General features: G+C 71.7%; 54 protein-coding genes and 1 tRNA gene (1 of these 55 running past the window's edge). 40 read left to right on the top strand and 15 right to left on the bottom strand.

Translation table 11 applies throughout. From position 1 onward, the window contains the following. Both BIU96_RS07660 and BIU96_RS07655 read left to right on the top strand, forming a co-directional pair. A protein-coding gene (locus tag BIU96_RS07660) for a glycosyltransferase family 2 protein (protein WP_139199893.1) crosses the window boundary here: on the top strand, positions 1-528 show its final stretch. The gene continues 2,361 nt to the left of window position 1, outside the view; only the last 528 of its 2,889 coding nucleotides appear in the window; the start codon falls outside the window, past its left edge; the stop codon is at positions 526-528. Further along, positions 525-1,928 carry a DUF5719 family protein gene (locus BIU96_RS07655; RefSeq protein ID WP_071292021.1) on the top strand — a complete coding sequence of 468 codons (1,404 nt, stop codon included), beginning with the start codon at positions 525-527 and terminating at the stop codon, positions 1,926-1,928. The genes BIU96_RS07660 and BIU96_RS07655 overlap by 4 nt, the downstream gene beginning before the upstream one ends. A gap of 55 nt (positions 1,929-1,983) precedes the next feature. Here the strand turns inward: BIU96_RS07655 and BIU96_RS07650 are convergent, their stop codons facing one another. Next, positions 1,984-2,424 carry a metallopeptidase family protein gene (locus tag BIU96_RS07650; protein WP_071292020.1) on the bottom strand — a complete coding sequence of 147 codons (441 nt, stop codon included), beginning with the start codon at positions 2,422-2,424 and terminating at the stop codon, positions 1,984-1,986. A 58-nt stretch (positions 2,425-2,482) separates the two neighbouring features. On the opposite strand from BIU96_RS07650, the gene BIU96_RS07645 reads away from it, so the two are divergent. Further along, the gene (locus BIU96_RS07645; protein ID WP_071292019.1) at positions 2,483-2,698 is read left to right on the top strand and encodes a DUF3499 family protein; all 216 of its coding nucleotides are present in this window, start codon (positions 2,483-2,485) and stop codon (positions 2,696-2,698) included. A gap of 107 nt (positions 2,699-2,805) precedes the next feature. Further along, positions 2,806-4,284 (top strand): adenosylhomocysteinase, encoded by a 1,479-nt coding sequence (gene ahcY, locus BIU96_RS07640; protein ID WP_071292043.1) that lies wholly within the window; start codon positions 2,806-2,808, stop codon positions 4,282-4,284. A 274-nt stretch (positions 4,285-4,558) separates the two neighbouring features. Here ahcY and BIU96_RS07635 read toward each other — a convergent pair whose 3' ends face one another. Next, on the bottom strand, positions 4,559-5,428 hold the full coding sequence (locus BIU96_RS07635) for an RDD family protein (RefSeq protein ID WP_071292018.1): 870 nt from the start codon (positions 5,426-5,428) through the stop codon (positions 4,559-4,561). Between the two features lie 116 nt (positions 5,429-5,544). Here BIU96_RS07635 and BIU96_RS07630 point away from each other — a divergent pair, with 116 nt between their 5' ends. Beyond that, complete coding sequence (locus tag BIU96_RS07630; protein ID WP_071292017.1) at positions 5,545-6,540, top strand: stage II sporulation protein M; 996 nt, start codon at positions 5,545-5,547, stop codon at positions 6,538-6,540. Positions 6,541-6,550: 10 nt separating this feature from the next. Here BIU96_RS07630 and BIU96_RS07625 read toward each other — a convergent pair whose 3' ends face one another. The 5 genes from BIU96_RS07625 to BIU96_RS07605 are packed head-to-tail and all read right to left on the bottom strand — an operon-like array spanning position 6,551 to position 12,228. Continuing rightward, the gene (locus BIU96_RS07625; RefSeq protein WP_071292016.1) at positions 6,551-7,915 is read right to left on the bottom strand and encodes a DUF58 domain-containing protein; all 1,365 of its coding nucleotides are present in this window, start codon (positions 7,913-7,915) and stop codon (positions 6,551-6,553) included. After that, positions 7,915-8,910, bottom strand: a complete 996-nt coding sequence (locus BIU96_RS07620; protein ID WP_071292015.1) for a MoxR family ATPase — start codon at positions 8,908-8,910, stop codon at positions 7,915-7,917. Before BIU96_RS07620 ends, BIU96_RS07625 begins: the two co-directional genes overlap by 1 nt. Next, positions 8,907-10,136, bottom strand: a complete 1,230-nt coding sequence (locus BIU96_RS07615; RefSeq protein ID WP_071292014.1) for a DUF4350 domain-containing protein — start codon at positions 10,134-10,136, stop codon at positions 8,907-8,909. The genes BIU96_RS07620 and BIU96_RS07615 overlap by 4 nt, the downstream gene beginning before the upstream one ends. Then, positions 10,133-10,768: a DUF4129 domain-containing protein gene (locus BIU96_RS07610; RefSeq protein WP_071292013.1), complete on the bottom strand. Its 636-nt coding sequence runs from the start codon at positions 10,766-10,768 to the stop codon at positions 10,133-10,135. Before BIU96_RS07610 ends, BIU96_RS07615 begins: the two co-directional genes overlap by 4 nt. After that, entirely contained in the window at positions 10,765-12,228 is a 1,464-nt protein-coding gene (locus BIU96_RS07605) for a glycerophosphoryl diester phosphodiesterase membrane domain-containing protein (RefSeq protein WP_139199891.1), read from the bottom strand. The genes BIU96_RS07610 and BIU96_RS07605 overlap by 4 nt, the downstream gene beginning before the upstream one ends. A gap of 145 nt (positions 12,229-12,373) precedes the next feature. Here BIU96_RS07605 and mtrA point away from each other — a divergent pair, with 145 nt between their 5' ends. The 6 genes from mtrA (at position 12,374) to secA (ending at position 21,031) form a co-directional block, all read left to right on the top strand. Next, complete coding sequence (mtrA, locus tag BIU96_RS07600; protein WP_071292011.1) at positions 12,374-13,048, top strand: MtrAB system response regulator MtrA; 675 nt, start codon at positions 12,374-12,376, stop codon at positions 13,046-13,048. A gap of 44 nt (positions 13,049-13,092) precedes the next feature. Then, the gene (mtrB, locus tag BIU96_RS07595) at positions 13,093-14,721 is read left to right on the top strand and encodes an MtrAB system histidine kinase MtrB (RefSeq protein WP_071292042.1); all 1,629 of its coding nucleotides are present in this window, start codon (positions 13,093-13,095) and stop codon (positions 14,719-14,721) included. After that, positions 14,721-16,403: a GerMN domain-containing protein gene (locus BIU96_RS07590; RefSeq protein WP_071292010.1), complete on the top strand. Its 1,683-nt coding sequence runs from the start codon at positions 14,721-14,723 to the stop codon at positions 16,401-16,403. The genes mtrB and BIU96_RS07590 overlap by 1 nt, the downstream gene beginning before the upstream one ends. Before the next feature lie 106 nt (positions 16,404-16,509). Continuing rightward, on the top strand, positions 16,510-17,241 hold the full coding sequence (locus BIU96_RS07585) for a phosphoribosyltransferase family protein (RefSeq protein ID WP_175477484.1): 732 nt from the start codon (positions 16,510-16,512) through the stop codon (positions 17,239-17,241). A 149-nt stretch (positions 17,242-17,390) separates the two neighbouring features. Further along, complete coding sequence (gene raiA, locus BIU96_RS07580) at positions 17,391-18,101, top strand: ribosome-associated translation inhibitor RaiA (RefSeq protein WP_071292008.1); 711 nt, start codon at positions 17,391-17,393, stop codon at positions 18,099-18,101. A 149-nt stretch (positions 18,102-18,250) separates the two neighbouring features. Continuing rightward, positions 18,251-21,031 carry a preprotein translocase subunit SecA gene (gene secA / locus BIU96_RS07575; protein ID WP_071292007.1) on the top strand — a complete coding sequence of 927 codons (2,781 nt, stop codon included), beginning with the start codon at positions 18,251-18,253 and terminating at the stop codon, positions 21,029-21,031. Between the two features lie 90 nt (positions 21,032-21,121). On the opposite strand, the gene BIU96_RS07570 is transcribed toward secA, so the two are convergent. Then, positions 21,122-21,535: an Rv3235 family protein gene (locus BIU96_RS07570; RefSeq protein WP_071292006.1), complete on the bottom strand. Its 414-nt coding sequence runs from the start codon at positions 21,533-21,535 to the stop codon at positions 21,122-21,124. Positions 21,536-21,649: 114 nt separating this feature from the next. Between BIU96_RS07570 and BIU96_RS07565 the strand changes: the two genes are divergently transcribed. Further along, a complete protein-coding gene (locus tag BIU96_RS07565; protein WP_071292005.1) occupies positions 21,650-23,149 on the top strand; it encodes a sensor histidine kinase in 1,500 nt (499 codons plus the stop codon). Between the two features lie 293 nt (positions 23,150-23,442). On the opposite strand, the gene BIU96_RS07560 is transcribed toward BIU96_RS07565, so the two are convergent. Next, on the bottom strand, positions 23,443-23,691 hold the full coding sequence (locus BIU96_RS07560; RefSeq protein WP_022904217.1) for a WhiB family transcriptional regulator: 249 nt from the start codon (positions 23,689-23,691) through the stop codon (positions 23,443-23,445). A gap of 259 nt (positions 23,692-23,950) precedes the next feature. On the opposite strand from BIU96_RS07560, the gene BIU96_RS07555 reads away from it, so the two are divergent. Continuing rightward, a complete protein-coding gene (locus BIU96_RS07555; RefSeq protein WP_071292004.1) occupies positions 23,951-24,373 on the top strand; it encodes a hypothetical protein in 423 nt (140 codons plus the stop codon). Positions 24,374-24,507: 134 nt separating this feature from the next. Here the strand turns inward: BIU96_RS07555 and bcp are convergent, their stop codons facing one another. Next, positions 24,508-24,978: a thioredoxin-dependent thiol peroxidase gene (gene bcp, locus BIU96_RS07550; RefSeq protein WP_071292003.1), complete on the bottom strand. Its 471-nt coding sequence runs from the start codon at positions 24,976-24,978 to the stop codon at positions 24,508-24,510. Positions 24,979-25,070: 92 nt separating this feature from the next. Between bcp and BIU96_RS07545 the strand changes: the two genes are divergently transcribed. Beyond that, positions 25,071-25,146: transfer RNA gene (locus BIU96_RS07545), tRNA-Lys, on the top strand. Positions 25,147-25,251: 105 nt separating this feature from the next. On the opposite strand, the gene BIU96_RS07540 is transcribed toward BIU96_RS07545, so the two are convergent. After that, on the bottom strand, positions 25,252-25,902 hold the full coding sequence (locus BIU96_RS07540; protein WP_071292002.1) for a YigZ family protein: 651 nt from the start codon (positions 25,900-25,902) through the stop codon (positions 25,252-25,254). Between the two features lie 82 nt (positions 25,903-25,984). On the opposite strand from BIU96_RS07540, the gene BIU96_RS07535 reads away from it, so the two are divergent. The 8 genes from BIU96_RS07535 (at position 25,985) to BIU96_RS07500 (ending at position 32,009) form a co-directional block, all read left to right on the top strand. Then, positions 25,985-26,425 (top strand): hypothetical protein, encoded by a 441-nt coding sequence (locus BIU96_RS07535; protein WP_071292001.1) that lies wholly within the window; start codon positions 25,985-25,987, stop codon positions 26,423-26,425. After that, a complete protein-coding gene (locus BIU96_RS07530) occupies positions 26,422-26,910 on the top strand; it encodes an ImmA/IrrE family metallo-endopeptidase (protein WP_071292000.1) in 489 nt (162 codons plus the stop codon). The genes BIU96_RS07535 and BIU96_RS07530 overlap by 4 nt, the downstream gene beginning before the upstream one ends. Next, positions 26,907-27,833: a hypothetical protein gene (locus BIU96_RS07525; RefSeq protein WP_071291999.1), complete on the top strand. Its 927-nt coding sequence runs from the start codon at positions 26,907-26,909 to the stop codon at positions 27,831-27,833. The genes BIU96_RS07530 and BIU96_RS07525 overlap by 4 nt, the downstream gene beginning before the upstream one ends. 157 nt (positions 27,834-27,990) lie before the next feature. Then, positions 27,991-28,203 carry an SCO4848 family membrane protein gene (locus tag BIU96_RS07520; RefSeq protein WP_070418512.1) on the top strand — a complete coding sequence of 71 codons (213 nt, stop codon included), beginning with the start codon at positions 27,991-27,993 and terminating at the stop codon, positions 28,201-28,203. 142 nt (positions 28,204-28,345) lie between these two features. Continuing rightward, entirely contained in the window at positions 28,346-29,023 is a 678-nt protein-coding gene (locus BIU96_RS07515; protein ID WP_071291998.1) for a response regulator transcription factor, read from the top strand. Between the two features lie 61 nt (positions 29,024-29,084). Continuing rightward, positions 29,085-30,374, top strand: coding sequence for a cell wall metabolism sensor histidine kinase WalK (locus BIU96_RS07510; RefSeq protein ID WP_254786024.1), 1,290 nt, complete (start codon positions 29,085-29,087; stop codon positions 30,372-30,374). Between the two features lie 49 nt (positions 30,375-30,423). Further along, positions 30,424-31,074 (top strand): PepSY domain-containing protein, encoded by a 651-nt coding sequence (locus BIU96_RS07505; RefSeq protein WP_071291997.1) that lies wholly within the window; start codon positions 30,424-30,426, stop codon positions 31,072-31,074. 98 nt (positions 31,075-31,172) lie between these two features. Beyond that, positions 31,173-32,009: a VOC family protein gene (locus BIU96_RS07500; RefSeq protein WP_071291996.1), complete on the top strand. Its 837-nt coding sequence runs from the start codon at positions 31,173-31,175 to the stop codon at positions 32,007-32,009. A 19-nt stretch (positions 32,010-32,028) separates the two neighbouring features. Here BIU96_RS07500 and BIU96_RS07495 read toward each other — a convergent pair whose 3' ends face one another. Both BIU96_RS07495 and BIU96_RS07490 read right to left on the bottom strand, forming a co-directional pair. Beyond that, on the bottom strand, positions 32,029-32,334 hold the full coding sequence (locus tag BIU96_RS07495; protein ID WP_071291995.1) for a hypothetical protein: 306 nt from the start codon (positions 32,332-32,334) through the stop codon (positions 32,029-32,031). Between the two features lie 118 nt (positions 32,335-32,452). Further along, a complete protein-coding gene (locus tag BIU96_RS07490; protein WP_071292040.1) occupies positions 32,453-34,000 on the bottom strand; it encodes an amino acid permease in 1,548 nt (515 codons plus the stop codon). Between the two features lie 523 nt (positions 34,001-34,523). Here BIU96_RS07490 and BIU96_RS07480 point away from each other — a divergent pair. The 4 genes from BIU96_RS07480 to BIU96_RS07465 all read left to right on the top strand — a co-directional run bounded on the left by BIU96_RS07480 (position 34,524) and on the right by BIU96_RS07465 (position 39,086). Continuing rightward, the gene (locus tag BIU96_RS07480; protein WP_071292039.1) at positions 34,524-35,813 is read left to right on the top strand and encodes a glycine betaine/L-proline ABC transporter ATP-binding protein; all 1,290 of its coding nucleotides are present in this window, start codon (positions 34,524-34,526) and stop codon (positions 35,811-35,813) included. Then, positions 35,810-36,751, top strand: coding sequence for a proline/glycine betaine ABC transporter permease (locus BIU96_RS07475; protein ID WP_071291993.1), 942 nt, complete (start codon positions 35,810-35,812; stop codon positions 36,749-36,751). The genes BIU96_RS07480 and BIU96_RS07475 overlap by 4 nt, the downstream gene beginning before the upstream one ends. Positions 36,752-36,873: 122 nt before the next feature. Further along, positions 36,874-37,791, top strand: coding sequence for a glycine betaine ABC transporter substrate-binding protein (locus BIU96_RS07470; RefSeq protein WP_071291992.1), 918 nt, complete (start codon positions 36,874-36,876; stop codon positions 37,789-37,791). A 125-nt stretch (positions 37,792-37,916) separates the two neighbouring features. Next, positions 37,917-39,086: a mechanosensitive ion channel family protein gene (locus tag BIU96_RS07465; RefSeq protein WP_071291991.1), complete on the top strand. Its 1,170-nt coding sequence runs from the start codon at positions 37,917-37,919 to the stop codon at positions 39,084-39,086. A gap of 102 nt (positions 39,087-39,188) precedes the next feature. Here the strand turns inward: BIU96_RS07465 and BIU96_RS07460 are convergent, their stop codons facing one another. Next, complete coding sequence (locus BIU96_RS07460; protein WP_071291990.1) at positions 39,189-39,380, bottom strand: hypothetical protein; 192 nt, start codon at positions 39,378-39,380, stop codon at positions 39,189-39,191. A 93-nt stretch (positions 39,381-39,473) separates the two neighbouring features. Between BIU96_RS07460 and BIU96_RS07455 the strand changes: the two genes are divergently transcribed. Then, positions 39,474-40,625, top strand: coding sequence for an SLC13 family permease (locus BIU96_RS07455; protein ID WP_071291989.1), 1,152 nt, complete (start codon positions 39,474-39,476; stop codon positions 40,623-40,625). Between the two features lie 19 nt (positions 40,626-40,644). Here BIU96_RS07455 and BIU96_RS07450 read toward each other — a convergent pair whose 3' ends face one another. Next, positions 40,645-41,616 (bottom strand): magnesium transporter CorA family protein, encoded by a 972-nt coding sequence (locus tag BIU96_RS07450; RefSeq protein ID WP_071291988.1) that lies wholly within the window; start codon positions 41,614-41,616, stop codon positions 40,645-40,647. A gap of 185 nt (positions 41,617-41,801) precedes the next feature. Between BIU96_RS07450 and otsA the strand changes: the two genes are divergently transcribed. The 13 genes from otsA (at position 41,802) to BIU96_RS07385 (ending at position 56,967) form a co-directional block, all read left to right on the top strand. Further along, positions 41,802-43,394: an alpha,alpha-trehalose-phosphate synthase (UDP-forming) gene (gene otsA / locus BIU96_RS07445; RefSeq protein ID WP_071291987.1), complete on the top strand. Its 1,593-nt coding sequence runs from the start codon at positions 41,802-41,804 to the stop codon at positions 43,392-43,394. Beyond that, positions 43,387-44,169 carry a trehalose-phosphatase gene (otsB, locus tag BIU96_RS07440; protein ID WP_071291986.1) on the top strand — a complete coding sequence of 261 codons (783 nt, stop codon included), beginning with the start codon at positions 43,387-43,389 and terminating at the stop codon, positions 44,167-44,169. The genes otsA and otsB overlap by 8 nt, the downstream gene beginning before the upstream one ends. Before the next feature lie 479 nt (positions 44,170-44,648). Further along, positions 44,649-46,343 carry a dihydroxy-acid dehydratase gene (gene ilvD / locus BIU96_RS07435; RefSeq protein ID WP_071291985.1) on the top strand — a complete coding sequence of 565 codons (1,695 nt, stop codon included), beginning with the start codon at positions 44,649-44,651 and terminating at the stop codon, positions 46,341-46,343. A gap of 46 nt (positions 46,344-46,389) precedes the next feature. Then, positions 46,390-48,213: an acetolactate synthase large subunit gene (locus BIU96_RS07430; RefSeq protein WP_071291984.1), complete on the top strand. Its 1,824-nt coding sequence runs from the start codon at positions 46,390-46,392 to the stop codon at positions 48,211-48,213. Next, entirely contained in the window at positions 48,210-48,710 is a 501-nt protein-coding gene (ilvN, locus tag BIU96_RS07425; protein ID WP_071291983.1) for an acetolactate synthase small subunit, read from the top strand. Before BIU96_RS07430 ends, ilvN begins: the two co-directional genes overlap by 4 nt. 114 nt (positions 48,711-48,824) lie before the next feature. Then, entirely contained in the window at positions 48,825-49,850 is a 1,026-nt protein-coding gene (gene ilvC / locus BIU96_RS07420) for a ketol-acid reductoisomerase (protein WP_071291982.1), read from the top strand. 243 nt (positions 49,851-50,093) lie between these two features. Next, the gene (locus tag BIU96_RS07415; protein ID WP_071291981.1) at positions 50,094-51,284 is read left to right on the top strand and encodes a mannitol-1-phosphate 5-dehydrogenase; all 1,191 of its coding nucleotides are present in this window, start codon (positions 50,094-50,096) and stop codon (positions 51,282-51,284) included. A gap of 85 nt (positions 51,285-51,369) precedes the next feature. After that, positions 51,370-51,807, top strand: a complete 438-nt coding sequence (locus BIU96_RS07410) for a hypothetical protein (protein WP_071291980.1) — start codon at positions 51,370-51,372, stop codon at positions 51,805-51,807. After that, positions 51,807-52,199: a hypothetical protein gene (locus BIU96_RS07405; RefSeq protein WP_071291979.1), complete on the top strand. Its 393-nt coding sequence runs from the start codon at positions 51,807-51,809 to the stop codon at positions 52,197-52,199. Before BIU96_RS07410 ends, BIU96_RS07405 begins: the two co-directional genes overlap by 1 nt. A gap of 144 nt (positions 52,200-52,343) precedes the next feature. Further along, positions 52,344-53,933, top strand: coding sequence for a phosphoglycerate dehydrogenase (gene serA / locus BIU96_RS07400; RefSeq protein ID WP_071291978.1), 1,590 nt, complete (start codon positions 52,344-52,346; stop codon positions 53,931-53,933). Between the two features lie 11 nt (positions 53,934-53,944). Next, the gene (locus BIU96_RS07395) at positions 53,945-55,012 is read left to right on the top strand and encodes a 3-isopropylmalate dehydrogenase (protein ID WP_071291977.1); all 1,068 of its coding nucleotides are present in this window, start codon (positions 53,945-53,947) and stop codon (positions 55,010-55,012) included. Positions 55,013-55,027: 15 nt separating this feature from the next. Next, positions 55,028-56,167: a branched-chain amino acid aminotransferase gene (locus BIU96_RS07390; protein ID WP_071291976.1), complete on the top strand. Its 1,140-nt coding sequence runs from the start codon at positions 55,028-55,030 to the stop codon at positions 56,165-56,167. A gap of 29 nt (positions 56,168-56,196) precedes the next feature. Next, positions 56,197-56,967 carry a fumarylacetoacetate hydrolase family protein gene (locus tag BIU96_RS07385; RefSeq protein ID WP_071291975.1) on the top strand — a complete coding sequence of 257 codons (771 nt, stop codon included), beginning with the start codon at positions 56,197-56,199 and terminating at the stop codon, positions 56,965-56,967. Positions 56,968-57,281 lie beyond the last annotated feature (314 nt).

Below are 57,281 nucleotides of genomic sequence, written 5' to 3'. Positions count from 1 at the left end.
GAGCGCGGGCAGGGTTCGACGCTCGACGACCAGTCGACGCTCGACTCGACCGCGCTGACGCTGAGCCGCTCCGGGGCGCAGCTGGCGACCCTGGCCGGCAACCTCGCGAGCCGCAGCGGGTACGACCCCGAGCCGGCGCTCCGTGAGCTCGGCGTGAGCTTCGTGCTGCTCGACGACGTCTCCGACCCGTCCGACACCTCGGACGACTCCCGCGGGTCGAGCGGCTCCGCCGCGCAGGACGTGCACGACCGCGCGGCCGGGGCGATCGGGCAGAACGCGCTCTTCACCAGCATCGGCGAGACCACGAGCGGGCAGCTGTTCCACTACGAGGGCGACGTCGACCGGACCTCCACCGGGTCGGCCGGGGCGCACGCCACGCACGTGCTCTACCTCGTCGTGCTCGGCGTGGTCTTCGGTGCCGCGGCCCTGCTCGCCGTCCCCACCGCGCCCCGCCGTCGCCGTGCCACCTCGAACGTCATCGAGGCCGAGGAACCCGCCACCACCTTCGACGAGGAGCGCGACGAATGAGCACCACCCCCGCCTCCGTGCGCCGCTGGGTCGTCCGCGGGACCGCCACCGCGATCGCCGTGGTCGTCGCCGCCGGAGCCGTCACCGCGGCGCACGCCCTCGGCACGGAGTCCGAGCCGGGCCGTCCCGCCGGCAAGACGGTCGTGCCGGTGCCCGCGGACGCCGAGCGCGTGTGCGCCGGCAGTGCACTCCGCCTGTCCGACGACGCCGGCAACGACGCCACGAAGGCGAGCACCGTCGGCTCCGCCACGGTCGCGACGGCCACCACCGGGTCGACCGTCGAGCGGTCCTCGCTCGGGGCGTCGACGACCGGCGGCAGCGAACCGCGCCTGCTCACCGCCCCGGCCGGCGACACCACGCCGCAGGTCGCGGGCAGCAGCTACCAGAGCGTGTCCAGCGGCGACCTCGTCGGCGTGGGCGCCGCGTCGTGCGACGACCCGAGCCAGTCCACGTGGCTGGTCGGCGGCTCGACCGAGACCGGGCGCACCAGTCTCGTCACGCTCTCCAACCCGACCGATGTGAACGCCACCGTCGACCTGTCGATCTTCGACGACTCGGGCACGGTCAGCGCGCCGGGCACCACCGGGATCGTCGTCGCGCCGAACACGCAGAAGGTCGTGCCGCTGTCGGGCTTCGTGTCCGACCAGGGCTCCACCGTCGTGCACGTCGAGTCCTCCGGCGGCCAGATCGTCGCGCACATGCAGGAGTCGATCGTCCGGACGCTCACCCCCGGTGGCTTCGACGTCGTCTCCGGCGGAGCCGCACCGGCGCGGACGCAGATCATCCCCGGCGTCGTGCTGCAGGGCGCCCAGGAGGCGCAGCGCGGCGACGACACCGCCGACGCCGCGCCGATCGTCCGGCTGTTCGTCCCCGGGTCCGAGGCGGCTCGCGTCACCCTCGGCATCACCACCTCGGACGGCGGCGGCTCGACCGTGAACGCCACCGCCGAGCCGGGCGTCGTGACCGACGTCGCCCTCGACGACTTCCCCAACGGCCGGTACTCGTTCACGGTCACGTCGACCGAGCCGATCGTGGCCGGGGCCCGCACCACGACGCCCACCGAGGACGGTCGCACCGACCTCGGCTGGTTCGCGTCCGCCGAGCCGCTCGGGCGGTCGACGATCACCGCGCTCGCGCCGGGGGACAACCAGCGGCTGACGATGGTGAACCCGACGCGCTCGGACGCCACGGTGACGATCCGCACCGGTGACGAGGAGCAGCGGGTCGACGTGGTCGCCGGCGGTACCAGCACGGTCATCGTGCCCCTGTCGAAGCAGCTCACGCTCACCGGCACGAAGGGCTTGGTCGCCGGGGTGACGTACATGGGCAGCTCGGGCATCGCCGGGTTCCCGGTGCGCGCGGCGACCGAGGTGTCGACCCCGGTGCGCGTGTACCCCTGACCCCGGGGGAGTGTGGCCCGGCGGTCGCCCGCGGGGGCGCTTCGCGCGGCTCAGCTCACCAGTGTCGGTAGCGGTCCGGCGCCAGGTCCCACGGGTCCTTGTCGATCAGCTCGCCGACCGCACGGAACACCGCCGTCTCGATGATGACCCGCTTGTCGGTGTCGTCCTTCTCGGGGCTCCGCGTGACCCGTTCGACGGGGATCCGGAAGACGGTGACGCGTCGGGCCTCGCGGTCGACGCGCCACCGCGGCATGTGGTCGGGCGTCGCGGAGTCGGTGGGCATGTCGGCCACCTGGAACACGACCCCGTCGAGCTCGTCCGGCCAGAGCCCGATCAGGTAGTGCGCCGTGTCGCCGACGATCCGGTCGAAGGTCTCGGCACGCGTGATGACGGGTGCGAGGTCCGGACCGGTCACGCTCGAGCGTCCGCCCCGACCGTGCCGGGAGCGGCCTCGGCCACGGTCCACCGGGGTGACGAGGGGAGTCCTGCGACGCATCCCCACATCGTACGCGCGCGGTGCCCGGCGGCCGCACTCCGATAGGGTCGGGGTCGGTATGGACGTGAGGATCTGCAGCAAGGTCGCCTGCGGCGCGAGCGCTGCGTCGACCCTGACGTACGACTACGGCGACTCGATGGTCGTCGTCGGCCCCCTCTCGACGCGGGTCGAACCGCACGGCTACGACCTCTGCGCACGGCACGCCGCCACCCTGCGGGTGCCCCGCGGCTGGCAGGTGGTGCGGCGGGAGCCGCTCCGCCGCGACGCCGACTGACGGCCCCGACTCGTCCAGTCCTCCACAGGGCACCGGACTGGAGGCACGACCCACGTGACCGACGTCGGCTGACGACCCGCGCCTCCCGGCGTGGAAGACTGATGGGCATGCCCACCGAAGCCCGTACCGCAGTACCGTTCCGCGTCGCCGACCTCTCGCTCGCCGAGGCGGGCCGACACCAGATCCGTCTCGCCGAGAACGAGATGCCCGGGCTGATGTCCCTGCGCGAGGAGTTCGGTGCGTCGCAGCCGCTGGTCGGCGCGCGCATCGCCGGGTCGCTGCACATGACGGTGCAGACGGCCGTGCTGATCGAGACCCTGGTCGCGCTCGGCGCGCAGGTCCGCTGGGCCAGCTGCAACATCTTCTCCACGCAGGACGAAGCCGCGGCGGCGGTCGCCGTCGGCCCGACCGGCACCTCCGAGTCACCGGCCGGCGTGCCGGTGTTCGCCTGGAAGGGCGAGACGCTCGAGGAGTACTGGTGGTGCACCAGCCGCATCTTCGACTGGACCGCCGAAGCAGCCGAGGCCGGTGCCGACTGGGCTGGCCCGAACCTCATCCTCGACGACGGCGGTGACGCGACGATGCTCGTGCACACCGGTGCCGACGCCGAGGCAGCGGGCCGTGTGCCCGACGCTGGCGCCGACGCGAGCGCCGAGTGGAAGATCGTCCTCGACACCGTCGCGGCGTCGCTGCAGGAGTCGAGCGACCGCTGGACCCGCATCGCCGCGGAGATCGAGGGCGTCACGGAAGAGACCACCACGGGCGTCCACCGCCTGTACGAGCTCGCCCGCTCCGGCGAGCTGAAGTTCCCGGCGATCAACGTCAACGACTCCGTCACGAAGTCGAAGTTCGACAACAAGTACGGCATCCGGCACTCGCTGCCCGACGGCCTCAACCGTGCGACCGACGTCCTCATCGGCGGCAAGGTCGCGTTCGTCGTCGGCTACGGCGACGTCGGCAAGGGCGCGGCCGAGGCGCTGCGCGGCCAGGGCGGCCGGGTCATCGTGTCCGAGGTCGACCCGATCTGCGCGCTCCAGGCCGCGATGGACGGCTACCAGGTGGCACGACTGGCCGACGTCGCCGACCAGGTCGACATGGTGATCACGTGCACGGGCAACCTCGGTGTCGTCGGCGTCGACGAGATGCTCGCGCTGAAGCACCTGGCGATCGTGGCGAACGTCGGACACTTCGACAACGAGATCGACATGGCCGGGCTCGAGGCGCTTCCCGGGGTCGAGAAGGTCGAGATCAAGCCGCAGGTGCACGAGTGGCGCCTGCCGACCGGCCGGTCGATCCTGGTGCTGTCCGAGGGCCGGCTGATGAACCTCGGCAACGCGACCGGGCACCCGTCGTTCGTGATGAGCAACTCGTTCACGAACCAGGTCCTCGCGCAGATCGAGCTGCACACCCGTCGCGAGGAGTACCCGACGGGCGTGTACGTGCTGCCCAAGCACCTCGACGAGAAGGTCGCGCGCCTGCACCTCGACGCGCTCGGCGTGCAGCTGACCGCGCTGCGTGCGGAGCAGGCGGCGTACATCGGCGTGCCGGTCGAGGGCCCGTACAAGCCGGAGCACTACCGCTACTGAGCCGGGCCGGCGGGCTCGTCTCCGTTCCACAACCGAAGTCACCCCGAACCGCGTCAACGCGTGGTTCGGGGTGACTTGCGTTGTGCGGGGCGGCGGGGCGGCGCGGCGGGCGCCCACCGGCCGCGCACCGGCCGCGCGCCAGCCGCGCACGGCGATGCACCCCTGCACGGACGTCGCGCCCACGCACACCGGGGCGCGACGCTCGCGCGGGGGTGCGATCGGTCGGAGCGGACGCCGCGACCCGAAGCGCCGCGCCGCGCCGCGAAGCAGCGCCTCAGCGCGGGAAGCCCGGGGGCCGCGCCGTCGCCGACTCCGCTGCGCGGTCGAGCACCTCGGCCCGGGAGCGCAGCGCCCGGACGTCCCGCGACCGCCGCAGCACGACGACGCCGGCGAGGAAGACCTCCGGGTGCACGGGCGGCACCGGGTGCGCGTACTCCGCGACCGCCGCGGCGAGGGTCCGCGCCGTCGCCTCCCGCACCTCGGGGCGCAGGTCCGCTGCACCGCGGAAGAACGCACCGAGCCGGTTCTCGAGCTGCTGGGGGAGCGCCGACACGTCGGCCAACCCGGCCCACTGCACGAGTTCGACGGGCAGGAGCACCTCGGGGTCGCGGTGCTTCGCGGCCCGCTCGTGCTGCACGAAGGTTCCCGCGAGCAGGTCCCCGAGCCGCCGCGGGCGGGCGCCGAACAACGCGACGAGCAGGGCCACCGAGCCGAGCGTCATCCAGAGTTCGAACACCCCGACGAGGGCTCGGGTGAACGCGTGCCGGAACCCGATCGCCCCGCCGTCGAGCCGCACCACCCGTGTGCCGGTCGCGTAACGGCCGACGCTCTTGCCGCGCGTGACGGTCTCGACCGCGGCGGGCACCAGCACGAGGACACCCACGAGCACCCCGATGTCGAGCGCGGCGGCCCAGGCGTCGTCCAGGTCGCTCGGCCAGACGCGGGACAGCCCGGCCAGGAGCATGAGGTACAGCGCGAGCGCGCACACCGCGTCGAGGAGCGCCGACGCGAGGCGCAGGGCGATGCCGGCGGGCTGGACGTCGAGCGCCACCGCCTCGCCGACGACGAGCTCGTCGCCCGGATCGTCGAGAGCGCGGACGAACCGGGGATCGGCGAGGTCACGCGGCGCGCGGGTCTTCGGCATGGGATCATCATGGCGGAGACCATCGCCGGTCGCCCAGGACGGCTCCGGCACGGCGGCCGACGCACGAGCACGACGAGCAAGACAGCACGACCGAGGACGACGAGCGGGGGAGACGCGTGGACCTGGACGCCTACAGCGAGGTGCACCGCGAGCGGTGGCAGGAACTCGACCGGCTCGCCCGCGCGCGGCACCAGTCAGGCGCAGACGTCGACCGCCTCGTGTCCGGCTACCAGGAGGCCGCAACCGACCTCGCCCGCATCCGCCGCGCCGCACCCCGCACGGCCGTCGGCGACCGGCTGTCGCTGACCCTGTTCCGTGCCCGTCTCCGCTTCACCGGCACCCCGGTCGACCCGGTCACGGCGATCACGGCCTTCTTCGTCCTGCAGCTGCCGGCCTCCCTGTACCGGATCCGGTGGGTGACGATCTGGGTCGCGGTCGCGACGGCGGCGATCGCCGCGATCGTCGCCGTCTGGATCAGCACGACCCCCGGCGCGACGGCCACCTTCGGGACACCGGAGGCGCTCCGGCAGTACGCGACGCAGGACTTCCAGGCCTACTACTCCGACCACGGGCTCGGGGCGTTCACGGCGCAGGTGTGGACGAACAACGCCTACATCGCGGCGACGATGGTGGCCTTCGGCATCACCGGTCTCTTCGTCCCGTTCTCGATCGGGCAGAACGCGATCAGCCTGGGTGTCTCGGCCGCGATCATGCACTCCGAGGGACGGCTCGGCGACTTCTTCCTGTACATCGCGCCGCACGGGCAGCTGGAGCTCTACTCGGTGTTCCTCGCGGCCGCCGCCGGACTGATGATCTTCTGGTCGTGGGTCGCCCCCGGCGCCCGCACCCGCGCGCAGGCCCTCGCCGAGGACGGCCGAGCCCTCATCACGATCGCCGTCGGCCTGGCCCTGACGCTGCTGCTCTCCGGCATCGTCGAGGGCACGGTGACGCGGCAGGACTGGCCGTGGCCGGTGAAGATCGGCATCGGCACGCTCGCGCTCGCGGCGGTGCTCTGGTACCAGTGGGTGCTCGGCGGCCGGGCACACCGGGCAGGGGAGCGCGGCGACCTCGAGGAGTTTGAGCGCGGCAGCACGGCGCTCGTGGCCGGTTGACGCCGGTTCGCTACAGCCGGCCGGTCGCCTTCGCCCGGATGTAGGCATCGGCGACGAGCGGTGGCACCTGCTCCGGCGTCGCCCGGACGACCTCTGCCCCCGCCCGTCGCGCGACGTCGGCGATCCCGTCGGCGTCGAGCAGGGTGCGTTCCGCGGCGGCCCGCCGGTACACGTCGCGCTCCGCACGGGCCGGGAGGGACGGCGTGCGTCCGCCACGCAGCCCGCGCTGCCGTGCGGTCGGCTCCGGGGCCGCGCTCGCCTCCCCGCGAGCCATCCGCTCGACGGACGGGTCGGTGACGGACGTCACGAGCACGGCGTGCCGACGGGAGAGCCTCGGGAGCACCGCGAGGAGGTCGCCGGACGCGCCGACCGAGTCGAGGCTCGAGACGAGCACGACGAACGCGCGGGACGTGGTGATCGAGTCGACGATGCCCGGCACGGCGGACCAGTCGGTGGCGGCGAGTCCGGGTTCCGCGAGCGCCAGGGTCTCGCCGAAGCGCTGGACGACGTCCGTGCGGGTCGCCCCGTGCACGCGACCGCGGACGGCGTCGTCGAGCACGGCCAGGTCGACCCGGTCGCCCGCGGCGGCCGCGAGCGCGCCGAGCAGCAGTGCCGACTCGATGAAGGTGTCGAGACGGGGTTCGTCGTCGACCCGGCCGGCACCGGCACGGCCGGCGTCCACGACGACGATCACGCGCCGGTCCCGTTCGGGTCGCCAGGTCCGGACCACGAGGTCCTGGCGTCGGGCGGTCGCCCGCCAGTCGATCGACCGGACGTCGTCGCCCCGCACGTAGTCCCGCAGCGAGTCGAACTCGGTGCCGTGGCCACGGAGCTGCAGGGTCGTCTCCCCGTCGAGCTCCCGGAGCCGTGCGAGTCGTGAGGGCAGGTGCCGCCGGGATCGGAACGGCGGCGTCACGACGAGTTCGGCCGGCACGTGCAGGACGCGCTGCCGTGCGGCGAGGCCGAGCGGACCGAAGGCACGGACGGCGACGCCGGCGCTGACCCGACGCCCACGGCGGAACGGCGCGAACCGCATCCGGGCGGTCCGCCGTTCGCCGGCGGGGACGTGCAGTCGCGTTCGGCGGGGTTCGTGCCCGGCCGAGGGCTCCCACATGTCCCGCACGACGCCCCGCAGCGTGCGGGAGCCGTCGTTGGCCAGGACGAGCGTGCCGTCGGCGGTGGTGTCGCGGCGTGCGAGGCGCGGCATCCGCCGTTCCACCCGGACCCGGCCGAGGTCGGCGGCGAGCACCACGTCGAGCACCGCGGCGAGGACGACCACACCCGCCCACGCCGCGCCGGCCCACCCGCTGCCGAGCATCACGGTGGGCACGATCGCGACGGCGAGCAGCGCGACGAACCGGCCGGAGATCGCCACTAGATCGGCACCCGGACCTGCTCGAGCACCTGCTGCAGGACGCCGTCCGCGCCGACGCCCTCGAGCTCGGCGTCGGCGGCGACCCGGAGCCGGTGCCGCCAGACCGGCAGGAGCATGGCCTGCACGTGGTCCGGGGTGATCGCCTCGTAGCCGGTGAGCCACGCCCAGGCCTTCGCGGCGGCGAGCAGCGCGGTCGCACCACGCGGGCTCACACCGACCCGGACGGACGGCGCCTGGCGAGTCGCACGGGCGAGGTCGACGATGTACGCCAGCACGTCGTCGCGCGCACCGACTGCGCGGACGGCGCGCTGCGCTGCGAGGACCTCGTCGACGCCGACCACGGGGACGATGCCGGCGGACCGCACGTCGCGCGGCACGAAGCCGTCCGCGTGCCGGCGGAGCACCTGCCACTCGACGTCACGGGGCGGCACGTCGAGCGTGAGCTTCATCAGGAAGCGGTCGAGCTGGGCCTCGGGGAGGGTGTAGGTGCCCTCGAACTCGATCGGGTTCATCGTCGCCGCGACGAAGAACGGGTCGGGGAGCGGGCGGGCGTCGCCGTCGACGCTGACCTGTCGCTCCTCCATCGCCTCGAGCAGTGCGGACTGCGTCTTCGGGGGCGTCCGGTTCACCTCGTCGGCGAGGAGCACGTTCGTGAACACAGGGCCCTCGCGGAACGGGAAGGTCCCCGTCGAGGCGTCGTACACGAGCGACCCGGTGACGTCGCCGGGCATGAGGTCCGGGGTGAACTGGATGCGCTTGGTGTCGAGCGACATCGCGGCGGCGAGGCTCCGGACCAGCAGGGTCTTCGCGACGCCGGGCACGCCCTCGAGCAGGACGTGCCCCTGGGCCAGGATGCCGACGATCATGCCGGACACCGCGCCCTCCTGTCCGACGACGGCCTTGCCGACCTCGGCGCGGAGCCGGCCGAAGGCGTCCCGGAGCGGATCGGCCGTCGCCTGCGGCTGCGGGGTCTGGGTGGGGGACGGATCGGTCACGGTCGTGCTCCTCGTCGGTCGTGGTCGGTCGGTGTGCCGCCGGTGGTCGCGGTGGTGACGGCGCGTTCGAGCTCGTCGAGCGCGGCCGCCCCGGCGACGAGCGCGCGGTCGTCCGGTGTGGTGCCGCCCACGAGCACGGCGCCGACCCGACTGTCCGGGATTCCGGTGGCGCGGGCCGCGGCGCGGACGACGTCGTCGACGTGCGCCGAGCGGGGCAGCCCGAGTCGGCGGCCGATCCGGTGGACGGCAGCGATGCGCAGGGTGTCGAGGGCGTGGGTCCGGTCGCGGGTGCGGGCGGCGAGGCGGGCTCGTCCCTCGGTCGTCTCCGCCGCGCGGACGACGACCGGCATCCGCTCGACGACGAGCGGCCCGAGTCGTCGTCCACGCCTGACGCCCGCGGCGACCGCGACGAGGGCGAGCAGCGCGAGGGCGCTCGGGACCCACGGCGGTGCGAGGGAGCCGAGCGTCGGCGCCGCGTCGGGGGTGCCGGGTGTCGGGGTGTACCAGGTGAGCGAGTCGTCCCCGCCGAGCAGGCCGAGGGCGAGCGCCGCGTTGCCGGCGGTGGTGATCGTGTCGTTCCGGAAGGCCGCGGTCGTGCCGACCAGGGTCACGTCGCCGCCGCGGGTCGCGGTCCGCACGAGGCCGTAGGCACGCTCGTCGCCGCTGCCGCTCGAGGCGCACAGCGTCGTGCCGGCGGGGACCGGGTCACCCTCGGGCACCCGGTACGCGACCCCTGCCGTCGAGACCCGTCGAGCGTCCGAGGCGGCCGGGATGTCACAGGTCCGCGTCGACGCCGTCTCGGTCCCGCCGACCTGTGCGGCCGGCTCGACGTCGAGCCCGAAGGCGTCGAGCGGTGCGGCGCCGGTCGAGACGAGCACCACGTGGGAGGCCTCCCGCGCGAGACGGCGTGCGACGGCGGGGTCGAGCGCACCCCGCGCGTCGTCGACGAACACCGTGCCGCCGGTGATGCCGTCGGCACGGTCGACGACCCGGACGTCGGTGCCCTGCTGTTCGAGCACCCGGACGAGCGCCTTCGACCCGCTCGCGGTGGTGGACGTCGGGTCGAGCTCGGCGCTCGCGGGGCCGTCGGCGCTCTGGACGACCGCGGTGAGGGCGGCGAGGAGCAGGCCGACGAGCACGATCGCGACCCAGAACACGACGCGGGAGCGGCGTCCCTCCCGCCGGGGTGCGGCGCGCTCGGCCGGCGCGGTCGTCGTCGCGGTCACGCGGGCACCGCCGGGGTGGTGCGGACCGGGCGCGCGGTGCGCACGGCGTGTTCGGTGTCGAGGACGTCGCGCGCTGCGGCCTCGGTGGCGGCCGCCCCGAGGTACCGGACGGCGTCGAAGGTCGCGGCGGCGCGGTCGAGTCGGGTCGCCTCGGCCGGGAACACGACCGCGGCGCGACCGGCGATGGCCCGGGCCGTGGCGCCGGGGACGTCCGGCACGAGGTCGCGTTCGCCCAGTCCGCGGGCGAGGGCGCGGTAGCCGTCGAGCACCGCGCGTGACCAGTCCCCGGAACGGAGGGCGGTGCGGGCGTCGTCGGCGATCGCGCGGGCGGGGCGGAGGTCGTCGTCGTCGAACACGCCGCCGGTGTCGGTACCGGCGAGACGGGCACGTCGGCGGGGGAGTCCGCGGGCGACGACCACCAGGACCACGACCGCGACGAGCACCACGACGGCGATCCAGAGCAGGGTGTGCGCGACGACGGGCGAACCGAGGCCGTCCGCGCGGAACGAGCCGAGCCAGTCGAGGAACGACCGGGAGGCACGGTCCCACCAGGTCACGTGGGCGCCGTCGTACTCGGACCGCTCGAGTTCGCGTTCGAGCAGGCGGCGGGCCTCGTCCGGGTCGACCGTCACGCGCGGTCGTCCGGCGGGAATCGGTCGGGTGCGCCACCCCACCGCGGCGGCTGCGGCCCCTGCGGCGGATGCGCCGGCTGCGCCTGCTGCGGCGGCCACGGCGAGGGCGGTGCGGGCTGGCCCTGCGGCTGCCCGGGCCACGGCTGCTGGCCGTACGCAGGCTGCTGGCCGTACGCCGGCCGCTGCCCAGGCCATTGCTGCTGCCCGGGCCACTGCTGCTGCCCGGGCCACTGCTGCTGCCCGGACCACGGCGGCCGGACGACCTGCGGCGCGGGCGCGAACGGGTCGGAGGGCTGCCCCGTCTCGAGGTGGGACGCGATGCGCTGGTCGAGCGCCTCGGTCCGGATCCGCCGGTCGATCGCCAGGAACGTCGTGACGGACGCGCTCAGCACGTCGGTGATGCACTGCACCGCGATCCCGAGCAGGCTGCCGACCACGATCGCGACGACCCCGGCCACGCCGGCACCGGTCGAGACGTCGGTCTGCCCGAGCGGGTCGAACGTGCCCCCGACGAGCACGGCGCCGATGGTCAGGGGGAAGGACGCGATCGACACCGCGAAGCCGAACATCGCCTGCACGAGCAGCAGGATGCCGAACGTGCGCCAGAACGCCCCGCGGGTGAGCCGCCACGACTGGGCGGCGGCGGCGACGACGCTCCGGCCCTCGAGGGCGATCGTCGGGACGGTGAACGCGAAGCGGGTGCCGAGCCAGACCACGACCACGCCGAACCCGGCGAACAGCCCGAAGATCGCGAGCACGAACCCCCACGCGTTCGACCGGCCGGCGGCGAGCGCGGCGATGAAGCCGATCAGCAGCAGGACGAACACGATCCCGATCACGAGCCCGGCCGCCAGCTGCAGGAGGATCCAGGCGACGACCGGCCACCGTCGTCCGGCGAGGAGCGCCCAGATGCCGCGGAAGGTCCCGCGGCGCCCGAGGACTCGCTGCCCGACGTCCGCGGCGACCGGCGCGACGAGGAAGCCGCGCGCGAGGAACGCCAGGAAGGGCAGACCGGCGGACAGGAGGAGCCACAGGGTGACGGATCCCGCGAGGATCGACTCGGTGCCGCTGCCGCCGTCCACCGCGGACAGCATCCGCGACTGCACGGCACGCTGGCCGAACGCGCTGACGAGCGTCGAGAGCAGCCCGAGGACGCCGCTCAGCAGGACGCTCCAGAGGAGGAGCACACGGGCGTTGCGCCGGAACACCGTGAACGCGCCGCCGAGCACGTCGCCGAGGCCGAGCGGGCGCAGCGGGATGACCGGACGCGACCCGACCGGCGGCGCGGGTGTGGGCTGTGGACCCGGCCACGGGCCGGACGGCTGCGGACCGCCGGGCTGCTGCGCGCCTCCAGGCCAGGACCCAGGCCCACCGGACCCAGCCGCACCAGGCCCACCGGACCCGGCACCACCGGGCGCACCTGGCCCACCGGAGCCACCCGGTACCTGCCAATCCGACATCGCCGCCCCCTCGTCGCCCTCGACCGCGCAGCGGAGCGCGGTCGACACCCATCCTGTCGGAAAACGCCACCCGACGGGGCCTCGGCTATCGTGAGGGGGCAGGTGCGACCCGGCACCACCGCACGTCCCACGGAGTCCACATCACATGACACCGCGCATCCTCGTCGTCGACGACGACCAGGCCCTCGCCGAGATGATCGGCATCGTCCTCCGTTCCGAGGGCTACGAGCCGGAGTTCAGCGCCGACGGCAACGACGCCGTCGACGCGTTCCACAGCACGAAGCCCGACCTGGTGCTCCTCGACGTCATGCTCCCCGGCATCGACGGCATCGAGGTGTGCAAGCGGATCCGCGCCGAGAGCGGGACGCCGATCATCATGCTGACCGCACGCGGCGACACCGCCGACGTCGTCGCCGGCCTCGAGAACGGCGCCGACGACTACGTCGTGAAGCCGTTCAACCCGAAGGAGCTCGTCGCCCGGATCCGCACCCGGCTGCGGCCGTCCGCGGCCGACGCGACCGTCCTGCACGTCGGGGACCTCACGGTCGACGTCGCCGGGCACGAGGTCCGCCGGGGCGAGGCCGTGATCGCGCTGACGCCGCTCGAGTTCGACCTGCTCCGGGCCCTGTCCGAGAAGCCGAACCAGGTGTTCACGCGGGAGATGCTCCTCGAACAGGTGTGGGGCTACCACTACAAGGCCGACACCCGCCTGGTGAACGTCCACGTGCAGCGCCTCCGCGCGAAGATCGAGCACGACCCCGACAACCCGAAGATCGTCACCACGGTGCGCGGCGTCGGGTACCGGGCCGGAGGGGCCTGACCACCGTGGTCACCGTGCCGTCCGGTCGCAGCGCGCCGGGCCGCGTGGGCCGACGGGTCCGACGGTGGCTCCGTCGCGGGTGGCGTCCGGTCGCGTACCTGTGGCGCAGTTCCCTGATGGTCCGGTCGGTCGCGATCACCGTGATGACGACCGGCCTGGCGATCGCGATCATCGGCACCGCCGTGATGATCAGCATCTCGAACAACGTCTACTCGCAGCGTCGCGACCAGATCGAGGCCGAGTCGGCGCGTGCCACCGTCGTCGCGCAGGGCATCTTCGACGCCGCGACGGCGGGCGGGGACAACAACCAGACCGAGCTCGAGACGCTGCAGAACGAGGCGCAGCAGGCGATCCTGTCGAACACGACGAGCCCCGGCGGCACCAGCCTCGCGATCGAACGGAGTCCCGACCAGACGGCACCGCAGTCGCTGCAGACCGTCGCCAGCCCGGACTTCCCCGACCGGGCGATCAGCGACGCCCTCCGGAAAGAGGTCGGCAAGGACACCGGCAAGGTCAGCCTGCAGCCCGTGCGGCTCGAGGTCGACGGCCGGAGCCGACCCGGGCTCGCGGTCGGCTCGACGCTGCAGATCCCGAGCGCCGGGCAGTACGAGCTCTACCTGGTCTACGACCTGTCGGACGCACAGCAGACCCTCGACTTCGTGTCCCAGACGCTGTCCATCGGCGGGGTGGCGCTGATGGTGCTCATCGCGCTCGTGACCTCCCTGGTGGTCCGGCTCGTGATCGTTCCGATCCGCGGCGCCGCCGAGACCAGCCGCAAGATCGCGTCGGGCCGGCTCGACGAACGCATCCCGGTGCGGGGCAACGACGACATCGCCACCCTGGCGCGCAGCTTCAACGGCATGGCCGAGGCCGTGAGCCGGCAGATCACCCAGCTCGCCGAGCTCTCCCGCGTCCAGCAGCGGTTCGTCTCCGACGTGTCGCACGAGCTCCGGACGCCGTTGACGACCATCCGGCTCGCCGGCGACATGCTCTACGACTCCCGGCACGCCTTCGAACCGTCGGTCGGCCGCTCCGCCGAGCTCCTGCACACGCAGGTGGAGCGCTTCGAGCTGCTCCTCGCCGACCTGCTCGAGATCTCCCGGTTCGACGCGCAGGCCGTGCAGCTCGACCCGGAGCCCGTCATCCCCGCCGCCCTCGCGACCGACATCGTCGACGAGTTCCGTCCGCTGGCCGAACGCGCGGGCATCGACCTGCAGCTGGTGACCCCCGGCGGACACACCACGATGCAGCTCGACGCCAAGCGCGTCCGGCGCATCCTCCGCAACCTCGTCGGCAACGCGATCGAGCACGGCGACGCGAAGCCCGTGCAGGTGATCGTCGACAGCGACGCCCGCACCGTCGCGATCGCCGTCCGCGACCACGGCATCGGCATGCCACCGGAGGACGCCGCCCGAGTGTTCGACCGGTTCTGGCGCGCCGACCCGAGCCGGAAGCGCACCATCGGCGGGACCGGCCTCGGGCTCGCGATCTCCCTCGGCGACGCGAACCTGCACGGCGGACGGATCGATGTCTGGTCCCGCCCCGGCGAGGGGTCCACGTTCGTCCTCACCCTGCCCCGCAGCGAGCGCGTCGCGGTCACGACCTCGGCCATCCCGCTGCCCGACCTCGACGAGTCCTACGACGGCCCCCGGGCCGTGCGAGAGGAAGACTGATGCGCACCCGGTTCCGACACCTCATCGCCGTCGCGCTCGCCGCGGCGACCGTGGTCGCGGTCTCCGCCTGCGCCGCGATCCCCACCGACGGTCCGGTCCGGTCCGGCCAGACGATCAAGGACGAGTCGGTGTCCGGCCTCGACTACCGGCCGTTCAAGCCCGTGGCCGGGTCCGACCAGACGGCGATCCTCCGCGGGTTCATCGCCGCCGGCACGGGTGCGCAGGACGACTACGCGGTGGCACGGCAGTTCCTGGCGTCGGGGTACGCCGAGACGTGGAACCCCCGCCGCGGCGTCACCATCCGCGAGGACAACCCCACGGTCGAGCGCGTCGGTGACCGCGAGCTGAGCTACACCCTCACCGCGAGCGCCACCGTCGACGCCGCGGGCCAGTACACCCAGGCCGTCCGGCCGACCTCGACCACGCTGACCTTCCAGTTCACGCGGGAGGACGGGGAGTGGCGCATCGCCTACGCGCCGGACGGGATCATCCTGTCCCCGGTCAACTTCGACTCGGTGTTCCAGCAGCACGCGCTCTACTTCTTCGACCCGACGCACGAGTTCCTGGTGCCCGACGAGCGCTGGTTCCTCGCCCGCTCCTCGACGAGCACGAGGATCGCCAGTGCGCTGCTCGCCGGTCCGGCCGACTGGCTGAAGGACGCCGTCGTCACGTCGTTCCCCGCGGGGACGCAGCTCTCCCTGAACGCCGTGACGATCGACAGCGGGAAGGCCCTCGTCGACCTCTCGAGCGACGCCCTCAGCGCCAGCAGCCAGGAGCGCGCCCAGATGCGCGACCAGCTCCGCCGGTCGCTCGCGTCGGTGGCCACCGTGTCCTCCGTGTCGATCACCGTGGAGGGTGCCCCGTTCTCGGTCCCCGACACGACCGGCTCCGACGCCCAGGTGAACCCCGACGTCGACGCCCGACCGCTGGTCGAGCGCGACGGCTCGGTCGGCTACGCGTCGCCGTCCTCCGACAAGATCGCCGAGCTCGGCAACGGCATCGGGGACGAGGTGGGCCGTCTCGACCCGTCCTCGTTCGCGATCTCCGCGTCCGGCACGGCCGCGGTGGTGGGCAACGAGGACGGCGTCTTCGTGGTCCGGCCCCAGTCACGACTGCGAGTGGATGCGACCGACGACCTCGTCCCGCCGTCCGTCGACGATCTCGGTTTCGCCTGGGTCGCGGCCTCGTCGGACACCCGGAAGGTCACCGCCTACGGCCTCCGTGGCGATCCCCACGTGGTCAGCACGACCCTGCCGAAGGGCACGATGGTGTCGTTCCAGGTCTCCCGCGACTCGACGCGCGCGCTCGCGCTCATCGAGAGCGGTGACGGACCGAGCCTCTACGTGATGGCGATCGTGCGGGGCTCCGACCGGACCCCGACGGCCCTCGGCCCGCCGGTCCGTGTGCAGGCGGCCAGTGGTGACGCCGTGGGCGCCGCGTGGATCAACGACTCCGACATCGCGTCGCTCGGCCAGACCGCGAACGGTCCCGAGATCGTGCGGACGACCGTCGGCGGCCAGTCGAGCACCCTGCCGAAGCCGGACGGACGGGCGACCGCGATCGCCGGGGGCAGCGCCGGCTCGATGCTGCTGCGGATGTCCGACGGCTCGGTGCGGCAGTCCACCGGCGGAGGCTGGGAGGCGACGGGCGTCACCGCGGACGTGCTCGGCATCCAGCGCTGACGGGGCGGGTCCGGTCCTCCTCCACAGGGCGTCCAGCCTGGAGGCCCGTCCACGGTCTCCGGGACGGCCTCCCGCCCGGCGTCCGGTCACCGCCACCCTGGTGGACGTGACGACGACCGACCGGCCCTGGCAGGACGCGGTCCTCGCGGTGCTCGGGCTCGTCCTGCCGATCGTCTGCGCGGGGTGCGGCGCGCCCGACCGTGCCCTGTGCTCCGCCTGCCGCAGCGCGCTCGACCGCGAGCCCCGTCGCGTGCGCCTCGTGGCCGGGGTGCGGCTCGACGCGGGGTTCGAGTACGGGGGACTGGTCCGGACGCTCCTGCTCGAACTGAAGCTCCGCGGGCGCGTGGACCTCGCACGACCGCTCGGCACCCGGTTCGGTGCGCTCGTGCGGGCGGCGCTCGCCGAGGCCCCGGCGGGGACGCTCCTGCTCCGGGTCCCGCCGTCGCGGCACGGAGCCCGGCGCCGCGGGTTCGACCCCGTGGTGCTGCTCCTGGCACGCGGGGGAGTGCGTCGACCGAGGGCGCTCCGGCGCGTGCGTCGGCCGCCGCCCCGGCGAGTGTGTCCGCCCACCGACGCACCGGCGACTCCGGCGACGTCGCGTCCGGGGCGCGGGCGTTCGGCGCACCGACCGGGGCACGGGCAGAAGGAGCGCAGCGCGGTCGAACGGGTCGCGGCGACCGTCAGCACGCTGCGTGCCGACGGCGTCGCCGGGAAGGACGTCGTGGTCGTCGACGACGTCGTGACCACCGGCGTCACCATGGCCGAGGCGGTGCGGGCGGTGCGTGCCGCCGGTGGCCGCGTGGTGCGCTGCGTCGCGGTGGCGAGCGTCGACGAGTGAACGCCCGGTGGCCGCTGGGTGTCCGGTGGGTGTCTCCACGACTCACCGCGATCGCGTGACGCCGTGGTGGCTCCGGGTCTAGCCTCGCGGCAAGGCGTTCAGGATCGCCGGATGGAGGCGACGCGCTGAGTCTGGATGGGAGCCGCCACATGGACGTGACGATCACGGGCCGGAACATCGGGGTCACCGACCGATTCCGCACCTACGTCGAACAGAAGTCCGAGAAGATCGACGTGCTCGCCGACCGCGCCCTCGCCTTCGAGGTGCGCATCAGCCGCCACCACGAAAAGGCGGGCGGTTCCCAGGGCGAGGACCGCGTCGAGCTCACACTGATCGGCCCCGGCCCCCTCGTGCGGGCAGAGTCCGCGGCGTCGGACAAGTACGCCGCGTTCGACCTCGCGTTCGCCCGGATCATGGAGCGCCTGCGCCGGGCACGCGACCGCCGCAAGGTGCACCGCGGACGGCACGCCCCGACCTCGGTGGCCGAGGCCTCGGGCACCGCGTTCGAGCGCATGGGCATCGTGCCCGCCGACGGCAAGCTCATCGAGGACGTCGCCACCGGCGCCGTGCCCGTCGTCACCGACCGGGGTGAGGACGAGGACGAGGTGTACAGCCCCGTCGTGATCCGGCACAAGGTCTTCGAGGCCGCGCCGATGACGGTCGACGACGCGCTCTACTTCATGGAGCTCGTCGGACACGACTTCTACCTGTTCGTCGACGCGGAGACGCGCCGGCCGAGCGTGGTCTACCGCCGGAAGGGCTGGGACTACGGCGTCATCGGCATCGACGACCAGACCGCGGGCGGCTCGTCGGCGGCACTGTCCGGGGCGGAGTCCGAACCGGCGTCGGCGATCGCCTGACGCCGCGACCGGCAGTCCCGGGTGTGCGCGGTCCGTTCGCGGGCCGCGCACACCCGCGCCGCTCCCAGCACCCGGTTCGATCCGGTTGCTAGCATGACTGGCTGTTCGCATCGCGCAGGTCGCGCGTGACGATCTCGTAAGGAGCTCACGTGGCAAACGTGCTGGAGAAGGTCCTCCGCATCGGTGAAGGACGCACCCTCCGCCGGCTGAAGGCGTACGCCTCGGCGATCAACGACCTCGAGGACGACTTCGCGAGTCTCACCGACGAGGAACTCCAGGACGAGACGAAGGAGCTCCGCGAGCGGTACGCCAACGGCGAGACCCTCGACGACCTCCTGCCCGAGGCGTTCGCGGCCGTGCGGGAAGCAGCGAAGCGCACCCTCGGGATGCGGCACTTCGACGTGCAGCTCATGGGCGGCGCGGCGCTCCACCTCGGCAACATTGCCGAGATGAAGACCGGTGAGGGCAAGACCCTCGTCGCGACGACCGCGGCGTACCTCAACGCCATCCCGTCGCGCGGCGTGCACGTCATCACCGTGAACGACTTCCTCGCGTCGTACCAGTCCGAGATCATGGGCCGTGTGTTCCGTGCCCTCGGCATGACGACCGGCTGCATCATCGCGAACCAGTCGCCGGCCGAGCGTCGCGAGCAGTACGCCGCCGACATCACGTACGGCACGAACAACGAGTTCGGCTTCGACTACCTGCGCGACAACATGGCGTGGCAGTCCTCCGACATGGTGCAGCGTGGCCACTACTTCGCCGTCGTGGACGAGGTCGACTCGATCCTCATCGACGAGGCCCGCACGCCGCTCATCATCTCCGGCCCGTCCTCGGGCGAGGCGAACCGCTGGTTCACCGAGTTCGCGTCGATCGCCACCCGCCTGACCCCGGGCGAGGACTACGAGGTCGACGAGAAGAAGCGCACCGTCGGCGTGCTCGAGCCCGGCATCGAGAAGGTCGAGGACTACCTCGGCATCGACAACCTGTACGAGTCGGCGAACACGCCCCTGATCTCGTTCCTCAACAACTCCATCAAGGCCGTCGCCCTGTTCAAGAAGGACAAGGACTACGTCGTGATGAACGGCGAGGTGCTCATCGTCGACGAGCACACCGGCCGCATCCTGATGGGCCGTCGCTACAACGAGGGCATCCACCAGGCGATCGAGGCGAAGGAGGGCGTCGAGGTCAAGGCCGAGAACCAGACCCTCGCCACGGTCACCCTGCAGAACTACTTCCGCCTCTACCAGAAGCTGTCCGGCATGACCGGTACCGCCGAGACCGAGGCCGCCGAGTTCATGTCGACCTACAAGCTCGGCGTGGTCATCATCCCGACGAACCGGCCGATGCAGCGCATCGACCAGACCGACCTCGTCTACAAGAACGAGAAGGCCAAGTTCGAGCAGGTCGCCGAGGACATCGCGGAGCGCCACGAGAAGGGCCAGCCCGTCCTCGTCGGCACCACGAGCGTCGAGAAGTCCGAGTACCTGTCGAAGCTCCTCGCCAAGAAGGGCGTGAAGCACGAGGTCCTCAACGCGAAGAACCACGCGCGTGAAGCTGCGATCGTCGCCCAGGCCGGTCGTCTCGGCGCCGTGACGGTCGCGACCAACATGGCCGGCCGTGGTACCGACATCATGCTCGGCGGCAACTCCGAGTTCCTCGCCGTGCAGGAGATGCACGCGAAGGGACTCTCCCCGACGGAGACGCCGGAGGAGTACGAGGCCGCGTGGGACGACGTGTTCGCGCGCGTCAAGGCCGAGATCAAGGAAGAGGGCGACAAGGTCCGCGAGGCCGGCGGTCTCTACGTCCTCGGCACCGAGCGCCACGAGTCCCGCCGCATCGACAACCAACTGCGTGGTCGTTCCGGTCGTCAGGGCGACCCGGGCGAGAGCCGGTTCTACCTGTCGCTGACCGACGACCTCATGCGCCTGTTCAACTCCGGTGCCGCCGAGAGCCTGATGGGCCGCTCGAACGTGCCGGACGACCTGGCGATCGAGAACAAGCTCGTCGGCCGGGCGATCCGCTCCGCGCAGGCGCAGGTCGAGGGCCGCAACGCCGAGATCCGCAAGAACGTCCTGAAGTACGACGACGTCCTGAACCGCCAGCGCGAGGCGATCTACAGCGACCGCCGTCACATCCTCGAGGGCGACGACATCCACGACCGTGCGCAGTCGTTCCTGAAGAGCGTCGTCGATGACGTCATCGACACCCACACCGGTGAGGGCTCTCCGGACGACTGGGACCTCGACGCCATGTGGACCGAGCTCGGCACGCTCTACCCGATCTCGATCTCCATCGACGAGGTCATCACCGAGGCCGGGTCGAAGGGCAAGGCCTCGCGCGAGTTCCTCGGCCGTGAGATCCTCTCCGACGCCAAGCTCGCCTACACCACGCGTGAGGAACTCCTCGGCGAAGAGGCGATGCGTGAGCTCGAGCGTCGCGTCGTCCTGTCGGTCATCGACCGCCGCTGGCGTGACCACCTCTACGAGATGGACTACCTCAAGGACGGCATCGGCCTCCGCGCGATGGCGCAGCGCGACCCGCTGGTCGAGTACCAGCGTGAGGGCTACGCCCTGTTCCAGAGCATGATGGGGCAGATCCGCGAAGAGTCGGTCGGCTACCTGTTCAACCTCGAGGTCCAGGTGCAGTCCGACGGCGAGAACGCCGTCATCGAGGCGAAGGGTCTCGGCGAGGACGAGGTCTCCGGGCTCGAGTACTCGGCACCGTCCATCGACGGCGAGGTCGAGGTCCGCGACGAGCGCGGCCGCCTCGAGCAGGCCGCGACCGCTCGCGCACAGAAGGCGCAGGCCGAGGCCGAAGCGGCCGCCGGGCCGGAGCAGGGCTCCGCGTTCGGCAACGCCGCCACGGCATCCGGCCAGGCCGCGGCGAGCAACCGTGCCGAGCGTCGTCAGGCCGCCAAGAAGGGCTGACGCGACCACACTGCCGGACAGGAGGCGCGGTGCCGGCTGGCACCGCGCCTCCCGTCGTCGGTGGCGCACGTCCACGGCGCCCGCGCTCCGTCACAGGACCCCCACCGCCGTCGCCCGCCACCGTCCCTGTCGCTCCTCGAGCCGCATCGCGACCGCCCGGGCGTGGCTGCGGGTGTGCACGACGATCGTCGCCTCGGCGACGCCGTCCGCCGGGCAGCAGACGATCACGCTCCCGACGCGCAGGAGGGCCCGGGCTCGCGAACGGCCGCCGAGCTGCCGCGACCGCGCGGCCACGGCCGAGCGATGCTGCAGGTGTCGGTGCACGTCGTCCGTGATCCACCGAGCGATGCTGTCGACCTCACGCGCGCCGGTCAGGATCTCGGCCACGCAGAGCCCGAGGGCCCGCGCCGTGTCGTGCGCGTCGGTCGGTGGTGGGACGGCTGTGAGCCGCGTGGTCTCCGCCGTCGCCCCTCGGTCGTCGATGCGGCGTGCTTCCTCGGCCACTCTGCCCCTTTCGTCGGGGCGAGCGTATGGCGAGTGCAACATGAGAAATATGACAGCGGTAGAGCTGTGGACAGCGCGACGTTGTCCACAGCGGGGCGCACCTAGACTGACGGAGTGTCGACCCTCAGTGACCTCGTCCTCGCACAAGGCCGTTCCTCCGATGCCGATGTCGAATGGCTCCACCTGCTCGTCGGTGACTGGCAGCTGCTCGCCGACCTGTCCTTCGCCGACATGGTCCTGTGGGTCCCCACGGCCGAGGACGGCTCGTTCGTGGCCGTCGCGCACGCCCGCCCGAGCTCCGCCGCGACGCTCTTCTACCGCGACATCGTCGGGCAGGAGATCCGCGAGGAGTGGCGCGAGCAGGTCACCGAGTGCTTCGCCGGAGCCAAGGTCGTCGACTCGGCCGAGCCAGACTGGTACGAGGACACCCCGACGCGCGTGCGGGCGATCCCCGTGCTGCGCCGGCTCAGCGCGAAGAGCGCCGAGACCACCGAGCGCCCCATCGCCGTCGTCACACGGCACTCCAACCAGGACGAGATGCGCACGCCGAGCCGGCAGGAGCTGAACTTCACGGCGAGTGCGAACGACCTGTTCGGCATGATCTCCACCGGCGACTTCCCGGACATCGGTGCCCCGGCCGGACCCCGTCGTGGTGCGCCGCGCGCGAGCGACGGACTGCTCCGGCTCGACACGAACGGCATCGTCACCTTCGCGAGCCCGAACGGCCTCAGCGCGTTCAACCGGATGGGCTTCGAGGGCGAACTCGAGCGGAAGTCCCTCGCCGAGGTCACCACCGAACTCATCGGCTCCCAACTCGACGTCGACGAGTCCCTGCCGCTGGTCGTCACCGGGCGCGCACCGTGGCGGGCCGACGTCGAGTCGAAGGGCGTCACCGTCTCGCTCCGGTCGATCCCGCTCCGCGACCACGGTGACCGCATCGGCGCGATCGTGCTGTGCCGCGACGTCACCGAGCTGCGGCACCAGGAGCGCGAGCTCATCACGAAGGACGCGACGATCCGCGAGATCCACCACCGCGTCAAGAACAACTTGCAGACCGTCGCGTCGCTGCTCCGGATCCAGGCTCGGCGGACCCACTCCGACGAGGCGCGCACCTCACTGCAGAACGCGATGCGGCGCGTCGCGGCGATCGCCGTCGTGCACGACACGCTGTCGAGCGGCCTCAGTCAGACGGTCGACTTCGACGAGGTCTTCGACTCCGTCCTCAAGCTCGTCACCGAGGTCGCCGCCTCGCACAACACGACCGCACACCCGAAGAAGACCGGCGAGTTCGGCGTCCTGCCGTCCGAGGCCGCGACGCCGCTCGCGCTCGGGCTCACCGAGCTCGTCACGAACGCCGTCGAACACGGGCTCGACGGCCGCGACGGCGAGGTCGAGATCGTGGCGGAGCGCTTCGACGACCACCTCGACATCCAGGTCCGCGACAACGGCCGGGGTCTGCCGGAGGGCAAGGTCGGCTCAGGTCTGGGAACGCAGATCGTCCGCACGCTCATCCAGGGCGAGCTCGGCGGCACCATCGACTGGCACACCCTGACCGGCAGCGGCACCGAGGTGACGATCACCATCCCCTTCCGCTGGCTCACCGCCGCCGCGTAGCGCCCGGCGTCCGCCGCAGGCCGCCGGCACCGGCGCGCCTCGTCCCCGTTGCGCCCCGCCACGGACATGGCGCCCCGAGCCGCCAGCGACGCCGACCTCGTTGCACCCCGACACGAACATCGCGCCCGGGTGTGCGAGGGCGCGATGTTCGTACGCGGGTGCAAAGCACGGGCACGGGCACGGGCACGCGCACGGGCACGCGTCGGCGTCCGCGGACGCGACCCGCACCCCGGACACGACGACGCCCGCCGCCCCGAGGGGACGGCGGGCGTCAGTGCGTCAGGACGCGTGCGTCAGGAGGCGCGACGGGCGCGAGCGGCGCGGCGCTTCAGCGCACGACGCTCGTCCTCGCTGAGGCCACCCCAGACACCGGAGTCCTGGTTGTTCTCGAGTGCGTACTGCAGGCACATCTCGGTGACCGTGCAGCGAGCGCAGACCGACTTGGCCTTCTCGATCTGGTCGACGGCCGGTCCGGTGTTCCCGACGGGGAAGAAGAGCTCGGGGTCCGCGGTGAGGCAGGCTGCCTGGTCACGCCAGTCCATGTGTGGTGCTCCTTGAAATCGATGCTCGAACGGCAGGCCGGGGCCGCGGTTCGGGGATCGGAACGCTGAGCATGCGCGAGGCACGAGGGGACACCCGTGGGGGAGGAGTCCGCTGGAAGCGAGTCTGACGCCCGCGAACGCTCGGGGGAGGAGCGTCGAACCACGGGAGACGCACACCACATCGTGCCGTCCAAACGACCTCGAATATCGTTCCATACTGGTAGGGCCAAATCAAGGGTTCCGACGCTGGAGGAATGCTGTGCCCGACACCACCCCGAACGAGTCCGAGCCCGCGGAGCGGAGGTCTCCTGCCCTCGTGGCGCTCCTCGTGGTCGTCGGCGTGGAGTTCGCCGCCCTCGTCGTGGTGACCGTCGTCCTGATCGTCGAGCTGGTCGTCGCGCCGGCGACGAGCATCGCCTCCGGCATCGCGCTGACCATCCTGTCCGCCATCGCGGCGCTCTGGCTCGGCTCCCTCGTCATCGGCCTGCGGAACCGTCGCCCGTGGGTCCGCTCCGGGATCATCGTCTGGCAGGTCCTGCAGGGTGCGCTCGCGATCGGCGCGTTCCAGGGCGTCTTCCGCGTGCCCGCCGTCGGCTGGCTGCTGCTCATCCCGGCGCTCCTCGGGATCACCCTGGTGCTGTCGCGTCCGGTGACGGAGGCGCTCGCCCGTCCGGCCGAGTAGACGGATCCGACGAACGGACTGGAGGCGCGGTGCCAGCTGGCACACCTCCCTCGCAGGCTCGGTCGGCGCGCCCCGCGTGACGCTGGCGCGTCACCGCTGAGCGGGGCGCGCCAGTTCGTGCCGTGGTCCGGTCCTCAGACCAGACCGAGCTTCTTCCGCAGGCTCGCCACGTGCCCGGTGGCCTTCACGTTGTAGAGCGGCAGCTGCACGGTGCCGTCCTCGTCGACCACGATCGTCGACCGGATCGTGCCGGTGACGATCTTCCCGTAGTTGTTCTTCTCGCCCCAGGCCGCGTACGCCTTGTGCACGGCGAGGTCCGGGTCGCTCAGCAGGGGGAAGGTCAGGGCCTGCTCGTGCTGGAACTCCTTGAGAGCCGGAAGGTCGTCCTTCGAGATGCCGAGCACCTCGTAGCCGGCCGCCTGCAGGGACGACATGTTGTCGCGGAAGTCGCACGCCTCGGTGGTGCAGCCCGGGGTGGACGCCGCCGGGTAGAAGTACACGATGACCTTCTTGCCGCGCAGTGCGGCGAGCGAGTGCTCGGTGCCGTCCTGGTCGGGCAGGGTGAAGTCGGGGGCGGTGTCGCCGGCGGCGAGACGGTCGGTCATGGTGCTCCTGTTCGGTTCGGTGCCCCGAGTGGTCAAGAGCACGCGAAACCCATGCTATTGTTGTTTCCCGTTGCAGCAGCGAAGCGCAACATGCACCTCTAGCTCAATTGGCAGAGCAACTGACTCTTAATCAGTGGGTTCTCGGTTCAAGTCCGAGGGGGTGCACCAGCAAGGCCCCGGCTCACCGAGTCGGGGCCTTCGTCGTTCCCGGTGCGGATGGGTGCCTCGGCGAGACACGCCCGACGTGCCGCTCGGGTGCGATCTCGTCGGCGCTCAGCCCGCTGGGACGTCGACCACGCGCTCCTCGCCGACGACCGGCTCGAGCACGCCGGCCGAGGCCGCGGCGAGGTCTGCGCGGAGCGGATCGAGGGCGTCGCGCGGGACCCACAGCTCGAAGGTCGCGGTCGCGGCGTAGACCGGGTCGCCCAGCGTGGCGCCGTGGTGCCGGACCCAGTCGCGCAGGACGTTGTCGATCCGTCCGGCGTCGGCGTGCGGCGCGTCCACCGTGACCCGGGTGAGCGCCTGCCGCCGGACGAGGGCGGCCCGGTCGAGCGCTTCCGACACCGAGGTCGAGTAGGCGCGGACGAGGCCGCCGGCGCCGAGCTTCACCCCGCCGAAGTACCGCGTGACGACGGCGACCACGTCGGTCAGGTCCCGCCGCCGGAGCACCTCGAGCATCGGCACCCCGGCGGTGCCGGAGGGTTCGCCGTCGTCGGACGAGCGCGCCTGGTCCCCGAGGACCCCGGTCACCATCGCGGTGCAGTTGTGCCGGGCGTCCCACCGGCGCCGCCGGACCTCGGCGATCACGCGGTCCGCGTCCGCCACGTCGGCGACCGGCGCGACGGTGGTGATGAAGCGCGACCTCGTGATGACGATCTCGTGCTCGACCGGCTCCGCGATCGTGGACGGGTAGGCAGCGGGCACCCTCCGAGGGTAGCCGCGGCGCCGGAGCGGGCCGCGCTAGCATGTCATGCACGACGTGCGGCTGGGGAGGAGTCCGATCGACATGGCGACAGCAGATCCGAAGGGCGGTGTCCTCGACGCCGCCGAACTCGCGCGCCGGTTGAACCTCCTGCTCGACTTCGAGGAGGCCCAGCGCGGGTCGCCCGTGCCGTTCGCCGCGATCGAGGAGTACGTCGCCGAGCAGGGCGGTTCGCTGTCCCGCGCCAAGTGGACCTACATGCTGTCCGGCGACGGTCGGCGGAACCGTGACACCGGGCTCCTGCGGCTGCTCGCCGGGTACTTCGAGGTCGACGAACGGTTCCTGCTCGAGGACAGCGACGTCCCCGAGCGCATCGGTGCGCAGCTGGCGCTCGTCCGGTCCCTCCGGTCGGCGCGGGTCAGCGGGTTCGCGGCCCGCACGTTCCCCGGCGAGCTCTCGCCCGAGGCGCTCCGCCGGATCGCCGAGGTCCTCGAGGAGGAGTCCGAGCGGGGGAGCGTCGTATGACGCGGGACCAGACCGCCGGACCCGACCGGGCCGACTTCGTCGCGGAGTTCTGGGCGCGCGGCGCCGCCGAGGGCTGGTCGGACGTCGACCAGGCCGTGTCCGCCGCGGCCACCGTGGTCGGCAAGCCCATCGTGGTGCGCGAAGAGGCGTTCCTCGCGGCGGAGCCGGTCTGCGGGTTCGTCGCGACGCTCGAGCGCCAGCACCTCATCATGATCTCGCCGACGGCGTCGCGGACCTTCCGGTCGTTCGTGATCGGGCACGAGCTCGGGCACATCCTGCACCGGCACCAGGACCACGCGCCCCAGGCGGCCTACATCCGCGACGTCATCCCGGACCTGCCGGAGTACAAGGTCGAGCGGGCGCTCGCCCGCGGACTGTTCTCGAACGAGTACGAGCACGAGGCCGAGGTCTTCGCTGACCGGCTGGCCGGGCTCATCCGCGACCACCGCGACCGTCCGAGTGCCTTCCGCGGGGTCTTCGGGTGATCGTCTCCGTCGTCGAGGCGCTCCTCCTCATCGCGGGCACCGTGACGCTGCTCGTGCTGCAGCGTCGGCAGGACCGGACCCTCGCGGTCACCTTCCTGCTCTTCGCGGCGACGATCGTCACGAACGTCGATCCGCTGTACCGCTGGCTCGATCCGCTGCTCGGCGGGTTCAACGTCGTCACGGTGATCAGCGACTGCCTCATGGTCGCCGGCACGAGCACGCTGCTCTGGGGCGTGGCGAAGGCGGTCGGGGCGGCGCGGCCCTGGCTGCGGAACGCGATCGTCGTCACCTGCGCCGTCGTGGTGGTCGTGGTCGTCGTGGCGTTCACGGTGCTCGACAAGCCGCCGACCACGACGACGTTCATGCTCGACGCGGGGCAGCACCCGGCAGCCGCGGTGTACTCGATCGCGCAGACGGTCTACCTCGGGGTGGCGCTGGGTGCGACGGGGCTCATCTGCGTCCTGCGCCTCCGGGAGGCCCGCACCACGACGGACCTCGTCGGGCTGTGGGTGCTCGTGCTCGGCGGCGTGCTCGGCGTCGTCCGGATGGTGGTCGTCGTGGTGATGGACCTGGCGCACGTGCTCGGCGACCTCGACACCACGCACGCGCTGGCACTGCCGTACGACGTCACGACGCCGGGGGCGGTGATCTGCGTCTCGTCGGGGATGCTCCTGCTCGTCATCGGTCACCAGGTGTCGCGCCGTCGGCGGTCGCGCCGGGTCGAGGTCGCACTGCACCGGCTCGCGCCCCTGCACGAGCGCGTCGGGATCGACAACGCCTACCCGGAGTCGGTCGACCCGGCCACCCGGCTCAGCCGGCTCATCGTGGAGATCAACGACGGCGCACGGCGGGCGCGCCGACCCCTCAGCGAGGCCGAGCGCACCGCGCTGTCCGACGCCGAGGCGGCCCTCGAGACGGCGTAGCCGACAGCGGGACACCGATCCCACTGGATGGCTCGACTCCGCCGAGGGTGCCGTGTAGGGTTTGTAGCAGGTGCTACAGATCGTGTGGCCGCCGGGGTGGGTCTCGGCCGCGTTGGGGGCGGCCGAGCACCACCGCCCCCGGCTCTAGGATCGTCGGGTGACCGTCTTCGCAGCCCTCGTCCTGTTCATCGGTGCCGTCTTCAACGTCGTCACCTGGCCGCGCTTCTTCCAGCGCGTCGCGAAGGACAGCCGAGCGCGGGACGCCGCCGGCAAGCCGACCACCTTCTACACGGTGCACCTCGTGCTGCTCCTCATCGCCCTGGCGATCGCCGTCGCCGCCGTGGTCGCCGGGATCCTCCTGCTCGTCTGAGCGGCGGCAGACGCGACCGGCTGACGCGACCGGCTGACGGCCTGGAGGCGCGTGGCGGGCCCGCACCGCGCCTCCAGTCCGGTACCCGGTCCCGTCCACTCCGCTTCAGGCGCGCTTCAGCGGGACCCGGGAGGATCGACCCATGCGTGTGCTGGTGGTCGACGACGAAGTGCGGCTCGCCGACGGCGTGCGCCGCGGCCTCGAGGCCGAGGGCTGGGCGGTCGACGTCGCGCACGACGGCGTCGACGGCCTGTGGCACGCCCGTGAGTTCACGTACGACGCGATCGTGCTCGACCTGATGATGCCGGGCCTCAGCGGCTGGGCGGTGTGCGCGCAGCTGCGTGCCGACGGCGACTGGACCCCCGTCCTCATGCTCACGGCGAAGGACGGCGAGTGGGACCAGGTCGAGGCGCTGGACGCCGGTGCCGACGACTACGTGACGAAGCCGTTCTCGCACCCCGTGCTCGTCGCACGGCTCCGTGCCCTGGTCCGTCGCGGCGCTCGCGAGCGTCCGGCGGTGCTGACGCTCGGCGACCTCGTCGTCGACCCGGCCGCGCGCACGGTGTCCCGCGCCGGAACGCCCGTCGAGCTGACCAGCCGGGAGTTCGCGGTGCTCGAGTTCCTCGCGCGGCGGGCCGGACAGGTCTGCTCGAAACGGGACGTCATCGACAACGTCTGGGACGTCGACTTCGAGGGGGACCCGAACATCGTCGAGGTCTACGTCGGGCACCTCCGCCGGAAGCTCGACCGGCCGTTCGGACGGACGGCGCTCGAGACCGTGCGCGGTGCCGGCTACCGGTTGGCGGCGAACGGTGGCTGACCGTGTGTCGTCCGGCCGTCGACGATTCCGGTCGGTCCGCGCGCGCACCACGCTCGGGGCCGTGGCGGTCGTGCTCGCGGCGCTCCTCGTCGGTGCCGCGGCGTTCGTCGTGGTGCTCCGGCTCGTGCTGCTCGACGGCGTGCGGACCTCGGCGGAGGCCGGGCTCGAGCAGGCGTCCTCGCGCGTGGAGGCCGACGGCGCCGCAGCCGTGAGCGGCTACGAGGACGTCCTCGTGCAGGTCGTCGCCGAGGACGGTTCGGTGCTCGCGCACGGCGACGACGCCGACCCGCCCGCCCTGCCGACCGCCGACGAGTCCCGCTGGAACCACGACGGTGAGCGGTGGCTGCTCGTGGCCGACGACGTCGACCTGCCCGGCGGCGGCGAGGCCACGCTCGTCTACGGGGCCTCGCTCGAGCAGTCCGACACCGCCCTGCGCGCCGCGATCGGGCTGCTGGCGGTCGGCGTCCCCGTCCTGGTCCTCCTGATGGGGCTCGTGACGTGGGTAGTCACCGGTCGCTCGCTCCGTCCGGTCGACCGGATGCGGGGCGAGGTCGACACGATCCGCACGGCCCGTCCCGACGCCCGGGTCGACGTGCCGGACACGGGCGACGAGATCGCCCGGCTCGCGACGACGATGAACGCCATGCTCGAGCGACTCGACCGCTCTGCCGAGGCGCAGCGCCGGTTCGTGTCCGACGCCTCGCACGAGCTCCGCTCGCCGATCGCGACGATCCGGCAGCACGCCGAGGTCGCCGTCGCGCACCCGGACCGTGTCGACGTCGGCGAGCTCTCCGGCGTGGTGCGGTCGGAGGCGCTCCGGCTGCAGGACCTGGTGTCCGCGCTGCTCGAGCTCTCGCGGCTCGACGAGGGCGGGATCGGTGCCGCGAAGTCGGTGGACCTCGACGACCTCGCACTGGACGCCGTAGCCCGGGCGCGGGCGCGTACCGACGGCGCGGACCCGGGCGGGCGCGGCGTGGTGGTCGACGGCTCCGGGATCGGCCCGGCGCGGGTGCTCGGCAACGACCGCGTGCTCGCCGGCGTCGTCCGCAACCTCGTCGACAACGCGGTCCGCCACGCCACCGCCCGCGTCTCGGTCGCCCTCGCCGAGGTCGACGGGGACGCCCTGCTGACCGTGGACGACGACGGCGCCGGGGTGCCGCCGGGGGACCGCGACCGGGTGTTCGAGCGGTTCGTCCGGCTCGACGAGGCCCGGAGCCGCGACGCGGGCGGCGCCGGGCTCGGCCTCGCGATCGTGCACGACGCGGTCCGCGTGCACGGTGGCACCGTCCGGGTGACCGACGCTCCGACGGGTGGGGCGCGGTTCGAGGTGAGCATCGCACTCGGTGGCTGACCAGGGCGCTTCAGGTCTGCTTCAGCACCCGGTCGGCAGTCTTGCCGGCATGAACGCTCTCCAGAACGACACCGTCCGCACCACCACCACCACCAGCCGCACCGCGCGCCGCCTCGCCGGACTCGCCGCGCTGCCGCTCGTCGCCTCCCTCGCGCTCGTCGGGTGCGCCTCCGACGACTCGGACGCCGCCGACGCCGGGTCCGGCTCGGGCAGCAGCAGCGCGGCGACCGGTGGGGCCTCGGGCAGCACGGCCGACGCCGCGTCGAACGAGTCGCTGCTCGCCGCCGTCGAGACCGCCCGGAAGGCCGTCGAGTCCAGCACCGTGATCTCGGTCGAGCAGGAGCAGAACGCCGCCGCCTACGAGGTCCTCGTGGTGACCGGCGACGGCGACGAGCACGAGGTGCGCACCGACGCCGAGGGCACCGCGGTGGACGGGTCGCCCCGCACCGAGCAGTCCGACGCGGACGACAAGGCCGAGAACGAGCGCTTCGTCGCCGCGGCCGACCTCGACGTCAGCGACGCCGTGCGGAAGTTCGAGGACCTGCACGCTGGCACGATCACCGAGCTCGGGCTCGACGACCACCTCGGGAAGGTCGTCTGGGAGGGTGACGTCCGCGACTCGTCCGGCACGAAGCACAGCGTCCGGATCGATGCCGGCTCCGGCGCGGTCGTCACGGACGAGGTCGACACCGACGACTGAGCCCGGTCGGCACCGCCCCTGGCAGCGCGCCCCGGCGTCGGCGGTCCGGGGTAGACCAGGGGCATCCGGTGGATCGCCGGCCGACGCACGGAGGCACCATGACCGACGAGACCCCTCGCTCGTACCCGCAGGGCGTGCCGAGCTGGATCGAGGCCCGACACCCCGATCCGGACGCCGCACTGGCCTTCTACGCCGGCGTTTTCGGGTGGGACGCCGAGGAACGCGTGCCACCGGGCGCGCCCGGTTCCTACCGCATCGTGAGCGTCGACGGGCGCGACGTCGGGGCGATCACCTCGAGCGACGACCCCGCGACGTGGACCACGTACATCGCGGTGGACGACGCCGACGCGACCGCCGCCCGCGTGGTCGAACTCGGCGGGACCGCCGCCGAGCCCGCGGACGCCGGACCCGGGGGCTCTGCCGGTCGCGGTGTCGACTGCACCGATCCACGGGGCGCCGCGTTCGCGCTCTGGCAGGCGCGCGAGCGGCTCGGTGCGCAGCACATCAACGCGCCGGGCGGCTGGGTGTTCAGCGATCTCCGCGCTCGCGAGCCCGAGCAGGCGGTCTCGTTCTACGAGCGGCTGTTCGGGTGGCGGGTGTCGGACGTCCGCGAAGGACCGAGCACGATGGTCCGCCTGCCCGGCTACGGCGAGCACCTGGCAGCGACGTCGGACCCGGCCATCCACGAACGGCAGGCCGCTGCGCCAGAGGGCTTCGCGGACGTCGTCGCCGCGCTCGAGGGCACCGACGGCGGACCGGACGACTGGCACGTGTCGTTCCGTGTGGCCGACCGCGACGACGCTGCGGCGCGGGCGGAACGGCTCGGCGGACGGGTGCTCGACACCTGGGACGGGTACTGGACGCGTGCGGTCGAGCTCCAGGACCCGCAGGGAGCGACCTTCCGCGTCTCGCAGTTCGCGCCGGACGACCACTGAGCGGGCCGACCGACCGGGCTCAGGACTCCTGCGGCAGGGGCGTGCCGAGCACCCGGCGGAGCGCCAGCTCGGCCAGCCGCTCGTCGGAGGTGTCGAGCAGCACGCGGTACGTCTCGTCCGGTGCGACGAACTCGACGCACACCGCGTCGAAGTCGCACGGCCCGAGTCGCCATCCGCGGACCTCGTCCATCGGCACCGCCGTCAGGCCGTCGCGGTCGTAGCTCGTCTCCGCAGTCACCCGGTCGTCGTAGACCCGGACACGGCCGAACGTGCCTCGCCAGGTCAGTTGGAGATCGAGCGTGGGGGAGGCAGAAGGGTCCGGCACCCGCCGATCGTACCGACGGGTGCCGGACCCTCCGCCATCCGAGGACGGCTCGTGTCGCTATGCGGACAGCGACGTGTCTGCGGACCGCCGTCCGCCGCGCACGGTCAGCCGACCGACCTCAGTCGGTGCCGTCGCCGTCCCCGTCGTGGCCGCGGCGCACCTGGTTGGCGGGGTCGCGTCCGGTGATCGGGTACGGCCCGGTGACGCCCTCGCGGAGGGCGGCGATGCGGAGGATCCGGTCGCGCTGCAGGAACCAGCCGACGATGAGCAGCGGGATCACGATCACGAGCGAGGCGATCGTGTAGGTGCCGACGGGGTAGTCGATCGCCATCAGCACGATGACCGACGCCAGGAACGCCAGCGTCAGCCAGGCGGTCACCGGGGCACCGGGCAGGCGGAACGTCGGCTCCTTCGCGAGCCCCTGCTTCGCCCACTGCCGCAGGCGCATCTGGCAGAGGATGATCGTGCCCCACGCCGTGATGATCCCGAGGCTGGCGATGTTCAGCGCGATCTCGAAGGCCTGGCTCGGCACGAAGTAGTTGAGCACGACGCCGGCGACGGTGAAGGCCGCGGTGAGCAGGATGCCGGCGTACGGCACGCCGCCCTTCGACATCTTGGTGGTCCACTTCGGAGCCGACCCGTTCATGCCCATCGAGTGCAGGGCGCGACCGGTCGAGTAGAGCCCCGCGTTGAGCGACGACAGCGCGGCGGTGAGCACGACGAAGTTCATGATGCCGCCGACGATCGAGCCGACCTGCGGGTTGCCGAGCGACGAGAAGAACGTCACGAAGGGGCTCTCGCCCTCCTTGTACGCGGTGTACGGCAGGAGCAGCGAGAGCAGCACGATCGACCCGACGTAGAAGACCGCGATGCGGAAGACGACGGAGTTGATGGCGCGGGGGATGACCTTCTCGGTGTTCTGGGTCTCACCCGATGCCGTCCCGACGAGCTCGATGGCCGCGTACGCGAACACGACGCCCTGGATCACGATGACCGCAGGGAGCACGCCGTTCGGGAAGAGCCCGCCGTTGTCACCCCAGATCGAGAACCCGGTGCGGACCGCTTCGCTGCCGGCCTCGACCGGGAACGCGAAGACGAGCCAGATGATCGCGACGACCAGGAAGGTCACGAGCGCCGCGACCTTGATGAGGGCGAACCAGAACTCGAGTTCGCCGAAGACCTTGACCGCGACCATGTTGGCGGCGAGCACGACGACCAGGGCGATGAGCGCGAGCAGCCACTGCGGCGCCGCGGTGAACGCCGACCAGTACTGCAGGTAGATCGCGACCGCGGTGGTGTCCACGATCGACGTCATCGCCCAGTTCAGGAAGTACATCCAGCCGGCGGCGTAGGCGAACTTCTCGCCGTAGAACTCGCGGGCGTACGAGATGAACGACCCCGAAGACGGGCGGTGCAGCACGAGCTCGCCGAGCGCGCGGAGGATGAAGAACGCGAAGATCCCGGCGATCAGGTAGGTCAGGGCGAGCGCCGGGCCCGCGGTGTGCAGGCGTCCGCCGGCTCCGAGGAAGAGGCCGGTGCCGATGGCGCCGCCGATGGCGATCATCTGCAGTTGCCGGGGCTTCAGTCCGTGCTGGTAGCCCTCCTGCTCGTGCGAGAAGTCGTTCGCGGGCGCACGGTTCACGCCGGTGTCGTTCTGCGCTGTCATGCGCGTCACGCTACAGGTGGAGTGGAGCGGGGCGGCACACAACGATGTGAGTCGGCTGAACTGTAACGACCCGATCACGATCCCGATCGGCATCGGTGTGGGCGACACGCCGTGTTCGGGGTACGTCGTTGCCGGGATTCCGGCGGACCTCGATTCGCGACGGGGGACACCCGTGGATAGCCTTGAACGTCCCTTCAGGGACACCGACGATCAGGACGCGTCCACTCTGAGCGTGCGAACCACGCAGCGCTCGAGGTGACCGTACGGTCGGCCGGACCGGGGTCGTCCCGAGTACGACCCCCGCGTGCGTGATCGCTCGCCCTGCGCCTGACCGGTGAAGCAGAACCGGTGCGCGGGCTCGATGCGGTGCCGCCGAACACGGTGCCGGACGACCCGTCCGCAACCACACCGCGATCGCCGTGCGCCTCCCCGCGCCACGGTCGCGCGAGGAGCACCGTTGACCATCGCACCACCCCAGGACCGGCGTGCCAGCACGCCGGACGACCCGAACGGCGCGCCGGCCGTGCGCGTCCACGGCGCCTACAAGGTGTTCGGCCGCCGCCCCGGCGAGGCGGTCCGCCGTCTGGCTGCCGGCGCATCCCGTGACGAGGTCCGCGACCTCGGTTCCGCCGCCGTCATCGACGCGTCCTTCGACGTGCGTCCCGGCGAGATCTTCGTCGTCATGGGCCTCTCCGGCTCCGGCAAGTCCACGCTCATCCGGATGCTGAACGGGCTGCTCGAGCCGACCGCCGGCACCGTCGAGATCGGCGGTCGGACCGTCACGAAGGCGCCGCCGAAGGAGGTCCGCGAGATCCGGCGCACGAGCGTCTCGATGGTGTTCCAGCACTTCGCGCTCCTGCCGCACCGCACCGTGCTCGAGAACGTCGCCTACGGCCTCGAGGTGAAGGGCGTCGACAAGACCACCCGCCTCGCGAAGGCCCGCGAGGTCATCGACCTCGTCGGCCTCGACGTCTGGGCGGACGCCAAGCCGGACGAGCTCTCCGGCGGCATGCAGCAGCGTGTCGGCATCGCCCGTGCGCTCGCCGCCGAGACCGACGTGCTGCTCATGGACGAGGCGTTCAGCGCGCTCGACCCGCTCATCCGCCGCGAGATGCAGGAGCAGCTCGTCGACCTGCAGCAGCGGCTCGGCAAGACGATCGTCTTCATCACCCACGACCTCAACGAGGCGATGTTCCTGGGGGACCGGATCGCCGTGATGCGCGACGGCCGGATCGTCCAGATCGGGTCGCCGGAGGACATCCTCACCGACCCGGCGAACGACTACGTCGCCCAGTTCGTGCAGGACGTCGACCGGGCCCGCGTGCTCACCGCCGCGAGCGTCATGGAGCCCGCTCGGGCCGTGGTGCCGCTGACGGTCGGCCCGCGCGGTGCACTCCGCACGATGCGCGACCTGCAGACCGCCGCCGTGTTCGTCACGGGTCGCGGCCGGAAGCTCGAGGGCTGGGTGCGCGACCGGCACGTGATGCGGCAGGTGAAGGCCGGGGACACGAACCTCGACGCCATCGTGAACACCGAGTACGCCCGTGTCGCCCCGGACACGGCGCTCACCGACCTGTTCGAGCTCGCCGTCGAGTCGCCGCTGCCGATCGCCGTCGTGGACGACGAGGAGCGCCTGCTCGGGGTCATCCCGCGTGTGACGCTCCTGGCGGCACTCGGCAACGTGCCGACCTCGACGATGCCGATCCCGGTGCTCGAGCCGGTCACCCGCATCTCCGACTCCGACCTCGACGCGACGCTCGCGACGACCGACCAGACGCTCGCGACGACCGACCAGAACGGAGCAGACGCATGAGCGACCTCTTCGGATTCCGACTCCCGCTCGGCGACGCCGTCGACGCGATCGTCGACTGGATCACCACCGCCCTCGGCGGCCTCTTCGACGTCATCGCGGCGATCTTCACGTTCTTCTACGAGTGGATCGAGTACTTCACCACCGTCCCGCCGTTCTGGGCGGTGATGGTGGTCCTCGGTGCGATCGCGTTCTGGGCCAAGGGCTGGAAGCTCGCCGTCGGGACCCTCGTCGGGCTCGCGCTCGTCGTGTCGATCGGCATGTGGACGTCCGCGATGCAGTCGCTCGCGCTCGTGCTCGTCGCCGCCGGCATCGCCGTCGTGCTGAGCGTCCCGCTCGGCATCTGGGCAGCGCGCTCGGACGCGGCGAGCCGGGTCATCAAGCCCGTGCTCGACTTCATGCAGACGACGCCCGCCTTCGTCTACCTGATCCCCGCGCTCATCCTCTTCGGGATCGGCGCCGTCCCCGGCATCATCGCGACGATCGTGTTCGCCATCGCCCCCGGCGTCCGACTGACCGAGCTGGGCATCCGCGGGGTCAGCAGCGAGGTCGTCGAGGCCGGTGCCGCGTTCGGTTCCAGCCCCTGGCGGATCCTGCGCCAGATCCAGCTCCCGCTCGCCCGACCGAGCATCATGGCCGGGATCAACCAAGTCATCATGCTCTCCCTGTCGATGGTGGTCATCGCCGGCATGGTCGGCGCCGGCGGGCTCGGCGGACAGATCGTGAACGCCCTGAACCGCATCGACGTCGGCCTCGGTGCCGAAGCCGGCATCTCGGTCGTCATGCTCGCGATCATCCTCGACCGGGTCACCGCCGCCTTCGGTGCCGAGCGCCCGGAGCGGCGTCGTCCGGCGAAGCGCCCCGTCCCGTCGGCGAGCGAACGCGACACGACGGAGCCCGAGGCGGTCCGCGACGAGCAGCCCGTGCCGGCGACCGTCTGACGGACGCGCCTGCCCGACGCCCACCCCAGCACGCCCCCCCCGACCGCACGACGGCAGCACGTCGTGACGACGACGAGCGGCACCGGCTTGCCCGGTCCGCGCGTCGAACCAGGAAGGAACCCATGAAGAACCGCACGAAGACCCTGTCCGCCCTCGGCCTCGGAGCCGTCGCCGCCCTCGCCCTCAGCGCCTGCTCGCCCCCCGGGACGAGCAGCGCCTCCGGCACCGTCGAGAACGGCGACCAGAAGTCGATGAAGATGGTCGTCTTCAACGGCTGGGACGAGGACACCGCGGCCAGCGAGCTGTGGAAGTACGTGCTCGAGCAGAAGGGCTACGACGTCGAGCTCGACTACGCCGACCCCGCGCCGGCGTACCAGGGCCTCGCACAGGGCGACTACGACGCCGTGCTCGACACCTGGCTGCCGAACACCCACAAGCAGTACATGGACAAGTACGGCGAGACGCTCGAGGACCTCGGCGCGTGGAACGACCAGGCGTCGCTCGAGCTCACGGTGAACGCCGACGCGCCGATCGACTCCCTCGCCGACCTCGCCGCGCACAAGGACGACTTCGGCGGCCGGATCGTCGGCATCGAGCCGGGCGCCGGCGAGACCGCGCTGGTGAAGGACAAGGTCATGAAGGCCTACGGGCTGGAGGACTGGGACCTGGTGACGAGTTCGACGCCGGCCATGCTCTCCGAGCTGAAGAAGTCCGAGAAGGACGGCAGTGACATCGTCGTGACGCTCTGGCGTCCGCACTGGGCGTACAACGCCTTCGACGTGAAGGACCTCGAGGACCCGAAGGGCGCGCTCGGCAAGAACGAGAGCATCCACACCATCGTGAACGAGGACTTCGGTGACGACTTCCCGCAGGCGCAGAAGTGGCTGCAGTCGTTCGAGATGGACTCCGACACGCTCTACTCGTTGGAGGACGCCCTCGTGAACAGCGGGGCCGACCAGTCCGAGTACCAGTCGATCGTGAAGAAGTGGGTCGGCGAGCACGAGGACTACGTGGACTCCCTCACGTCGTCGAAGGAGTAGCGCTCCCTGCCTGGAGGCGCGGTGCCGGTCCGGCACCGCGCCTCCTGTCGTCCGCCCGGTCGCGTCCGACGTCCGACCGGTCGCCTCCCTGAACGACGTCCGTCGTCGGTTGCTTCGATGGAGGGATGGACATCCTCCTCCGACTCCTCGTGGCGATCGGCTTCGCGCTCCTCGTCACCGCCGTCGCCGCCGTCGTCCTGCACCTGGTGTTCCGCGCGGTCGCCCGGCGGAAGCGCTGGGCCGCCGTGCTCTCCCGGCGCACGAAGCACCCTGCCCGGACCATGCTCCTGGTCGCCCTCGTGTGGGCGGCGTTCTCGACGAGCGTCCCGCGCGACGCCGTCGCGTACCCGTGGCGCGACGAGGTCTCGCACACCTTCCTCATCGTGACGATCGGCGTCGGCACGTGGCTGGCGTGCGAGATCGCGATCTTCCTGGAGAGCCTCGGCCTGCACCGCTACCGCGTCGACGTGCCGGACAACCGTGTCGCCCGACGGATCCGGACGCAGGTCCTCGTGCTCCGCCGGTTGACCGTCGCCGTGCTCGTGATCATCGGCGTCGGCGCGATCCTGCTGACCTTCCCCGGGGTCGAGGCGGCGGGCGCGAGCGTCCTGGCGTCGGCGGGGCTCATCTCGGTCATCGCCGGTCTCGCGGCGCAGTCCACGCTCGGCAACGTCTTCGCGGGCATGCAGCTCGCCTTCTCGGGGTCGATCCGGGTGGACGACGTCGTGGTGGTCGAGCAGCAGTGGGGGCGCATCGAGGAGATCACCCTCACCTACGTCGTCGTGCACCTCTGGGACGACCGCCGCTTCGTGCTCCCGTCGACGTACTTCACGAGCACGCCGTTCGAGAACTGGACGCGGACCAACAGCGAACTGCTCGGCGCCGTCGAGTTCGACCTCGACTGGCGGGTCCGGCCGGGGGAGATGCGCGCCGAACTCGAGCGCATCCTCGAGCGCACCGAGCTGTGGGACCGCCGCGTGCAGGTCCTGCAGGTGACGGACGCCGTGCAGGGGTTCGTGCACGTCCGGGTGCTCGTCACCGCCCACGACGCCCCGTCGCTCTTCGACCTGCGCTGCTACGTCCGCGAGGAGCTCGTCGCCTGGATCCAGCGCACCCACCCGGACGCGCAGCCGGTGCAGCGCGTGCTCATGGTCGACGCCGCGGCCGAGCCGCGGTCCTCGCGGCGCGCCGCGTCGACGGCGTCCGCCTCGGCGCTGTTCAGCCCCGACCAGCAGGACGGCGCGCTCTTCACCGGGCCGATCCAGACCTCCGACATCCCGCGGTCGGAACGCTGAGCGCACGGAGCCTGGCCCCGTGACGCACTGGAGGCACGGGGCGAACCCGCCACGTGCCTCCAGTGCGTCACCCGGTCGCGTCCACGACCGCTGCGCTGCTCCCTAGGGCTGCCGCGCCTTCACGGCGCGGTCGTCCTCGACGACCGTGCCGATCGCGACGATGGTCGTCGCGAGCCACGCCACCCACGTCAGCGCCAGGCGCCAGTCGCGGGGGCCCTGCCGCGTCGTCTGCACCACGCTGTAGCCACTGATGATCGAGCTCCACACGGCACCGTTGAACATGAACTTCCGCACGGGTTCCTCCTGTCGTCGTCCCGTCCACGCTACCGGCCAGTACATTGGAGCGCCGCCGGTCGCCCTGCCGGTGCACGTCCCGAGGAGCCGCCGTTGCGTCAGGCCGTCATCGGGGGAGCCCTGCTCGTGGTCGGCGCGGTCTGCGTCGCCCTCGGCCTGCTGCCCCTGTCCGACCTCGCCACCCTCGCCGACCGGGTCGTCCCGGTGCTGGCGTTCGTCCTCGGACTCACGATCGTCGCCGAGCTGGCGGCCGACGCCGGGGTGTTCGACCGGCTCGCCGACCTCGCGGCCCGGGTCGGGGGCGGTCGCACGATCGGGCTCTGGGGCGCGGTCGTCGTGCTCGCCGTCGTGTGCACCGTCTTCCTGTCGATCGACACGACCGCGGTGCTGCTCACGCCGATCGTCATCACGCTCGCCCGCCGCGTCGGCCTGCCACCGATGCCGTTCGCGCTGACGACGGTGTGGCTCGCCAACACGGCGTCCCTGCTGCTGCCGGTGTCGAACCTGACGAACCTGCTCGCCGTCGACCGGATCGGGCTCGACGGTCCGATCCCGTTCGCCGGGCTCATGGTGTGGGCGGCGCTCGCCGGGGTGGTCGTTCCCTGCGCGGTCCTCCTCGTGGTGTTCCGCGGCAAGCTCTTCGGTCGCTACACGCCGGTCTCCGTGCGCCAGGCGACCGACCCCGTGTTCTTCTGGTCGGCGTCCGGGGTGCTCGTCGCCCTCGTCGTCGCCCTCACCGCCGGCGTCACCGTGTGGATCGCCGCGATCGCTGCGGCCGTGCTGCTCGTCGCGGTCGCGGCGTTCCGAGCCCCGTCGGAGCTCAAGCCGTCACGGGTGCCGTGGTCGACGCTCGTGTTCGCGGCCGGGTTGTTCGTCGTGGTCGAGACCCTGCACACCACCGGGCTCACCGACCCGATCGTGCAGGCGGTGTCCGGCGGGACGGGGACCGGGGCGCTGCTCGCCCTCGGTGGGGCCGGCGCGCTGGCCGCGAACGCGATCGACAACCTGCCCGCCTACCTGGTGCTCGAGCCGGCCGCGGGACACGAAGCGCTGCGCTACGCGGCGCTCCTCGTCGGGGTGAACGCGGGGTGCCTCATCACGCCGTGGGCCTCCCTGGCGACGCTGCTCTGGCACGCACGGCTCTCGGCCGAGGGCGTGCACCTGTCGTGGGGGAAGTACATGGCGCTCGGCTGCGTGGTCGCGCCGCTGACCGTCGTGGCGGGCGTGCTGGCGCTCCGCCTGTAGCGGTCCGCCGGGGCGTTCGCTAGAGCCAGTCCTTCGCCTTGAACACCCGGTAGAGCACGAGCGACGACGCCACGATGAGCGCCAGCGACGCGAACAGCCCGCCCCACTGCCCCTCGCCCGGGAACGTCACGTTCTGACCGAAGAACCCCGTGATGGCGGTCGGGATCGCGATGATCGCCGCCCAGCTCGTCACCTTCTTCATCACCGTGTTCTGGCGGTTCGACGCGAGGTTGAGGTTCGTGTCCAGCACGCTCGACACCGCGTCCCGCAGCTGGTCGACCGAGTCGGCGATCGACTGCAGGTGGTCCTCGACGTCGCGGAAGTACGGACGGATGCCGTCGGAGATCGTCTCGGCGTCCCCGTGCAGGAGCGACGCGACGCTGTCGCGGGTGGGGACGACCTGGCGGCGGAGGACCCCGAGCGCCTTCCGGAGCCGGAACGACCGGCGCTGGATCTGCTGTTCGCGGGGGTCGCCGTGCTCGAACAGGTCGTCCTCGAGCTCGTCGATCCGGCGCTCGATGTCCTCGACGGTGCCGGTGGCGTGGTCGGTGACGGCGTCGAGCAGCCCCCACACGAGCCACGGCACCCCGTGGTCGGCGATGTCGGCGTTCGCGTCGAGCCGTCGTCCGATCGCAGCGGTGTCGACGTCGGCGCCGTGGATCGTGACGAGCGCCTGCCGTGTGACGAACGCCTTCACCTCGTGGGTGACGAGCTCCCCGTCGGCGTCGAGCCCGTCGACGTCGTAGACGACCAGGAAGAGGCTGTCGCGGTACCGGTCGAGCTTCGGCCGCTGCCCGCGTTCGACGGCGTCCTCGACGGCGAGCGCGTGGATGCCGAGCTCCTCCTCGACCTGTTCGAGGTCGGCGGCGCGGGGGTCGGTGTAGTCGACCCAGACGAAGGTGTCGTCGGCCCCGATGAGGTCCGAGACCCGCTCGACCGGGAAGTCCCGTTCCGCCGCCGTCCCGTTCCGCCACGCACGTGTCACGACCATGCCGACGAGCCTAGTGAGCGGGCGGCGGCGCCCACGGCACCGGTCGTCCCGGGGCACCGAGGCTGTCCGGATCGTCAGCGAACGGCGGCAACCCGCCGAACCACCGTGAATCCGCTGTCGGTGCGCTGGTAACTTACGGCTGGACCCGGTGCACGAGCCGGGCGGAACGGAGACCCCACCACCCCATGGCATCACCGCGCACCGAACAGACCCGGTACTCCTTCGTCGTCGCCTCCAACCGCCTGCCGGTGGACCGCGTCGTCGACGAGGACGGCAACGAGGGCTGGCGGCACTCGCCCGGTGGCCTGGTGACCGCGCTCGAGCCGGTGATGCGCGCGAACGACGGAGCCTGGGTCGGCTGGGTCGGGCAGCCCGACGTCGAGGTCGCGCCGTTCGACAACGAGGGCATCCACATCGTCCCGGTCCCGCTCAGCGCGTCCGACGTCGAGGACTACTACGAGGGCTTCAGCAACGACACGCTCTGGCCGCTCTACCACGACGTCATCGAGCACCCGAGCTACCACCGCGACTGGTGGAACGCGTACCAGCAGGTGAACGAGCGCTTCGCCGACCAGATCGCCGAGATCGTCGAGCAGGACGGCATCGTCTGGGTGCAGGACTACCAGCTGCAGCTCGTGCCGGCGCTGCTGCGGGAGCGCCGCCCCGACCTCACCATCGGGTTCTTCAACCACATCCCGTTCCCGCCCGTCGGCATCTACGCGCAGCTGCCGTGGCGCGCGCAGATCCTCGACGGGCTGCTCGGGGCCGACGTCATCGGCTTCCAGCGCCACGACGACGCGAGCGACTTCCTCCGCGCCGTCCGGCACATCAAGGGCTACACGACCAAGGGCTCGACGATCGACGTCCCGGTCGACGACCCGGCCGCGCCGCGCAGCCGCAAGGGCATCACGGTGCGCCACGTCGAGGCGCGGCACTTCCCGATCTCGATCGACGCCGCCGGCTTCGAGGAGATCGCCCACCGGCCCGAGGTGCAGGAACGCGCCCGCGAGATCCGGGCGAGCCTCGGCAACCCGAAGACCGTGCTGCTCGGCGTCGACCGGCTCGACTACACGAAGGGCATCCGGCACCGCATCAAGGCGTTCGGCGAGCTCGTCGAGGACGGCCGCATCGCGGTGGAGGACGCCACGCTCGTCCAGGTCGCCAGCCCGAGCCGTGAGCGCGTCGACACCTACGCGACGCTCCGCGACGAGATCGAGCTCACCGTCGGGCGCATCAACGGCGACCTCGGCGTGATCGGGCACCAGCCGATCGCGTACCTGCACCACGGCTACCCGCGCGAGGAGATGGTGGCGCTCTACCTCGCCGCCGACATCATGCTCGTCACCGCGCTGCGCGACGGCATGAACCTCGTCGCGAAGGAGTACGTGGCTGCCCGGTTCGACAACGACGGCGTCCTGATCCTCTCCGAGTTCGCCGGTGCCGCCGACGAACTGAAGCAGGCCGTGATCGTCAACCCGCACGACATCGGGGCCCTCAAGGACTCGATCCAGCGCGCCATCGAGATGCCCCGCCGCGAGCGGTCCACCCGGATGCGTGCCCTCCGCAAGCGGGTCCGCGAGAACGACGTGGCCCGCTGGTCGCGGTCCTTCCTCGAGGCGCTCGACCGGCACGCGCCGCGCGACGCCCAGATCGACCCGAACGCGACGGAGCCGACGGACCGGCACCGGGACGCGCAGACCGACAACATGTCCATCTTCGACGAGGACGCCCAGACCGCGCGTGCCGCCGAGGACACCCGGGAGGCACGTGATGCGTGACGAGACCACCGCGACGACCGACCTGACGGCGGCCCTCGAGACGCTCGCGGCTGCGCCGCGACTGATCGTCGCCCTCGACTTCGACGGCACCCTGGCGCCGTTCGCCGACGACCCGTCCGAGGTCGGGGCGCTGCCCGGGTCGTGGGCGGCCGTGCTCACCCTGCAGCGTGCGAAGGACACCGAGGTCGTGCTCGTCTCCGGTCGTCCGCTCGGCAGCCTCGCGGCGGTGACGCACGCGCCAGCCGAGATGGCCCTGGTGGGCTCGCACGGCGTCGAGTGGCGGGTCGACGGGCACGACGAGGCGGCGCTCACGGACGACGAGGTCGCCCGTGTCGCACGCATCGGAGCAGCCCTCGACGAAGTCGGCACGCGGTTCCCGGGCGTCGTCATCGAGCACAAGCCCGCCGGGCACGGCGTGCACACCCGCCGGGTCAGCGCCGAGGTCGCCGCCGAGGCGAACGCCGCGGCGAGCCGAGCGGCGCACGACGCCGACGCGGACGTCCTCGAGCGCGGCGGCAAGGACATCCTCGAGTTCGCGGTCCGGCACGTCACGAAGGGCGACGCGATCGCCCGCCTGCGCGACCTGCGCGGTGCCGACGCGGTGTTCTTCGCCGGCGACGACGTCACCGACGAGGACGGCTTCCGCGTCCTCGGCGACGGGGACGTCGGCGTGAAGGTGGGGGAGGGCGACACGCTCGCCCGCTACCGCATCGCCGACCCGGCGGCGCTGACCGACGTCCTGAAGCAGCTCGCCCGCCTGCGCGCGACGCGCTGACCAGCGCCCCACGCGCCTCCAGGCCTGCCCGTCCCTTCCGCAGAACGCAACCTCGGCGGAGCCGACACCGTGCGGACGAAGCGCGCACGCGCCGCCCCGGGCGAGTTGCACCCCCGCACGCGCGTCGCACCCGCGCACACCGGGGCGCAACGTCCGCACGCAGGTGCAATCGGGGGCACCGCGCTCGGCCACGTCCGCAGCGCGCTGTGCCGTGCCGTGCCGTGCCGTACCGTGCGCGCCGGTCGCGCGTGCCGGTCGCCCGCGCCAGCCCCGGGCGAGTTGCACCCCCGCACGCACGTCGCACCCGCGCACACCGGGGTGCAACGTCCGCACGGGGGTGCAATCGAGGCGGGGCACCGCGCTCGGCCACGTCCGGAGCGCGCCGTACCCGCGCGTGTCTCGCGCGTTCAGACGAGCCGACACCATGCGGACGCATGATGTTGTCCGGTTGGTATCCCAACTGCGCCTAGACTCGCCCCATGCCTGATATCGACGTCAAGCCGCGCAGCCGGGTCGTCACCGACGGGATCGAAGCGACCACCTCGCGTGGCATGCTCCGGGCCGTCGGCATGGGGGACGAGGACTGGGAGAAGCCGCAGATCGGCATCGCCTCGTCCTGGAACGAGATCACCCCTTGCAACCTCTCCCTCGACCGCCTCGCGCAGGGGGCGAAGGAGGGCGTGCACTCCGGCGGCGGGTACCCGCTCCAGTTCGGCACCATCTCCGTCTCCGACGGCATCTCGATGGGCCACGAGGGCATGCACTTCTCCCTCGTCTCGCGCGAGGTCATCGCGGACAGCGTCGAGACCGTCGTCAGCGCCGAGCGCCTGGACGGCACCGTCCTGCTCGCCGGCTGCGACAAGTCGCTCCCCGGCATGCTCATGGCCGCCGCGCGCCTCGACCTCGCGAGCGTCTTCCTCTACGCGGGCTCGGTCATGCCGGGCTACGTCAAGCAGGCCGACGGCTCCTTCAAGGAGGTCACGATCATCGACTCCTTCGAGGGAGTCGGTGCGTGCAAGGCCGGCACGATGAGCGAAGAAGAGCTCAAGAAGATCGAGTGCGCGATCGTCCCGGGCGAGGGCGCCTGCGGCGGGATGTACACCGCGAACACGATGGCGTCCGTCGCCGAGGCGCTCGGCATGTCCCTGCCGGGCAGCGCCGCGCCGCCCAGCGCCGACCGTCGTCGCGACTACTACGCGCACCGCTCCGGCGAGGCCGTCGTGAACATGCTCCGCAAGGGCATCACCGCGCGCCAGATCCTCACGAAGGAAGCGTTCGAGAACGCCATCGCCGTCGCGATGGCACTCGGAGGCTCCACCAACGTCGTCCTCCACCTGCTGGCGATCGCGCACGAGGCCGAGGTCGAGCTCTCCCTCGACGACTTCAACCGCATCGGCTCGAAGGTCCCGCACCTCGCCGACATGAAGCCCTTCGGCAAGTACGTCATGGTCGACGTGGACCGCAACGGCGGCATCCCGGTGATCATGAAGGCGCTGCTCGACGCCGGGCTGCTGCACGGCGACGTCATGACCGTGACGGGCAAGACCCTCGCCGAGAACCTCGCCGAGATCGACCCGCCGGAGCTCGACGGCGAGGTCTTCCGGAAGCTCGACAACCCGATCCACGCCAACGGCGGCCTGACCATCCTGCAGGGGTCGTTCGCACCCGAGGGCGCCGTGGTGAAGACCGCGGGCTTCGACGCCGAGGTGTTCGAGGGCCCGGCGCGCGTGTTCGACCGCGAGCGTGCCGCGATGGACGCCCTCACCGAGGGAAGGATCCAGAAGGGCGACGTCGTCGTCATCCGCTACGAGGGCCCGAAGGGCGGCCCCGGCATGCGGGAGATGCTCGCCATCACCGCCGCCATCAAGGGCGCGGGCCTCGGCAAGGATGTACTACTGTTGACGGACGGACGATTCTCAGGCGGCACAACCGGCCTGTGCATCGGCCACATCGCACCGGAAGCGGTGGACGCAGGTCCAGTCGCATTCGTGCGCGATGGCGACCGCATCCGTGTCGACATCGCGGCTCGCACGCTCGACCTACTGGTCGACGACGCCGAGCTGGCGGCCCGCCGAGAAGGCTGGGCCCCGCTGCCCCCGCGCTACACCCGCGGAGTCCTCGCGAAGTTCGCGAAGCTCGTCCAGTCCGCCGCCAAGGGCGCGGTCACGGGCTAGCGTCGACACACGCACCATCGCCACCTCTCCAGGCAAGGACCCCCTCATGCCCACGGAAGCAACTCCGCTGTCCGCGGCCGCCGGCGCACGCCGGACGCCGGAGATCCTGACCGGCTCGGGAGCCGTCCTCCGGACGCTCGAGCACCTCGGGATCACCGACGTCTTCGGCCTGCCGGGCGGCGCGATCATCCCCTTCTACGACGAGCTCATGGCGTCGGAGACCATCCGGCACATCCTGGTCCGGCACGAGCAGGGCGCCGGGCACGCCGCCGAGGGCTACGCGTCCTCGTCCGGCAAGGTCGGCGTCGCCATCGCCACGTCCGGCCCCGGCGCGACGAACCTCGTCACCGCCATCGCCGACGCCTACATGGACTCGGTGCCCTTCATCGCGATCACCGGGCAGGTGTTCTCGACCCTGATGGGCACGGACGCCTTCCAGGAAGCGGACATCGTCGGCATCACGATGCCGATCACGAAGCACTCGTTCCTGGTCACCGACCCGGCCGACGTCCCCGCGACGCTCGCCGCCGCGTACCAGATCGCGACGACCGGCCGCCCCGGCCCCGTGCTCGTCGACATCACGAAGGACGCCCAGCAGAAGTCGGCGCCGTACGTGTGGCCGCCGAAGATCGACCTGCCGGGCTACCGCCCCGTGACGAAGGCGCACGGCAAGCAGATCGCCGCAGCCGCACAGCTGCTGTCGGAGTCGGAGCGCCCGGTGCTCTACGTCGGCGGAGGCGTGATCCGCTCCCGTGCGACCGCCGAGCTCCTCCGGTTCGCCGAGGCCACCGGCGCCCCGGTCGTCACGACCCTGATGGCACGCGGCGCCTTCCCCGACTCGCACCCGCAGCACCTGGGCATGCCCGGCATGCACGGCACCGTCCCCGCGGTGCTCGGGCTGCAGGACAGCGACCTCATCATCGCGCTCGGCGCCCGCTTCGACGACCGCGTGACCGGCAAGGCCGACGAGTTCGCGCCGAACGCCAAGGTCGTGCACGTCGACATCGACCCGGCCGAGATCTCGAAGATCCGCTTCGCCGACGTCCCGATCGTGGGCGATGCGCGCGAGGTGCTGAAGGACCTGCTCGACGCCTGGGGCGGCATCGCCGTCGAGGACCGTGCGTCGACCGCCGAGTGGTGGGCGAAGCTCGAGCAGCTCAAGATCGACTTCCCGCTCGGGTACGCCGAGCCGACCGACGGGCTCCTCGCCCCGCAGGCGATCATCAAGCGCATCGGCGAGCTCACCGGGCCCGAGGGCGTCTTCGCCTCCGGGGTCGGCCAGCACCAGATGTGGTCCGCGCAGTTCATCAAGTACGAGCGGCCGAACGCCTGGCTCAACTCCGGCGGTGCCGGCACGATGGGCTACTCGGTGCCGGCGGCGATGGGCGCGAAGGTCGCCCAGCCCGACCGCGTGGTCTGGGCGATCGACGGCGACGGCTGCTTCCAGATGACCAACCAGGAACTCGCGACCTGCGTCATCAACGACATCCCGATCAAGGTCGCGATCATCAACAACTCGTCGCTCGGCATGGTGCGGCAGTGGCAGACGCTGTTCTACGACGGCCGCCACTCCTTCACCGACCTGCAGACGGGCCACGGCACCCGCAGGGTCCCGGACTTCGTGAAGCTCGCCGACGCGTACGGTGCCCTCGGCATCCGCGTCGAGAAGGCGGACGAGGTCGACGCCGCGATCCAGCTCGCCCTCGAGACGAACGACCGACCCGTGGTGATCGACTTCGTCGTGAGCCGCGACTCGATGGTCTGGCCGATGGTCCCGCAGGGCGTCAGCAACTCGTCCATCGAGTACGCCCAGGCCCTCGCGCCCACCTGGGACGACGAGGACGCCGACATGACGGGGGAAACCGCATGAGCCACGTCCTCTCCCTCCTCGTCGAGGACAAGCCGGGTCTGCTGACCCGTGTCGCGGGCCTCTTCGCCCGCCGCGGGTTCAACATCGAGTCCCTCGCCGTGGGCAACACCGAGGTGGCGGGCCTGTCCCGCATCACGGTGGTCGTCGACGTCGAGGACCTGCCGCTGGAACAGGTGACGAAGCAGCTCAACAAGCTCGTCAACGTCATCAAGATCGTCGAGCTGGACTTCTCGCAGTCCGTCCAGCGCGAGCACATGCTCGTGAAGGTGCGTGTCGACAACCAGACGCGCTCGGCGGTCCTCGAAGCGGTGAACCTCTTCCGTGCCCAGGTCGTCGACGTGGCGACCGACTCGCTCATCGTCGAGGTGACCGGCGACCCCGGCAAGATCCAGGCGATCCTCCGCGTGCTCGAGCCCTACGGCATCAAGGAGCTCGCCCGTGCGGGGCTCCTCGGCATGGGCCGCGGACCGAAGAGCATCACCGACCGGGTGCGCTGACCGCGCCCCGAGACGGACTGGAGGCGCGGGTCGCCACCCGCACCGCGCCTCCCGTCCGTCGCCACCAGACTCAGCAACGAACGCTTCCGAACCGACCACAGGAGAACCACCACCGTGACTGACATCGTGTACGACGCAGACGCCGACCTGACGCTCATCCAGGGCAAGAAGGTCGCCGTCATCGGGTACGGCTCGCAGGGCCACGCCCACGCCCTCAACCTCCGCGACTCCGGCGTCGAGGTCAAGATCGGCCTGCAGGAGGGCTCGAAGAGCCGGCAGAAGGCGGAAGAGGCCGGCTTCGAGGTCCTCACCCCGGCCGAGGTCACGAAGTGGGCGGACGTCGTCGTCATCCTCGCGCCGGACCAGGTCCAGCGCATCGTCTACAAGGACAACATCGAGCCGAACCTCAAGCCGGGCGCGACGCTCGTCTTCGGCCACGGCTTCAACATCCGCTACGGCTACATCCAGGCCCCCGAGGGCGTCGACGTCTCGCTCGTCGCGCCGAAGGGCCCCGGCCACACCGTGCGTCGCGAGTACGAGGCCGGCCGCGGCGTGCCCGTGATCGTGGCCGTCGAGGTCGACGCGTCCGGTTCCGCCTGGGACCTCGCGTGGTCCTACTCGAAGGCGATCGGCGGTCTCCGCTCCGGCGGCATCAAGACCACGTTCACCGAGGAGACCGAGACCGACCTGTTCGGCGAGCAGGCCGTCCTCTGCGGTGGCACGTCGCAGCTCATCCAGTACGGCTTCGAGACCCTGGTCGAGGCGGGCTACCAGCCGCAGATCGCCTACTTCGAGGTCCTGCACGAGCTCAAGCTCATCGTCGACCTCATCTGGGAGGGTGGCCTCACCAAGCAGCGCTGGTCGATCTCCGACACCGCCGAGTTCGGTGACTACGTCTCCGGCCCGCGTGTGATCTCGCCCGAGGTCAAGGAGAACATGAAGGCCGTCCTCGCGGACATCCAGGACGGCACCTTCGCGAAGCGCTTCATCGAGGACCAGGACGCCGGCGCCCCCGAGTTCAAGGCCCTGCGTGCCAAGGGCGAGGGCCACCCGATCGAGGCCACCGGCCGCGAGCTGCGTGCGCTCTTCGCGTGGAAGTCGAACGACGCCGACTACGTGGACGGTTCCGCGGCGCGGTAGTCTTCCGACACCACTCGACTCCGAGGCGGCGGCGCACCCGTACCGTCCCTCGACCCCGAGGCGGCGGTGCTCCGGCGCCGCCGCCTCGCGATGTGACCCGAACGTTATGCAGCAGCTCTCCTCCAGCCACGACGCCGCGATCCGGCGTCCCCGTGGCGTGCGCGCGGCCCTCGCGCGCCCGTCGTCGACCGCCCCGGCCGAGGCCGGTCGAGAACCCACCGATCGGCATGGGAGGATCGTCGGATGTCGGTGACGAAGCGAGCGGTCCACATCGGCGCCGGCAAGATCGGGCGCGGGTTCGTGGGTCAGTTCCTGGTCGCGAGCGGCTACGAGCTCACCTTCGTCGACGTCGACGACCGTGTCGTCTCGGCCCTCAACGAAGCCGGCCGGTTCGTGGTGCACGAGGTCGGCGAGATGCCGGTCGAGCACCTCGTCTACGGGTTCCGCGCGCTGAGCAGCAAGACCGACCGCGAGCACGTCATCCGCGCGATCGCCGAGGCCGACGTGGTGACCACCGCCGTCGGCGCCCGCACCCTGCCGCTCGTGGCACCGATCATCGCCGAGGGGCTCGCGGCTCGCCCGCTCGACCGCGGCGACGTCACGATCGTCGCCTGCGAGAACGCCTTCAACGCCACCGACTCGCTGCACGCCAGCATCCGCCGCGCCCCCATCCTCGAGGACCGCGACATCGCCGCCGTCTTCGCGAACTGCGCCATCGACCGCATCGTGCCGGACCAGTCCGGCGTGCTCGGGCAGTCCGGCGGCCTCGACGTCGTGCTCGAGCCCTTCTACGAGTGGGTCATCGAGCGCACGCCGTTCGCCGGTTCCGGGTCGGAGCCGCCGGAGATCGACGGCGTGACCTGGGTCGACGACCTCCAGCCCTTCGTGGAGCGCAAGCTCTACACCGTGAACACCGCCCACGCGACGGCCGCCTACCACGGCTACGTCCGGGGCATCCGCCTCATCCGTGAGGCCCTCGAGGACGAGGCCGTGCGCGCCGAGGTCGACGGGGTCCTCGCCGAGACGACGGCCCTCCTCGTCGCGAAGCACGGGTTCGACCCCGAGGAGCACGCGCGCTACGTCGCCGCGAACCTCTCCCGCATCGCGAACCCGCACCTGCCGGACACCACCGTCCGGGTGGGGCGCAACCCGCTCCGGAAGCTCGGTCGCCGCGAGCGCTTCGTCGGTCCCGCGGCCCAGCTCGCCGAGCGCGGGCTCCCCGTCGACCACCTGCTCGGTGCCGTCCGGGTCGCCCTCGACTTCGACGACGAGAACGACCCCGAGTCCATCGAGCTGCACGCGCTCCTCCGCTCCGGTGCCACCGCACACGCGCTCACCGAGATCCTCACCGGACTCATGGAGAGCCACCCGCTGTTCCCGGCGGTGCGCGACGTCGTCGCCGAGGTGCTCGAGACGCAGCCCGCCGACGCCTGACCCGGACCGTCGGGCACGGTCGCTCCAGGGCCGTCCCAGGCGACGCATGGTCTCGTCGGCAGCGCGTCCCTCGTAGAATCGGTGCATGACCACGGCAGCATCCCCGCCCGACGGCTCGGTCGACCACGACGACGACGCCCTCAGCTGGGGCGACGCCGACGACGCGACCCACGTCGACGCGGCGCACAACCCGGTCACGGTCAAGGACCGCGGCACCCGCGACCCCGAGGCGCCCGAGACCTCCGGCGCCCTCGTCGGCTTCGGGGTGTTCGGTGGCCTGTACCTGCTCTACACGGTTGCCTGGTTGCTCACCGCCTCGACCTCGTACGTCTCGAACGTCGACACCGTCCTCACGGTCTTCGTCGAGGTCCTGCGCTTCCTGTCGATCGTCGCGCCGGCGCTCTGGTTCACGGTCGTCCTCTGGGCGTGCCGCGGCCGCCGGACCCGCACACGGCTCCTGTGGATGCTCCTCGGCGCCGTCGTCCTGTTCCCGTGGCCGTTCCTCATGACGCGGAGCTTCTGATGACCGCCGCGACACCGACGGTCCGCCGTCCCGCCGCTCCGCTCCTCGGTCGCATCGTGGTCTGGGCCGTCTTCGCGGTGCTGTTCGCCTACATGACCGTGCAGAGCGTCGGCAACCTCGTCACGATCTCCGGGTCCGTCCGCGAGTTCAACGCGTTCCTCGACACGACGTCCGGTGGCGACTCGCTCCGGACGAGCACCCCCTGGGTCTGGCTCGTGCTCGACATCGCGATCGCGCCGGTCGCCTTCCTCGTCGGCCTCTGGCTGACCCGCCGGGCCAGCCTCGCGATCACCGTCGCGGTCTTCGTCGTCGCGTTCGCCGCGGCGGGTGCGCTGTGGCTGGACCTCCAGCTGTTCGTGCCGAGCCTGCTGGACTTCGGACGCACCTCCTGACGGACAGGAGGCGCGTGGCGGGCCCGCCACGCGCCTCCCGTCCGTCACCCGCTCCTCCACAGGGCCGTCCCATCGGTCGTAACCATCCGCCCACGTCGGTAGGGTGGTGGGATACCGCCCGTCTCGTGTGAGGAAACTGCAGCTGTGCCGAAGCCGGTCGTCCTGATCGCCGAAGAACTCTCGCCCGCCACAGTCGACGCCCTCGGGCCCGACTTCGAGATCCGGAACGTGGACGGTACCGACCGCGCCGCACTCCTGGCCTCCCTCGCCGATGCGCACGCCGTCCTGGTGCGCTCCGCCACCAAGGTCGACGCCGAGGCGATCGCCGCGGCTCCGAACCTCAAGGTCGTCGCCCGTGCGGGTGTCGGCCTCGACAACGTCGACATCAAGGCGGCCACCACGGCCGGCGTGATGGTGGTCAACGCTCCGACGTCGAACATCATCTCCGCCGCCGAGCTCACCGTCGGCCACATCCTGTCGCTCGCGCGCCACATCCCGGCCGCGCACGCCTCGCTCGCCGCGGGCACCTGGAAGCGCTCCGCCTACACCGGCGTCGAGCTCTACGAGAAGACCGTCGGCATCATCGGCCTCGGCCGCATCGGCGCGCTCATCACGCAGCGGCTGCAGGCCTTCGGCGTCCAGGTGATCGCGTACGACCCGTACGTCACCACGGCGCGCGCACAGCAGCTCGGGGTGGAGCTCGTCTCGCTCGACGACCTGCTCAAGCGCTCCGACTTCATCACGATCCACATGCCGAAGACGCCGGAGACGGTGGGCATGCTCTCGGACGACCAGTTCGCGCTCATGAAGCCGACCGCGTTCGTCGTGAACGTCGCCCGTGGTGGGCTGATCGACGAGGACGCCCTGCACCGCGCCCTCACGGCGAACACGATCGCCGGCGCCGGCCTCGACGTCTTCGTGTCGGAGCCGCCGAAGGACTCGCCCCTCGTCTCCCTGCCGAACGTCGTCGTCACGCCGCACCTCGGCGCCTCGACGGACGAAGCACAAGAGAAGGCGGGCGTCTCGGTCGCCAAGTCGGTGCGCCTGGCGCTCGGCGGCGAACTCGTGCCCGACGCCGTGAACGTCGCCGGAGGGGTCATCGACCCGTACGTCCGTCCGGGCATCCCGCTCGTCGAGAAGCTCGGGCAGGTCTTCACCGGCCTCGCCACGTCGCCGGTCACCAGCATCGACGTCGAGGTGCACGGCGAGCTCGCCGCGTACGACGTCAGCGTGCTCAAGCTCGCGGCGCTCAAGGGCGTCTTCACCGACGTCGTGAGCGACCAGGTGTCCTACGTCAACGCCCCGCTCATCGCGGAGCAGCGCGGGGTCACAGTGCGGCTCATCACCGATGCGGACAGCTCCGAGTACCGCAACGTGCTGACGATCCGCGGTGCCCAGTCGGACGGGCCGGCGATCAGCGTCTCCGGCACGCTCACCGGCCCGAAGCAGGTCGCCAAGCTCGTCGAGATCAACGGCCACGACGTCGAGGTCGCCCTCGCCGAGCACCACGTGGTGATGGAGTACACGGACCGTCCGGGCATCGTCGCGGTGTACGGCAAGGAGTTCGGCGACGCCGGCATCAACATCGCCGCGATGCAGATCTCGCGCGAAGCCGCCGGTGGCCAGGCGCTCAGCGTCCTGACCGTCGACTCGCCGGTCCCCGCCGAGATCCTCGAGCACGTTCGGTCCACGATCGACGCGGCGTCGCTCCGCGAGATCGACATCACGCTGTAGGGAGCCCCCGCATGACGCAGACGCTCAAGCTCGCGGTCATCCGCGGGGACGGCATCGGCCCCGAGGTGGTGGACGAGGCCCTCAAGGTGCTGCACGCCGTCACCCCGGACGACCTCGTCATCGAGGAGACGCCGTTCTCGCTGGGGGCCGCCCGGTTCCTCGAGACCGGCGACATCCTCACCGAGGACGACATGTCCGCGATCGCCGGCCACGACGCGATCCTGCTCGGCGCCGTCGGCGGCGACCCGCGCGACCCCCGGCTCGCCGGCGGGATCATCGAGCGCGGGCTGCTGCTGAAGCTCCGGTTCGCGTTCGACCACTACGTCAACCTCCGCCCGACGAAGGTGTACGACGCGGTGTCCACCCCGCTGGCCGATCCGGGAGCGGTCGACTTCGTGGTCGTGCGCGAGGGGACCGAGGGGCCGTACGTCGGCAACGGCGGGGCGATCCGCACCGGTACCCCGCAGGAGATCGCGACCGAGGTCTCGCTCAACACGGCGTTCGGCATCGAGCGGGTCGTCCGGTACGCCTTCGACCTGGCGAGCCGGCGCCCCCGCAAGCACCTCACGCTCGTGCACAAGAGCAACGTCCTCGTGCACGCCGGGGCCCTCTGGCAGCGCACCGTCGCGGCGGTCGGCCAGGAGTACCCGGCCGTCACGGTGGACTACCAGCACGTGGACGCGGTCACGATCCACATGGTGCAGCAGCCTGCTAGGTTCGACGTCATCGTCACGGACAACCTCTTCGGCGACATCATCACCGACCTGGCCGGCGCGATCAGCGGCGGCATCGGTCTGGCGGCCTCGGGCAACATCAACCCGGACGGCACCTTCCCCAGCATGTTCGAGCCGGTCCACGGCTCCGCGCCGGACATCGCGGGTCAGCAGAAGGCCGACCCCACGGCCGCCGTCCTCTCCGTCGCGCTGCTCCTCGACCACATCGGTCGCAGCGACCTCGCGTCGGCGGTGACGCGGGCCGTCGAGGCCGACCTCGCCGACCGGGGCACCACGCAGCGTCGCACGGCCGAGATCGGCGACGCCATCGCCGCCGCGGCCTCGGCACGCACCACCACCGCCTGACAGGAGCCACCCCCCATGAGCAGCGAAACAGCGAGCAGCGAAACAGCGAGCAGCGACGCCGCGTTCGGACTCGAGTTCGCCACCACCCCGTCCCCGGAGCGCCGCGCGGCGGCCGAGCGCGAGGAGATCCTCGCCGACCCGGGCTTCGGCAAGCACTTCACGGACCACATGGCCACCGTGCAGTGGACGCTCGACGGCGGGTGGCACGACGCCTCCATCCACCCGTACGGGCCGCTCTCGCTCGACCCGAGCGCGAGCGTCCTGCACTACGCCCAGGAGATCTTCGAGGGATTGAAGGCGTACCGGCACACCGACGGCGCGGTCTGGTCCTTCCGGCCCGAGGCCAACGCGCGACGCTTCCAGCGGTCCGCGCGTCGGCTGGCACTGCCGGAACTGCCGGTCGAGACCTTCGTCGAGTCGATCCGGCGGCTCGTGCGGACCGACGTCGACTGGGTGCCCTCCGCACCGGAGACCAGTCTGTACCTCCGGCCGTTCATGATCGCGACCGAGTCGTTCCTCGGCGTTCGCGCAGCGCAGGCGGTCGCGTACCACTGCATCGCGAGCCCGGCCGGGGCGTACTTCACGTCCGGGCCGAAGCCGGTGTCGATCTGGTTGTCGACCGAGTACGCCCGCGCGGGCAAGGGCGGGACGGGTGCCGCGAAGACCGGAGGGAACTACGCGTCCTCGCTCCTGCCCCAGCAAGAGGCCTACGAGCACGGCTGCCAGCAGGTGATGTTCCTCGACTCGGTGGAGGGCAAGTACCTCGAGGAGCTCGGCGGGATGAACGTCGTGCTCGTCAAGGCCGACGGCACGCTCGTGACCCCGGATTCGGACTCCATCCTCGAGGGCATCACACGCGATTCGATCCTGCAGCTGGCCGAGGACCGCGGGCTGCGGGTCGAACGTCGCCGGGTCACCCTCGACGAGTGGCGTGACGGCGTGGCCGACGGTTCCATCACCGAGGCGTTCGCCTGCGGGACGGCCGCCGTCGTGACCCCGATCGCGGAACTCCGCGGCGAGGGCTTCACCATCGGTTCGCCGACCGTCGGCGCCGGCGAGCTGACGATGTCCTTGCGCAACGAACTGACCGACATCCAGTACGGCCGCCGTCCCGACCCGCACGGGTGGATGACGCGCCTGACCGATCCGGCTTGACACTCATCCGTCGTCGGTAGGCTCCAACGGTGAAGATCGCACGGTTCAGCAGCAAGGGTGAAGACCCGCGGTACGGCATCCTCGACGAGCGCGACCTGGTCGTGCTGGCGGGGGACCCGATGTACCAGGGGTTCGAGACCACGGGGGAGCGGGTGCCGCTCGCCGACGCGAAGCTCCTGGCGCCGGTGATCCCGCGGTCGAAGGTGATCGGCGTCGGGCTCAACTACGCCGAGCACGCTTCCGAGATGGACGAGCGGTCCGGGGACGACCCGGTGGTGTTCCTCAAGCCGAACACCTCGGTGATCGGCCCCGAGGACCCGATCCGTCTGCCGGCGGGCATCGGTCGCGTCGACCACGAGGGCGAGCTCGCCATCGTGATCGGCTCCCTCGCGAAGAACGTGACGCGGGAGGACTTCGCGAGCGTCATCCTCGGCTACACGATCGCGAACGACGTGACGGCCCGCGACCTGCAGGCCCGCGACGGGCAGTGGACCCGGGCGAAGGGCTTCGACACGTTCTGCCCGCTCGGCCCGGCGATCGAGACCGAGATCGACCCGTCGGACATCCGCATCGAGACCCGCGTGGACGGTGACCTGCGTCAGGTCGGCTCCACGAGCGAGATGGTGCACGACATCCCGTCCCTCATCGAGTTCATCTCGTCGATCTGGACGCTCCTCCCCGGGGACGTCATCCTGACCGGCACTCCGGCCGGCGTGGGGGAGATCCGTGACGGCGAGGTCGTCGAGGTGACGATCTCCGGACTCGGCACCCTGAAGAACCCGGTCATCGCTCGTCCCTGACCCGTCGGACCCCTGCCGGTCCGGAACGGCCCGCTCCCGCAACGGGGGCGGGCCGTTCCGCGTCCTGCTGCGGATCGCGCCGAGCGACACGCCCGGGAGGTGAGCCGGTTGGCAGGGCTCCCGGGCCGTGTGTAGAGTAATCACTCGTTGCCGCTAAGGCGGAGAACGGAACGGCCGAGACGGTCACCAGGGTGAAAGCCCCGGAGATGCAGTCCGGACGGGGTCCCGCTCGGCAACCAATCCCGATGATGTTCCACCCTCGTGGTGGCGGCGTCGGGATGAAGACGAAATGCTTCTCTGGCGGAACCTCTTTC

Source organism: Curtobacterium sp. MCBA15_008 (genome assembly GCF_001865065.1).
GTDB lineage: Bacteria > Actinomycetota > Actinomycetes > Actinomycetales > Microbacteriaceae > Curtobacterium.
The sequence above is the reverse complement of the archived record's forward strand: the minus strand, read 5'-3'. Positions and strand labels throughout refer to the sequence as shown.

What these genes read in the sequence shown, in the direction of transcription:
- BIU96_RS07590 (WP_071292010.1), top strand. Translation starts at nt 14,721, where the DNA reads ATGCGCACCCGGTTCCGACACCTCATCGCCGTCGCGCTCGCCGCGGCG.
- BIU96_RS07650 (WP_071292020.1), bottom strand. Translation starts at nt 2,424, where the DNA reads ATGCGTCGCAGGACTCCCCTCGTCACCCCGGTGGACCGTGGCCGAGGC.
- BIU96_RS07635 (WP_071292018.1), bottom strand. Translation starts at nt 5,428, where the DNA reads ATGCCGAAGACCCGCGCGCCGCGTGACCTCGCCGATCCCCGGTTCGTC.
- BIU96_RS07645 (WP_071292019.1), top strand. Translation starts at nt 2,483, where the DNA reads ATGGACGTGAGGATCTGCAGCAAGGTCGCCTGCGGCGCGAGCGCTGCG.
- BIU96_RS07535 (WP_071292001.1), top strand. Translation starts at nt 25,985, where the DNA reads ATGGCGACAGCAGATCCGAAGGGCGGTGTCCTCGACGCCGCCGAACTC.
- BIU96_RS07505 (WP_071291997.1), top strand. Translation starts at nt 30,424, where the DNA reads ATGAACGCTCTCCAGAACGACACCGTCCGCACCACCACCACCACCAGC.
- BIU96_RS07655 (WP_071292021.1), top strand. Translation starts at nt 525, where the DNA reads ATGAGCACCACCCCCGCCTCCGTGCGCCGCTGGGTCGTCCGCGGGACC.
- BIU96_RS07410 (WP_071291980.1), top strand. Translation starts at nt 51,370, where the DNA reads ATGACCACGGCAGCATCCCCGCCCGACGGCTCGGTCGACCACGACGAC.
- BIU96_RS07405 (WP_071291979.1), top strand. Translation starts at nt 51,807, where the DNA reads ATGACCGCCGCGACACCGACGGTCCGCCGTCCCGCCGCTCCGCTCCTC.
- otsA (WP_071291987.1), top strand. Translation starts at nt 41,802, where the DNA reads ATGGCATCACCGCGCACCGAACAGACCCGGTACTCCTTCGTCGTCGCC.
- ilvD (WP_071291985.1), top strand. Translation starts at nt 44,649, where the DNA reads ATGCCTGATATCGACGTCAAGCCGCGCAGCCGGGTCGTCACCGACGGG.
- BIU96_RS07415 (WP_071291981.1), top strand. Translation starts at nt 50,094, where the DNA reads ATGTCGGTGACGAAGCGAGCGGTCCACATCGGCGCCGGCAAGATCGGG.
- BIU96_RS07470 (WP_071291992.1), top strand. Translation starts at nt 36,874, where the DNA reads ATGAAGAACCGCACGAAGACCCTGTCCGCCCTCGGCCTCGGAGCCGTC.
- mtrA (WP_071292011.1), top strand. Translation starts at nt 12,374, where the DNA reads ATGACACCGCGCATCCTCGTCGTCGACGACGACCAGGCCCTCGCCGAG.
- ilvN (WP_071291983.1), top strand. Translation starts at nt 48,210, where the DNA reads ATGAGCCACGTCCTCTCCCTCCTCGTCGAGGACAAGCCGGGTCTGCTG.
- BIU96_RS07430 (WP_071291984.1), top strand. Translation starts at nt 46,390, where the DNA reads ATGCCCACGGAAGCAACTCCGCTGTCCGCGGCCGCCGGCGCACGCCGG.
- bcp (WP_071292003.1), bottom strand. Translation starts at nt 24,978, where the DNA reads ATGACCGACCGTCTCGCCGCCGGCGACACCGCCCCCGACTTCACCCTG.
- otsB (WP_071291986.1), top strand. Translation starts at nt 43,387, where the DNA reads ATGCGTGACGAGACCACCGCGACGACCGACCTGACGGCGGCCCTCGAG.
- BIU96_RS07530 (WP_071292000.1), top strand. Translation starts at nt 26,422, where the DNA reads ATGACGCGGGACCAGACCGCCGGACCCGACCGGGCCGACTTCGTCGCG.
- BIU96_RS07465 (WP_071291991.1), top strand. Translation starts at nt 37,917, where the DNA reads ATGGACATCCTCCTCCGACTCCTCGTGGCGATCGGCTTCGCGCTCCTC.
- BIU96_RS07395 (WP_071291977.1), top strand. Translation starts at nt 53,945, where the DNA reads ATGACGCAGACGCTCAAGCTCGCGGTCATCCGCGGGGACGGCATCGGC.
- BIU96_RS07560 (WP_022904217.1), bottom strand. Translation starts at nt 23,691, where the DNA reads ATGGACTGGCGTGACCAGGCAGCCTGCCTCACCGCGGACCCCGAGCTC.
- ahcY (WP_071292043.1), top strand. Translation starts at nt 2,806, where the DNA reads ATGCCCACCGAAGCCCGTACCGCAGTACCGTTCCGCGTCGCCGACCTC.
- BIU96_RS07500 (WP_071291996.1), top strand. Translation starts at nt 31,173, where the DNA reads ATGACCGACGAGACCCCTCGCTCGTACCCGCAGGGCGTGCCGAGCTGG.
- BIU96_RS07605 (WP_139199891.1), bottom strand. Translation starts at nt 12,228, where the DNA reads ATGTCGGATTGGCAGGTACCGGGTGGCTCCGGTGGGCCAGGTGCGCCC.
- BIU96_RS07490 (WP_071292040.1), bottom strand. Translation starts at nt 34,000, where the DNA reads ATGACAGCGCAGAACGACACCGGCGTGAACCGTGCGCCCGCGAACGAC.
- raiA (WP_071292008.1), top strand. Translation starts at nt 17,391, where the DNA reads ATGGACGTGACGATCACGGGCCGGAACATCGGGGTCACCGACCGATTC.
- BIU96_RS07515 (WP_071291998.1), top strand. Translation starts at nt 28,346, where the DNA reads ATGCGTGTGCTGGTGGTCGACGACGAAGTGCGGCTCGCCGACGGCGTG.
- BIU96_RS07390 (WP_071291976.1), top strand. Translation starts at nt 55,028, where the DNA reads ATGAGCAGCGAAACAGCGAGCAGCGAAACAGCGAGCAGCGACGCCGCG.
- BIU96_RS07450 (WP_071291988.1), bottom strand. Translation starts at nt 41,616, where the DNA reads ATGGTCGTGACACGTGCGTGGCGGAACGGGACGGCGGCGGAACGGGAC.
- BIU96_RS07475 (WP_071291993.1), top strand. Translation starts at nt 35,810, where the DNA reads ATGAGCGACCTCTTCGGATTCCGACTCCCGCTCGGCGACGCCGTCGAC.